Consider the following 57,671-nt stretch of genomic DNA (forward strand, 5'->3'; position numbering starts at 1 on the left):
AGGATTCAGGTGTGCAAATTGTCCACTGGCGCAAGCAATTATCTAGCATGCTCGATAATCTTTAGCGAATTAGCTATTCATTTGTTCTTTTAAGAAACGTCGCTTAACCGGGCAGTTAAAGGACGTTTCATATTCTTAAATAAATCAATAACTTAATAAAAACCTCTATAGTTATATAAATACATGTATCCAAGTTACAAGTTAGTGGACTAAGACAAAACGAAGCTTACTCCATGTTGACTCGCTTATAGATTTTAAACTCGCCTCCCGCGTGCAATAACCCAAACATATGCAATAGTCCGTCGTAATAGCGATACATTCCTGTTGGCGCGTCTTGTTGCCATAAGTAGTTCAGCATTTCGGTAGAAAACGGGTTTTCACTGATTGTGGCGCCTACCCCATTCATTGCTGTTCGCCCGTGACTGCGGTAATCGATACCCGGCTCGCGAGTTCCGTTAACCTCATACACAGCTATGAAATCAGCGTACTGCTCAACTTCGCCTGCAAAAAAGTTAACTTGCTGCTCGACCAGAGACTGCAGAACAGGTGACTGACTTACCCAGTGATAATCCATGGCCATATTACCCATCACCCGGAATGAGTCGTAGGCGCTTTTATGGCTATCAGGGTTAAAACTGGTCGTTTGCGGCTCGCCTTCGTGGCTAGCATAGTCACTGAATAGGCCCGTAACTGGATGAGCTGATTTCGCCAAATACTGACGACTGATGGCAGCGCTCTCATGCCAATAATCATTGTTTTCATCTGCCCACAAAGCCCACATTTCGTAGAAAGCCGGTATGTGGTATGAAGGGTCGGAGAAACTTGCCACATTGGTCGTCGTTACAAATTCAACTTGCTGATAAACGGGATGCATCATAAGCCGCGTACTGCTGTTATCAGATTTGGTGAAAATCATATCGTGGAGTATGTCATTTGCCTCTTGCTGATAATCGTAGATACCGTCAGCACTACCCCAACGGTTATTAGCAAAAAATAGCGCCATTGCGAAATACTCTTCGCCGTCTGGTGCTGGGTTGGTATCAATAGCATTATAAGGGGCATTGCCACTGAGTCGCCACGCGAAAAAGTCTTTGCTATTGCCGGACGTATTTTGCATTTTGGTTTTAGTAAATCGCCACAATTTGTCGAAGGTTTCTTGGTCGTCCATCATCACCGAGATCATCATGCCGTAAGACATGCCTTCAGAGCGAATATCGTTTGAGTCTATCGCCTTGATGAAGGCCATATCATCACCCACACCATACAGCACTGTGGTATCAGAAAGTTCAGGTGACGGCTCACTGGGCGCTTGCCCCGCGACGAGGACATTGTCTATTTGGATGTCGCCAGTCAGTTCGGGCATTTTGCCATTTGCTACAAATTGCACACCTATGCCACGCAGTTGGCTAAAATCAAAACTGTCACTGATATAGCCAAATTCAGTGGCAGCGCTAACGTCGCTAAAACTGAGGGTGATAAATTCATCTTCAGGGAATCCATCGACCATGGTGTAGCCCAAAAAGGCGGGTTGGTAATTGGCATCTTCCAGTACGAGTTGCACGACTAAGTTGCCGTCTGATACATAATTAGCGGGTATCTTTACATCAAAGCTGATATCGCGCCCACCAGTGATATCAACCGCGTTGAACTGTTGGTATTTAATGGTAAATACGTCACTATCGCTTAGCCAATTCGGGCTAATTGATAACACATTATTACTTTGGCCATCGCCGTCTATCACACTTCCCACTGTCAGCGCCGGCTCAATAGCACTTCCATTGTTCGCCCCCGCACTCCACTGTGCAATGCCATTATCGAATGAATCTAAGAAACTTGGGGTGTTGTCTATTCCTGAGTTATCAACTGGTTGGTAAACGCTTACTTCTGAAAGAGTGATATTGCCACCAACATCCGCGCTTTTACCATTTGCTAAAAACTGGAACCCTATGCTACTGATTTGGCTAGAGTCGAACCCTTCAGATAAGTAACCGAAATTCCTATCGGGGCCTAAATTTTTGACCAAAATGGTGCTGTCATTGGGTTGCGTTAATGTTCGATATGCAAAAAAACCTATACCACCAGATGAATCTTGGATAAAGAGCTGCATCGCCGTGGCACCGTCATCAACGTAGGCTTGATGAACAGCCATTTTGTATTCAACATCAACGCCTTGCGTTGCATCAATGGGCTCAAAAGGGCTTGAGAGAACCGCCAACGCGTCACCGCCACTTTGCCAATTTGGCGTGATAATTAAGGCCCCCTCTTGTTGAGAAAGTGTCGCCCCAACTTGTGAACCGTTATCCGCATACCACTGCCAGTTATCTATACTGTCATCAAAACTTGCATAGTAAATTCGTTCGCCTTTACTAGGCTGCGGTGCAGCTTGGTCGGGCACCAATTCGAACAATTGCTCATAGGTGGCATTAATTTTTGCGGTGACTTGCTCTTGGGTTGCTAAGCCACGCTCAACAAAGAAATTCTTATATTCACCAGTGTGATATGCAGCGTTCGGCGAAAAGTCATCGCTAATGGCATTGCCGCTTTGCTGGTACTCAACAACCCAATTTAAGTCCTGTTCATTGAATCGCGCTCGGCGGTTTTGGACTAATACGAACGGCTCTGTTAGCTCAAGCACGCTGTTCGCAGGTATTTCTGTAATACTGACACCGGAAGACTCTATTCGTGAATTAGGGTTAGTCGAAGTCACGTCTATTTGCACATCTTGAACGCGCTCAGCGTCATTTTTAACGAACACCGAAAACTCATATCGGTAATCACTTCGCCCTACCCGCGTTTTGTTTGTTAGCGTTAAGTGATCAATGCTCACTTCAGCATATGACGGCATACTGAAAGATGTTAAGAGCAGTGTTCCTAATGCTAATGCGACGCTCTTGCTCAAAGAAACGGTTTTCACTGTAGGGACACTGCTCATTGTATTATTGGCTGATAAAGTGCTCATGCTGTCACCCCTTCGCCCGCGCGATGATGAGTATTTTCACCTAGCCCCCCTTCAGAATTAGTCTTACGCTGGGGCCTTGCGAAACGGCCCATTACACCAACGAAAACGATGAAGAATAACGCACTCATTGGCGCGTTAACGGCTTGCGTTGCACTTAGTTGATACTCACCTTCGCTTGTTATATCAAAAGAGTTTGCGTCATAGGTTTCGAAGCGCTGCGTGGTACTGATTAACTCTGCGTTAGCGGTCCAATCGAACACAACGGATAACCCAGATAATGTTTCACCTGCCCGTAACGGGCTAGCTAATGCCAAGGCATCGACGAATCCGTCTTCTTCTAGGCCAAATATAATTTGTGCCGGCGCAACAAATACGTCCCAATCAGCTGGGCTGGAAAGCAACGCTACGTTGTCGAACAAACTATATTGAAAATATACAGTGAGTCCATCTATGGTATTTTGGCTGTCATTAAAAAATTGATAGTCAGCTTGATATTGCTGTCCGCTTAGTTTGGTTACATCAGAATTAATGATCAGTGCATGGGCGTTTAAGCAACTAAATAATAAGGTCAGTATCAGTAGTTTCTTCATCGGCTTCCTCTTGGTGTTTTATTTTGTTTTGTTGTGGTTTGTAATGTCTTACTAGGCCTATCAGTGATCTTGTGATCACTGATAGCTGTTGTGTAAGTTTGAGCATTACGCGTAAAGCAATGCTCAAAATGCTGGTCTACTTCAACCAGCAACCATTCACACTCGCCTTATTGTCATAAAGACTACACAAGGAAATCAACATTATTAACACAGGATTTACATTTAGAGGTATTTCATAAGACGTTTGTAAGACGACGTAAAAAACGAGCGAGGAAAAACACCAAGAAAGTAACGAGAGAAGTATCGAGCGAACTAACGAGAGAACTGAAAAGCACGCAGAGACGGAATTCGCTAAACGTAAAAAAGCCGAGACATATCTCAGATATGCTCGGCAAGGGGTGTCACACAATGAACTTGGTTATGGGTTGTAGGCTTAGATATTACGCGGATCAAGCTGCCTTTTCGCTGACACTATTTTCAACTGACGGGGCATTTTCGTCAGTCGGCGCTCTAAGTAAGTAATCGAACGCACCGAGTGCAGCATTGGCTCCATCACCCATGGCGATGATAATTTGCTTGTAAGGCGAAGTCGTTACATCACCTGCGGCGAACACACCTTCAATGGAGGTTTCACCACGTTGACCTACCTCAATTTCACCTCGAGCAGTTAAGGCAATATCACCTTTTAACCATTCGGTGTTTGGCACCAAACCAATTTGAACAAAGATACCAGCCAATTCTACCTGCTTAGTTTCTTGGTTAGCTCGGTCTTGATAGGTTAGGCCCGTAACACGTTTGCCATCACCTACCACTTCTGTCGTCATGGCATTTAGGATAATGTCGATATTGTTAGCGGCTTTCGCTTTGCGCTGAAGTACTTCATCCGCACGCAATTTTGTATCAAATTCAAGTACGGTCACATGCTCAACGATATTGGCTAAATCAAGAGCCGCTTCGATACCCGAGTTACCACCACCGATAACAGCAACGCGCTTGCCTTTAAATAATGGCCCATCGCAGTGTGGGCAATATGCGACACCTGCACCACGATACTGCTGTTCGCCGGGTACATTCATTTCGCGCCATCTGGCGCCAGTCGCTAGCATCACTGTTTTACTGGATAACAGTGCGCCATTCTCAAGCTCGATATTGATCAAGCCCTCTTTTGTTAATTTCACAGCTTTATTATTCGCCATGATGTCCACATCATAGTCTTTCACATGTTGTTCAAGGCCTGACACGAGTTTGGGGCCGTCAGTCGCTTTAACCGAAATAAAGTTTTCAATCGCCATGGTGTCAGTCACTTGCCCACCAAACTTTTCGGCCACAATTCCAGTACGAATGCCTTTTCTAGCCGCATATATTGCCGCTGCTGCCCCTGCTGGACCGCCGCCTACAATGAGCATGTCATAGGGTGCTTTGTCATTTAGTGACTGGGCTTGTTTGGCATCTGCCTGGGGGTCAATTTTGCTCAAAATCTTATCAATGGTCACTGCACCTTGGGTAAACAGCTCGCCATTTAAGTACACGCTTGGTACTGACATGATATTGCGCTGTGTCACTTCTTCTTGAAACAGTGAACCATCGATCATGGTATTGGTAATATTTGGGTTGATAACGGACAAAACGTTTAATGCTTGCACTACCCCAGGGCAGGTCTGACAGCTCAACGAAACGTATGTCTCAAATTGATAAGAACCAGAGAGTGATTTAATTTCAGCTACTTGCTGCTCACTGATTTTTACCGGGTGCCCTCCACTATTTAGCAGCGCGAGTACTAATGAAGTAAATTCATGCCCCATGGGTACACCAGCGAAAGTAACTGAGGTGTTGTTTTTAATAGAAACCACTTCCATCGACGGTTTTCTAATCTCACTTTTAGTCTGTGCTACTACATTGACCAAGGGAGATAATTCAGCAATTTCATTGGCAAGCTCGCTAATTTCTGCTGATTTCTTGGCTTGATGTTGCTCATCAACAGCTATGCGTAACTCCACTGGTGAAGTTAAATTTTCTAAATAAGTCGCCAATTGGCCTTTTAATTTTGCGTCTAACATAGATTACTCCAATAGACTGATGATGTTTAGGAACAGGTTGGTCCGTGTAAAGACCAACCTTGATTCAAGCTAATGTTGCGTTAGATTTTGCCGACTAGGTCAAGTGAAGGCGTCAATGTTTCTTCGCCTGGCTGCCATGCTGCTGGGCACACTTCGCCGTCGTGATTGGCTACGTATTGTGCAGCTTGCACTTTACGCAGAAGCTCACTTGCAGAGCGCCCGATACCTAAATCGTGAATCTCAGCAATTTTGATTTCGCCTTCAGGGTTCACCACAAATGTACCGCGAAGTGCTAAGCCATCTTCTTCGATCATGACGCCGAAATTACGAGTAATCTTGCCTGTTGGGTCGCCGATCATCGCGAATTCAATTTTGTTGATGGTGTCTGAGCTGCTATGCCATGCTTTATGCGTAAAATGGGTATCAGTTGATACAGAGTAAACGTCAACACCTAGCTCTTGCAGTTTCGCGTAGTGATCAGCTAAATCACCTAATTCGGTTGGGCATACAAACGTGAAGTCTGCTGGGTAAAACATGAAAATTGCCCATTTGCCTTCAATGTCCTTTTCTGACACTTCAACAAACTCGCCATTTTTGAATGCAGTTGCGTTAAACGGTAAAACCTTGGTATTGATAAGAGATTGTGTCATTGAGATATTCCTCGTTACGTTGAATTGTGGGTTACTTCGAGGAAAATAATAAGACTGATACTGATAAGTTTAAATTAATTAAAATCGATTGTTGAAATCTATTTTTTTGATTAGGCTTGCCGGCGAGTTTTAATGGCAGATCTATCACGGGAGGTTAAACGTAAAAAACCGCTCAACTTTGCCTATTAAGACAACGCATGAGCGGTGAGAGGTTCTCTGCTAGCGCGACCAGCACGCTAGAATTATAGATTTTATTATACTGAGCAAAACCAATGTTTTGTTATTTTTAAGCTCTAAACAGCATTACTGAGAAAGTGATACAGTGAGTCGGTCAGCGCTGGCTTTTTCAGTTTCTACAAACTTTGACCACTGCTGCGCCATACCCTTACTACTATTAAATTTCTCAGCTTCGGCCAATTCATTCAATGCTTCGTTGTATTGCCCTACGTTGAAGAACGCCATGCCTTTTACTAAGTGCACCGTGCCTTCGTTACGTAAACCGCCTTTTTCCAATGCTGCCTCTGAAGCTGAAATAGCTTGTTGCCACTTTTCCATGTTCAGATAAATTTGCCCTAATTGTGCATCAAGTTCGCCGTCGTCAGACAAGTCAGCCGCCGCTTTCATAACCGGCACCGCTTCTTCATTTTCCTTGGCTAACACCCAACACTGTGACAAAAACTTCAAATTTTTCAGATTTTTGTCAAGTGCGCCACTCTCAAAGCCTTTTTCAATTAAACGAGCTCCTTTAAACGGCATTTGGTGATAGTAATAAAGCTGTGCGAGGTTAAACATGTCAGAGCCGCTTTCGATATAGCCTTGCTGATACGCGGTTTCAAGAATGGCTAATTGCTTTTGCTCTTCGCCTAGTTCGCCGTACATGCCAGCTAGTTGCACCCAATATTTGGGCTTATCAAAATGCCTGACCAATTTCAGCAGTACGTCTTTTACCTTTTCAGATTGCTTTAGTTCGTAATACACCGCACGTTGCAATACATACCAATTTTCATCTGGGATATCGTCTTGTGCTTCAACAATCTCAATCGCTTTTTCGATATAGCTAGCGGCTTTATCGTAAGATTTTTGCTGATACATAGCCTGCGCTTTTAACACGTAGTTTTTAGCCGGTATTTCAGAGTTTGAATTAACCGATGCATTTAACGTTTCCCAGCGCTCTAAAAAGGCCACTGTTTTGTCAAAGTTGCCTCGCATCATGTGCAGTTGTGCCAAACTAAATAAGGTGCTGAGCTCAAATGACTCTGGGATCGGCTGTTGCTCTACTACGGTTTCAAACGAGGCGATCGCTTCATCAAAGCGCTCAACGTTATAGTAAATAAAACCATAAAAGTTATACATCATGGCCAGCTCATAGCTGTTCATCGAGCTCGCTTTACCTTTCACGTTTTCCAAGGCTTCAAGGGCTTCGTCAGTTTTACCCTCGTCAGCCAATTTTTGTGCCCGCGAAAGCTGGTCGTACACTTTCACTCTAAGGGCTGGCGTTCTTCGGGTTTCACGTTGGCTGTCTTCTTGTGCATGGGCATTTTTCATTGCCATCGGCGTGACATTAATGCCCAGACCAATCACTGCACATAATGCCAAACCTAAAACCTTGCATGAGAGGTTACTGCTTTTTTTATTGTTTAATTTCATCAAGCCCCCAATTAACCATCAATCTGGAAAGAAATACGGTTTTGCACACCAGCCACTTCAGCAGGCTCACCGTTGACTACCCGAGGTTTGTATTTAAATTTAAGTGCTGCATCAATTGCCGCTTGGTTAAACAAATCTGCAGGTTGAGCGTCTACTACAAACGGATTTTTCACCGAACCCTGCTTCGACACTGTAAATTCAACAATAACGTAGCCTTCGATACCACGAGATAGCGCACGTCGAGGATAAACCGGTGCCACTTTCACAATTGGCAGATATTCCCCGTCACCCGATTCAAGTGCTAGGCCGCCATCTAACGATAAGCCTTCGTTAACGTCGGCTCCAAAGTCCATTCCATTGCCCTCAGCATTCGGTGTAGGCGAATCCATCTGCGGTTGCTCCATCGCTGGAGGTGGCGCTTCTGGCTTAGGTGGCTTCTTGGGTTTGCGATCCTTCTTCTGGGCGGATTCTTCTTTTTTCACCCGCACGAAATCCAGCACACTGCCCTTTGCTGGCTCAGTTAATGCGCTACCACCACTTTTGATCAGTGATTGCATCACGAAAAACAGACTCAGCGTCACAATGGCTGACAACGCTATCGCTATGAGATATCTAAGCATGGTCTAGGGCTCTTGCGCTGCAATCGAAACATCGGTAATACCGGCGGCGCGAGAAGCGTCCATTACCTTAATTAAGGTTTCGGTAGTCGATTTTTTATCCGCTTGGATCACCACAGTACCTTGTGGGTTTTCCGCATGCAGACGCTCGATATTCGCTTGAACTGCACGCACATCAATTTTACGTTTGTTGATCCAGATTTCGCCTTTGTCACTGATGGCTATCAGAATATTGGCGCGGTCTTTCTTGACCGCTGTTGCCGCTTCAGGACGATTCACATCAATTCCCGATTCTTTAACGAAAGACGCGGTGACGATAAAGAAAATCAACATGATAAATACCACGTCCAGCATCGGTGTCATGTCGATTGCTGCTTCTTCTTCGTCCATCAAATTTTGAAAATGTTGTTTCATAACTGTCTCTTCCAAGGCGCAGTAGGCTGGCTACTTACGCTCTATTGTCAATGCGTCTTCTAAATGCGTACGTTCTGATTTTGTGGTGCGGGCTAACCAAGTTGAGGCAAAAACCCCAGATAGCGCACCGACCATACCGGCCATGGTAGGAATGGTCGCTTTTGATACACCAGAGGCCATCGAGCGCGCACTACCTGAACCAGAAATAGCCATAACATCAAACACTTCTATCATTCCGGTTACCGTTCCCATTAGGCCCAATAGAGGGCACAAGGCAACTAAAGCCTGAATAATCGGAATGCCCGCGCCTAAACGTAAGCTAACTCGTGAAATCATCGCTTGGCGTATTTGTTCTGCGTTCCATGAACGTCTGTCTTTACGTGCTTTCCAGGTGGCAATGGTTTCTTTCTTATAGGCCTTGTGCCAGATGAACACGTACAACGCTCGTTCAAGGATCAACAACCACATGACGAATATTAGGAACCCGATGACCAAGAGAACTTGGCCACCTGTTTCCGTAAAATCACGTATTGCTTCGAAAAATTCCAACATAACTAATTACCTTAGGCGCTTGGAGTTGACTTTGCTTCCATACGCTCAGCGCGTTCAGCAATCACGCCTGACGCTTGCTCTTGTAGAATAAATACCACGTCTTTAGAGCGTGTGTTTAGCATTGCGTAGAGTAATGTCATCGGGATGGCTACAACCAAACCAAGTACAGTTGTTACCAACGCAGTAGAGATACCGCCCGCCATTAGTTTAGGGTCACCTGTTCCGAACAAGGTAATTGCTTGGAAGGTGTTAATCATACCGGTTACCGTACCCAATAGACCCATAAGAGGTGCTACCACAGAGATGATCTTGATGATGGTAAGGTTACGAGACAACTTAGGTATTTCACCCAAGATGGCTTCCGTTAGGTGTAGCTCCAGCGACTCTGTATCCGCTTGTGGGTATTTGTCGCGCACTTGCATAACACGACCAAGAGGGTTGTTTGAAGTGAACTTGTCAGACTTAAGCTGCTTATTCACTTTGGTTTTAATCACAGTCAAAGTAATTAAACGCTCAAGGGCCAACAATAAACCAATCGCGCCAACAATAAGGATGATGTAACCCACTAAACCACCTTGTTCAACACGCTCTTTTAAGCTTGGTGCTTGCACCAATAACTTAAGAATAGAGCCACCTGTTGGGTCTAAACCGAACTCAACTAGCTCGCCATTTGACGCTTGAAGCGCTTCAGCGCTTGCCGTGTAACGACCTGCAGGTTGACGAATTAACTCACCTAATGAGTTCGTTGAACCTTCATAATCTAGATATTTGCCATCGGCAACCAAGGCAAACGTACCAACACGAATCACTTCTTTGCTGACTTTAGCGCCGCCTGCTTCAACTACATCCGTAGTGAAACGCGTCACTTTGCCCGACTCGGTCATTTCGCGCTGCATTTCAAACCAAACACGCTCTATTTCATCAATCGAAGCAAGTTTTGAGCTTGAACCCATAGATTGAGCCATTTCGTCTAAGAACTCTGCGCGATTAGGAATTTGCGCAGATATAACCGAGTTAAAGAATTTGCTTTTTGTATCTCCAGCCACTTGCTGAAGTACACCAAACAATTCTTTTAGTGAACCTAAACGCTTGGTTAGCGCATCGTTCAAGTCACCCAGTTTAAATTCGTTTTCTTCAAACGTCGTTTCTAAGTTTTCAGATGTACGTAACGCGTTATCACGGTTTTTGCCTGCATCGCGTAGCATTTGGTCTTGCTCAGCACGCTTAGCAACAAAGTCTTTTTCACGCTGGTTGTTCTGTTGAGTCTGTTGAAATTGACCTTGCTCTAATTGCTTAAGAAGCGCATCTAAATCCAGTGCTGACTCTTTCTTCGGTAACGGATCAGCCGCCATTGCTGAAGTTGCTGTTAATGTAACAAGCAAGGTAAGTGCGATATTTTTAATTAATTGATTCATCTTCATCGTGCTCTTAATCTGTGATCGCAACAGGCAACATCAGTAAATCTGGTGCCATTTGTTTTTTGGCCATACGCAGGCCCTTAGTGACTTGGGTGCGGTAGCTAGACGGCAAGGCATCCCACTGACGAGTTTGCGCATTCCACATACCTTGCATGCTTGCGTCACGCGTTTGATATATTAAAGCAGTACGACCAACGCGTAGAAAATCAACGTTACGCTCTTGCCCATCGATATTTTGTAAACCTGCGTAAGCCTCTAAGGTACGTCCGTAATCCATTTCAACTTGGTAGGCTTCCATCACTCGGCGAAATTTCTCAGATGGAGCCACATCGGCTTTGTCCATCATGCTTTTTAAGCCGGCAATACGTGTAGCTCGCTCTTGCGCTAAAAAAGGCACATCAAGGGCGATAAACTGCTCGAGACCGTCAATCATGCGCATCATCAAGGGCGTAATTTGACGCTCAATAACACTCACATCATCAATTGCTGCATTTAAGTCAGCCATTTCCTGTGCTTGGTTCTCGATTTGCTTACGCAATTGAGTGTTGTATACCTCTAAGCCTTCGGTCTCTTTATTGATTGCTTTGAACTGCTGCAACTTATTATCAATTTGATCATTGAGCTTATTAATTTTTTGTTGAGAACTCGCTGCTGAGTCATTGATCTCTGTCGCTTTTTCAACAGCTGGCTTCAGGTATGCATCTTCTTGGGCATAGCCAGATGCAGATAAAAGCAAACTTACACTGAGTAAGCTGGCTGATAACGTAATGGTAGACTTCATGTACTCAAACCCTATTTGAAGGAAATGGTGAAACAGTGTGCTCCTCTCGGATCAGTCTATTTCATTCAGAATTTGCGCAAGGATAGGGGCTAGTCGTGGCATTTTTATGACAGCTATATGACGTATAGGTGACAGTAATATTTCAGTATTATTACAGCCTTTTATGGCGCGGTTTATCTGTGTGTATAGAGCGCTGAATACTCTGCGTACGTGGCTATTTTTTGCACTCACTCAGTCATAGAGCCGCGTGTCATCGTTTTGATTGTCAGCCGAATGTGACATTTAAGTGATCCCTTAACTGCTACAATTAACGAGACTTTAAAAGGACATTTAGGCACAATACGCCTCCTTCGCTCGGCCTACTTATTTGGTCTTTGTTTTTATATCCGGACAACGCTTCATAAATGAACGTGTGATATTAAAACAATTAACAAAGCTAATTAGCAACATGGGCGATGGGAGTAACGCGATGACACAATCGCAGAGTGACATTCATACTATAACCACACATTTACTAGCGGTGACACAATGACCAATTTTCACAAAGCAGCATTAGCCGTCTGTATCCAAGGTGCTCTATTCAGCCATACTCTTAATGCACAGGAAGCCCCTGCAGCAAAAGATAAAGGCCTTGAAAAGATCACGGTTACAGCGCAAAAACGTACGCAAAGTATTCAAGAAGTGCCAATCTCAATTGCTACCTTAAACGGAGAGCGATTTGAAAGCATATTTTCAGGTGGTGACGATATTATCGCCCTAGCAGTGCGTGTTCCTGGCTTATACGCCGAATCATCGAACGGCCGTGTAGCTCCACGTTTTTACATACGTGGCTTAGGCAACACAGATTTTGACTTAGCAGCCTCTCAGCCGGTTTCCATCGTGATGGATGACGTGGTCAAAGAGAACGTTATTTTGAAAAGCTTCCCATTGTTTGATGTTGAGCAAGTTGAGGTTATTCGTGGCCCACAAGGTACCTTGTTTGGGCGCAACACCACTGCTGGTATAGTGAAGTTTGACTCAGTTAAACCCACAGAAGATTTCGATGCTTACGCCAAGTTAGGTGTGGGTAATTTAGGTACAGTCAATTTTGAAGCTGCGGTTGGCGGCGGGCTTGCTGAAGATTTATCGGGACGTTTCTCTGTGTTATCCCAAGACCGGGATGACTGGATAGACAATGGCTTTACTGGCGAGAAAGACGCGATTGGCGGCTTTGACGAAAAAGCATGGCGCGGTCAGTTGTTGTTTACCCCAAGCGAAGACTTTTCAGCGTTGTTAAACGTGCACGGCCGTGAGTTAGATGGCACCGCATCAGTATTTCGCGCTAACGTATTTACTAAAGGCAGTAACGATTTAAATCAGAATTTCGATCGTGACACTGTCTATTATGATGGCGACATCGACGGTAACGGCACAGATAATAACCCACAAGAATATGAAAACTATGGTGCCTCTTTAAAGTTAGAGTTTGGCTTAGACGATATGTCGTTCACGTCAATCACTGCCTATGAAGAAGCAGAAGGCTCAAGTCTTGGCGATATTGATGGCGGTGTGTATACCAATGATTTAACCACGCAGGTACCTGACGGCCTCACTTCTGCCAATTTCAACTCTGGTTTTGAAGACGTGTTAACGTTTCCTGGCGCCATAGGCTTTAGTGCTGTCACCCAAGATAACCTAGACGACTTAGAGCAGTTTACTCAAGAGATCCGCTTGGCGAGTGAAACTGACGATGCCCTTAGCTGGCAAACTGGTGCCTTTTACTATGACTCTTCTTTCAACGTGACCAGTATCGATGGCTACTTTGGCGCGACCACAGTATTCCATGAAAACACCACTTGGGCTGTTTTCGGGCAAACAACTTACGAATTGAACGAGCGTTTGAATGTGACTGGTGGCGTGCGTTATACCCACGACAAAAAATCTCTTCGCGTGGGTGAACAAAATGTAGGTGGCTTCGCATTAATTACTGGTGATGCCAGTGTGCAAGACTACGACGACATTAATGTCGATGATGGTCAAATTAGCTGGGAGCTAAGCGCAAACTACAAAGTAAGCGATGACACGTCTGTGTTTGCACGTTATGCCAATGGCTTTAGAGCTCAGTCAATTCAAGGGCGTGATGTGGCTTTTGAAGGTGCGCCTTCAGTGGCTGACGCAGAAACCATTAACTCTATCGAGTTCGGTTTTAAGTCTGATTTGTTAGAAAACACCTTGCGCTTAAACGCTGCCACTTTCTATTACCAAATCGACGATATGCAGTTTTCTGCAATCGGTGGTGGTGCAAATAACGTAGCATTAGTGAACGCTGATAAAGGTGTCGGTTACGGTTTTGAAATCGACGCGCAATACGTAGCGAACGATTACTTAACCCTTACCGCAGGTTATAGCTACAACAAAACAGAAATTAAAGATGATTCATTAACGTTACTACCTTGTGGCACAAATGAAGCATTTGGCTCAACAGGTAACTGTACTGTACTTGACCCTCGTCCGAATGGTTTTAACGCGGTTATTGACGGTAACCCTTTCCCGCAAGCGCCGGAAACTATCTTTACGTTTACAGCACGTTATGCGGTGCCTCTGGGTAATGATGGTGAGTTGTTTGCATTTACTGATTGGGCATACCAAGGGGACACTAACCTGTTCTTGTACGAATCTGTTGAGTTTCAAACAGACGGCAACGTAGAAGGCGGTTTACGTATCGGGTATGAGAACTTTGAGCACAACTATACCGTAGCCTTATTCGGTCGTAATATTACCGATGAAGAAAACGTAAAAGGTGCGGTGGACTTCAATAACCTAACAGGTATTGTGAATCAGCCGCGCATCTTTGGTATCGAAGCGAAGGTCAGCTTCTACTAAGCTAGCGACAATAAACCTTGGTCTATATACATAGGCCTGTTCATTAAAAAGGCAGATAATCTGCCTTTTTTTATGCGCGCGGGATTGACTCTTATGCTGACGCTGTATCTTTGCGCGTCATCATGACGACGAACAACGCAAGTATAACACCTTGCACTATTACCCCCTGCCATGTGGCAGAAATACCCAACCAGCTGACAGACACGTCAAGCGGGAAGGCTGATATACCAATGATGGCTGCTTCTTGCAGCGCAGATATGCCTTTGCCGGCCAACACAAATGCCAATATCAACATAAAATAGGCGCTTAACGAGAAGAAACGCGCGATAGGCAGTTTCACCGAATATTTAAGCATCAACCAGGTGATCAGCGCGAGTATGCCAACCGCAGCGACGAGTCCGTACCACACAAAGCTTACTTGACTGCCATCTCCTACCGATTGGGTAAGCAGTGACTGATAGAACAAGATGGTTTCGAAAACTTCACGGTATACCGAAATAAATGCTAGTCCTGTTAATCCCCACAAGGTCCCAGTACTTAAATGACGTTCAACGTTGTCGTTTATATATCGCTGCCAAACTGATGCTTGGGTTTTACTGTGCATCCAATAACCGACGTAAAACAAAATGCCGGCTGCTAATAAGGCCGCGCCGCCTTCCATGAGTTCTCTTGATGCGCCGCTAATAGTGATCAGGTTTTCGGCTACCCACCATGTTATTCCACCAGCGATCAGCGCTGATACCCAGCCGAAGTGAACGTAGCGAATAGCGTCTTGACGCTGGGTTTTCATCAGTACGGTAATTAGCGCTAACACGATAAGCAATGCCTCTAACCCCTCGCGCAACAAAATGATTAATGAAGCCGAAAACATTGCGTTGTCCGATAATGTCGCTGAATTCAGTGTGCTATCGACTTGCTCAAGCTGCTGCAGTATCTGTTGTGATTCAGCGCTTACTTGCTGCCCATTATTGGGTGAGCTGAGCACATTACGGAAATTCAACAACTGCTTTTCTACCGATTTGCGTAAACCACTATCTCTGGCATCGAGGTTGTTTTCGATCAGTTCAAAACCATCTAAATAGGCACTGACGGCGAGTGTTTGTGCTTGCGCAAAATTGCCTGCATTGTAGGCATCGACAGCGGCGATCAGGTTATTTTTTGCGGTGGCGATGGGCGTATTGGCTTGTCCGAAAAACACCTCTGGCGAGGCGCGCCACTGCTCAACTTGCATCTGGCTAATCGCATCATTTTGCGCTGCTATTTGTACTGGATTATTATTTATCCAGCTTTGTAGTGTTAAAGCAGGTTTAGTATCTGCACTGTCTTCACTGGTATTTTTAAATGCCAAACTGCCAGCATAAAACGCTAAAGACCAACGCTGCTTATCGTTCAGCTCGGTGAACGCACGCATTGCGGTATCGTCCAGCCCCGCGCTGATAGCGTCGTAAAGCCCCAACAGAGAACGGTTTTCGGCGCGCTCTTTGTCAGTAAAGTCTGTTGGCTGAGGGCTAAACGACTTTGCTAGTGGACCATCGCCTTGGCCTGCGGGGCCATGGCATGCAGAACAATTATCGGCAAATAGCGTGTCTATCTCGGCTTGGGGCAGCAATTGTGCCGGCAATTGTAGTGCAGGTGACATAGCCAGCAACTCGTGGCGTATTTGTAGCGTCAGGCTTTGTATTTCACCCATTGTCACTTTTGCTAAAATGGCCTGCTGCAATGCTTGGGCATTGGCGATGACCGACGTTTTCTGTAAATCAAAGTCACTAACCGCGGCAGTTTGTAATGCCTCTGCCTTTTGCAAAATCAACTTGGCGAATTGTTGCATTTCAGCAAATTCATCTTCGCTTGATACTTCGCCATCGACCACGGCTTCTGAGTAATCAACACCTATATATTCCGCCATCTGTAAGATTTGGCGACTCTCTTTAACCGCATCTAATTGAGAAGTAGATTGAGCTAAACTCGGCGCCGATTGAGTAAGACTCAGCATGATGCAGAAACTGAACACCAGCTCAGCAAAGATTTGACGCCGACTTTGCATAAGATGAACGAATGGAACCAGAAAGCGTTTAAAACAAATAGCAGAAGAGTACAAAACTAAAACCTTAACGTTTGAGTGTGTGGTTGCGTATGTCAACACCAATGTAGGCATACCAAGAACAAATGAGAATAATTATTATTTTACTTTCAACCCGCCATTGAAGCAACGCTTTCACGTTATTGCCGCAGTGCTAAAGTACTATGTCTGTTTCAGTCTGCGCGCCCTATATTCATTGCTTTCACTTAGAAAACAACAACTAAAGAGGACACGATGAAAACAATAAAAGAATGTTACAGAATACGAATATTGGCGCTATTTATGTGCTTGGCTCTGCCGTTTAATGCACTTGCCTGTAAAGACGCAGTGGTGTTAGTCCATGGCAATACGGCCACGCCAGCCAGTTGGGATAACACCTACGATCATCTGTTAGCTAATGGCTATTCCACCAACGACATATACCGCCCAGACTGGGGCTCGAAGAGCTGCGCGGCTTGCAATAACCACAGCGGCAGTGAAGAAACGCCTGTGCGCCAAGCAATACAAAGTGCATTAGCCTCTTCTTGCACAGGTAAAATTGATGTGATCGGTCATTCAATGGGGGCGACGTTAGCCGCACAGCAAATTGATAAGCTTGCCGTTGCCAACCAGGTAGATACCTTTGTGGGAATAGCAGGTGCGTTTTTAGGCCTTAAAAGCTGTGGTTATTACCCCTTTAATGTGTGGAGCTCTACATGTGGCTCTGCCGGTTTATCCGTTGGCAGCCCCTTTTTAGACAGTATTTACAACGTGCCGCTGGCTTCTAAGGTGTATTCGATTAAAAGCTATATAGACCAAATAGTGTGTGCAACAGGCAGTTGCACGGTGGGCGGTGTGCATAGTAGTCGTATCGTGAATGAAGATGCGACGTTCAGTTACGCACTTGGGCATTTTGGTTTGCAAACCGATACTGCTGTAAAACAGTACCAATTGATTCAATAGAGTTTAGGTCACGGACAAAATAGTCACCGAGAAAAAGCCACCGAACCTATCGGTGGCTTGATACGGGCGTTATATTGACATTAGCTACAGGTAATTTGTTTAAATATGGGATAACACTGATTCTTACTTCCGGTGGATTTGGAAACCCATGTTTTGCTGCTCCAATCAAATTCGTTGTAAGATGACTCGTCTTCCCCGCAAAACATTTCCCCAGCAATAATTTTGGAGTAAGTCTGTTTTTTTTCTTCGCAGAAGCCGCTGCCATTGGTGGCGGTGACAAAAATATAGTCTAGTTGACCGTACTGATTAATGGATTTTGGATAGTGGTAAGTTGTTTCGGCAAGTGCATTGACAGACAAAGACCCCAACATAAGGCAAACAGCAATTTTTAATTTCATAACTCGTCTCCTTTTTTAACTAACGACCAATTCGCCAGCATGTAGAGGGTAAGTTATTTACCTTAAAGTTATGGTGACACTCCTATGAATTTTTATTAGCTCTTTTATTTCACAAAAAAGCCAACCCCTAAGGTTGGCTTTTAATAGCAATGAATTTAAGTGGTTTATCAATACTAGAAATCGTACTTGTAGCTCAACTTAACCGTTGTGCCGATAGAGCGGGTTCTAACCGACAGTCCACTTTGCGTGACTTCTTGATCTTCACCCAACAGATTTTTAACCGTTAATTTAACGGTAGTGTTAAAGTCTGGGTAGTAAGAATACGTCGCATCTAACGAGTGAAATGGTTGCTCAAACGAGTCGTCACGACCATTAATACCCGATGCGAGGATACGCTCACCAAAGGCGTTATACACTAAAGAACCGCTGTGATTGCCGTCCGCAGAGTCATAGCTTAGCTGCATATTCACAACATACTGAGAATGACCTGTCATGCGTTTTTCTGTATTGGTTAAGTTACCTGCTGATGCTGCATCAATCTGCACTTCTGAGTCACTCAAGGTGATATTACCAGAGGTAAAGAAGCCATCTGATACAAAGCTCAAATCATATAACCATTCAGCTTCGACACCATATACTTCTGCTGTCTCACCGTTGGTAAAACTAGCGGTGTAACTTGAGTCACCTACGTTCAACACGGTTTCAATTGGATTAGCAATGTCTTTGTAGAAACCTGAAATGGCTAAGTTATCGCCGTCATCAAAGTACAACTCGTAACGCAAATCAAAGTTTTTCAGTGTGGTAGAGCTCAACGTGGTGCTGCCCGTAGTACGAATATCCGTTAACGGGTCGTTGTAACCTACCGGAACAACTTCTCTTAAATCGGGGCGTACTACCGTTTCACCGTAGCCGAAGCGCAGTTGGTAATCTTCGCCACCCACATAGGTCAAACTCAGGGCTGGATAAAAATCATCATCGTTAACGGTACCGTTAAGAATATCTTCTTCGCTATAGTAATTGTCAGAATCTTCTTTAGTAAAGATTAAGCTCGAAGATGATAACGACACTTGTTTGAATGATTCATAGCGCAAACCACCACTTATGCGCCAAATACCTTTATAGAACACATCGAAAGCCGCATAACCGGCATCAATTTTTTGAGCCGTTAAATAATCATCCGCCTCTGGTGCGATAGGCTCATTGAAGTTAATCAACATATTGGTGTCGATGAACTCGTCAGTTAAATAACTGCTTAACGACAAAATATCGGACTCATTGTCATTCACAACGATTGATGAATTAGTGTTATCAAGGAAAAAGCTAGAGGTTGTATACAAACGAGCTCTGTCTACGAAGTCCCAACCGCCTTTTAACTCCACTTCCAAATTCTTGAAGGTAAGAGGAAGAGTGACGTTTCCTCCCCAAGATTTCATGTTGTCTTCCATGTCAACGAACTGATAATTCGCACGACCTTGAGCACCATCAATGAACGAGCCAGTGTAAGCGCCATCGTCGTAGGTGTCAGTGAATTCATAGGCCACATTCAATGGGTTATTTGTTTCAGCGCTTGATTCTGTGTACTGCCAATCAACGCCAACGCCCATGTAATCTAAGAAGGTATGCTGACCGCGAAATTGGTCAACATCTAGCGTGCGCTCTTCGAAATTAAAGCTATGAGTGCGATCCGCTTCATTATCAGCGGCGATAGTTATGTTTTGACTCGGATTCTGTGAAATAGAGATTTCCGATTCATCTTCATTATCTTCGATGTAAATCTTGGTGTAGGTCAGGCTATGGGTGTCTAATTTGTAACCCACGCTGACTAAGCCGTTCAAGCGCTCTTCTTCAGTCGTCATTTCTGATGCTGCTACTGTATCAAAACAAGAGTTTTGTACGTCTTCTGCAGTCACCAACTGGCTAGAACAATTATCGATAGGGGTTGCGCTTGTCACCGCACTAGTACGGTCGGAATATGTCCATTTATTGTCGTATGCAACCGATGCTAAGAATCCAATTTTTCCATCAAAAAAATCTTCATCAAAACTATTACCAATAAACGCCTGAGCAGAATAGTTAGGATCTAATGACTCATCTTTAAGTGCTAAGTCGCGAGGCAATGATTTCGCCAACGTTCTATTTAACACTCGAGCTTGATCCGCTGCAGACGTGTCACCTGTGACCAAATTATCTTTGTTGATAATATTCGCTAGGCTAAAGTCACCACGATAATAAGGGATGGCATCTGTTAGTGCTTGAGGGATCCCCTTCTTGTTACGATCGTAGGTATAACCATCTGAGTTATTACTGTTGGCCTCAATACCCACTTGAATGCCCGATACAAATTCTGTCGGTATGGCTTTTGTTCGAATATCAACGTTACCGCCACCAAATGCTGCAGGCATATTGGGCGAATAAGCTTTTTGTACAGAAAGGCTTTCAATCACGTTAGCAGGGAAGATATCTAGCGGTATGACGTTTCGGGTTAAATCAGGGCTAGGAATGCTGGCACCGTTTAAACGTGCACTCGAATATCGCTGACCAAGACCGCGCACATAGATAAATTTGCCATCGACCAACGTGAGGCCTGTTACTCGGCGAAGCGCCGAGGCTGCATCACTATCACCAGTACGTGAAATTTGCTCTGAGCCTAATATGTCCGCAACGAATGCTTGATTTTTACGCTCTTCGATAACTGCAGCAGCGGTTCCCTGTAACCGAGATCCCGTTGCAACAACTTCTTCCATTACCTGGCTTTCTTGCGCTATTGCGCTTCCTGCACTCACTAAAAGCCCGAGTCCTACTGAGTAGGCGACTTTTTTAAGTTTGTATTGATTGCTCACCTTAAACTCCTAGCTATAAATCGAAAAATAGGCGCTACTAGGCGCCTATTTATCTTATGCAAATTGGTTACTCGTCAGCAGCTGCGTTAGTAAACGCATCGTTTGCCCAGTTGTACCAATCAGAAGAAGTGTCAGTGTCAGATACCGCACCTATGTAGTCAGTTGACTCAAAAAATGCATCTAATGTAGAGGCATCAAATGCTGAAATAGTGATATCTGTGCTGGTGGTTAATGTTGCAAAGCCATTTGCAGCAAGCACGTCAGCGTTGCCACCAATAACTTCACTGTCATTAGCTTCGAACCATTCTTGAACCGTAGTTGAATCACTACCAAAGGTAACAGTTTCGTTGCCAGCATTAGCCAATTGGGCACAGGCTGCTACTGAGTTATGGATAGACGCTGAGCCGTTAACGATAACTTCAGCGGCGTCACCACTATAATTAATACACCAAGTTTGCGTAGCAACAGGCTTAACCAATAATGTGTTATACCAAGTAGCAGAGATCATATCGTCTAACTTCATGGCGATTGATTCATCGTCATCACGAATAGACAAGCCATCAGTGGTCAACACGGTTACGTTTGCAATCACTGGCGCTGACGCAGGCGCTTCAGCTGAAGACGTTCCTTTAACCCCATCAGACTCAAAGCCGCCGTTACCCATGTTCACGGTCACGCCGTTTGCATTAACAACTGTACCTTGCTTGATAAGAACGTACTGGGCACGCCCCTGCCAACCTGCATCAATGTCTAGGCTGTCATCTTGAGTATCGGTAATAACGATGTGCTTAAGGTCAACTGCACCACCGAATAATTCAATACCATCATCGAACCCCTGGTAGATATCGATATAGTCAATTTCAGTCCCTGAACCAACCGCAAACAAACTGAGCGAGTTCAAATCGTTTCCAGCTTCTTGGCCTGCTGGTAAACCGCCTGCATAATGAATTTTAACAAATTTAAGTGTACCGCTATCATCAGCGTTGTCACTGCCACCGTAGAAGCTTGTTACACCTTCGCTTTCTGCGCTACAGGTGCTTGCACTGCGTTGAGCATCGGTACATTGGTCGGTGATGCCGAAACCGTCGATCATCATGCCGCCCCAGTCGCCGTATTGAGGACCATTACCGACTGAGTCAAGACGTGTAAACGCATTCACTGAGGTAAACGTGATTGGGTCCGCAAGGGTTCCCTCGGCTTCAATATTCGCGCCGCGATTAACTAATATGAAGGAAGTAGACTGATTAAAAGCAACCGTTGCACCTGCTTCTACTGTCAGGGTTGGGCCGTCAGTTTCAATTGTGCAAGTACCGCCGTCAGTGTTACAGCCTTCGCCAACCACTAAAGAGCCTAGGAAATAATGCACACCATCATTGCTCAAATCATCAAGCGTTACGTTAGTTGTAAGTGGGTTACTCGCGCTTACGAAGGTTGTAGAGTATGAGCAATCTTGGCCGTCATACGTACCTTGTACAGTATCGCCACTGTCATTCTCATAAGAAGCGCAAACATTGGTTGTGCTATCGCCACCACCAGTTGATGGATTGGTCACGCTATTATCAACGCTATTGTCGATGACAGTCGGAGTCACTTTTATATCTCCGCCACAACCAGCAAGTATTAAAGCAGTCGCTACTGCAGACGCGTTGAAAAAATTCTTAAGTTCCATGGTGTTCTCCGATAAACGAGTGATTTTTTAATGTGTTTTAAAATTTGCACGAAGATTACCGAAGCTCGGTGACATTTTTGTTACATATAAAAACTGTCAGAAAAGTTTAATAAAAGTGTCACGTAAAAAGCATTGATCGGCCGAATATTGCCCTTAAAAAGCAACGAAACTTGTTTTATTTCAATAGACTAGGCGTGGTTGAATGGTAGCGAACGTTTTTCGGTATGTATGGAACATTCTAGCCGTGTCACAGGCCTGCAGCCCTAATGCACTAATTTAACATTAGGGCGAATAGCTGGGCGCATTCTGAGGAGGCACTTATTAATGCGGATTGGTATTTTGCTCTTTGCGACACGCAGCTAGGCTTGCTTCACCGATAATTCGTGAGAAAAAGCGAATGAAAATTCACTGCCCTGCCCGACTTTGCTTTTGATACGCAAGCGAGAGTTATGATGATTAAGCACGTGTTTAACAATAGATAAACCTAACCCCGAGCCACCCGTTTTGCGCGAGCGCGCTTTATCGACCCGATAGAATCGCTCAGTCAGACGACCTAGGTGTTTAGCTTCAATCCCATAACCGTTGTCGGTGACTAAATACGTCGCTTGACCATCGACTAACGTCCATTGCACGTGTATTTTGCCGCCCTCTTGAGTGTAATGAATGGCGTTAAATAATAAATTGGAAAACGCACTGCGTAATTCAGTTTCTACGCCGTAGACTCTCAGGCTTTGGTCAACGTCCATCGTGATCGTGTGTTGTTTAGAGGCATTGAGGGTATCGGCTTCAATCTTGATCGTATTGAGAATTTGCGGCACATCGACAATGTTTTCGGTGGAGCGCTCACTACTGGCTTCTATTCGAGATAGCACTAATAGCTCCTCGATTAAGCACTGCATGCGCGTGGACTGAGAGCGCATTTCTTCAAATGCTTTTGCTAGAAAGGCCTCTGGGATATTAGTGGCCCCCGGCAGAGTCTCTAGATAACCATTGATCACCGTTAGAGGTGTTCGTAGCTCGTGAGACACATTGGCGACAAAATCTTTGCGCATTTTCTCTATTTGGGTGAGCTTGGTAACGTCCCTAATCAAAAGCAGTAAATGTTCATCGCCGTAGGGCATAATGCGATATTCAAGAATACGCTGATCGTTTACAGGAGACGGGACTTCTATCGGCTTTTCGTAATCTTTGTTGTGATAAAACTCGACAAATTGCGGATGGCGCACCAAATTGTAAATTCGACGCCCTGCATCGTCAGGCCAGCGCAGCCCTAACTCAATTCTAGCTAATCGATTGCACCAAATAATCGCTGCATTCGCATCAACCACAACGGCTGCATCAGGCAGAGCTTCGGACCCTTCACGGAAGCGTTTAACTAATAACCCTAGTTCTTTGCGTTTAGTGCGATTTCGCCTTTGCAGCGTGTAAATACCGTCATATATATGCTCCCACACGCCATTGACTCTGGGGGGAGTAATTTTTTTACTCTGCCACAACCAATGGTTTAGTCGATATATGTTCCAGTAATGGCTCGCCAAGAGCAGTAACGCACCAATAGCGACGGCTAAGCTTGGCTCTGAGAAATACCAGCCAAGTAAGATAACCACCAAAAAGTAGGCCGCTAAACGGCCTAGGCTTCTAAGCCATGAGAAAGGGTAATACATGGCAGCTACTGTTCTCCTTTGCAGCCGACGAATACGGAAGTTTCAGTATAGACGGGCTAGATTACACTTTTACTGAAAAGCGGTAGCCTGAGCCACGAACGGTCTGGATCATGCTGTCATGACCAAAGCGTGATATAGCTTTGCGTAAGCGACGAATGTGCACATCTACAGTACGGTCTTCCACGTATACATTTGTACCCCAAACGTTATCCAGTAGTTGCTCACGGCTATACACCCGCTCAGAGTGAGACATAAAGAAATGCAGTAACTTAAATTCAGTCGGCCCCATATCAAGTGGTTCATCATTGGCGGTCGCACGGTGCGAAACAGGATCGAGTTTTAAACCATTGAATTCAATAAGTTCATCACTGGATGTAGGCGTAACGCGGCGAATAACCGCTTTTATTCGGGCAACCAATTCCTTGGGTGAGAAAGGTTTTGTCACGTAATCATCGGCACCTGAATCAAGCCCACGTACTTTGTCTTCTTCTTCGCCCCGGGCCGTTACCATTATAATGGGAATATCACGGGTAAATTCATGTTGCTTTAGACGCTTCGCAAGTTGTACACCGCTGCCACCTGGCAACATCCAGTCCAACAAAATAAGGTCCGGGTAAGGCTCAACGACCTTTTCTAAGGCGACATCAAAATCTTCTGCTTCAATCGTTTCATAGCCAGATTGCTCTAAGACAAATTTTAACATTTCCCTGATCGGCGCTTCATCTTCAACCAGTAATACTCGTTTGGCCATTTTCAATTTCCTGTTCATGACAAAGTCCGCAATTATTCGTTAGGTCTGTGACATTTTTATTAAAGTTACCATAAACAGCGTAATAACCTTGCCTAAAACACTTAAGTAACCCTAATTTTTTGTCATATTATGGAAATAAAGCAATTATTTTCAGTTACTTGTATTTCATTACAAGGAGATTGCAGTTCGTCACTGTGACTTGTTAATTTAATCTATAGGGCATATTCTTAATTTTCATCTATCTCACGGATTGGCATATGACTAATGAAAAAAGCACATTATCAAAGAAACTTTTGACACGTGTGCTGTCGGTGTACTTTATATTGACTCTCATTGTCACTGTGGGACAAATTGTCACCGAGTATGTAAATGCTAAGAGTCATATTGAAGGTGAGCTACAAACATTAAAAAACACCTTTAGTACCAGTTTGACTAGAGCCATGTGGGAATTAAACATGGCGCAAGCTAAATCGATTGCTACAGGGTTAATGGAATTACCCATAGTAGAAGGAGTGCAAATTCGTGACGAAAATGGTCAATATATTGCTAACTTAGGACTTACCTCAGAGCAACCCCAATCCCCCATCACCAAGGGTGTGGTGAAAGATCATACGGGCAGCACTTTTGGCTATAGTTTTCCGTTAATATTTGAGTTTTCAGGACGTACATCATTGGTCGGTGATGTTACCTTGTACTCCAGTGCGCAAATAATTTTTAGCCGTATTGAAGTGGGTATATTCTTTCTTATTGGTAACGCGATTATCAAAACCGCGTTCTTAGTGTTTCTGTTTATGAGCGCTTTTCGCACCATGCTGACGAATCCCTTAAACGAGTTGCGCCAGCAAATTTCAGATTTCGATATCAATGACTTAGAGTCTTCAAAATTACATTTAAATGTGACTGAAAAAAATGAGTTCACGGTTTTAGAGCAAGCCTATAATAGCCTGGTTGACGGCATGGTGGACTTCCAAAAGCGACTTAATGGGACGCAGGCCGAGCTGCGAGAAGCCAACCGAATGCTGGATGACCATAATATTTCGCTAGAGCAAGAAGTTGCTAAGAAGACCGCGACATTGAGTAAAATAATGCTCGATTTAGAGCAGCAAAAAGACGAACTGATAGTTAACCAACGAGAGCTTCGCCAAGAAAACGAAAATCGTCAATTTATTGAAGATGAGTTGCGCAAAAGAAACAGTGAGTTAGCGTCGTCCATGGATACCCTTCAACTGGCTAAAGATCAGTTAGTCGAATCAGAGCGCATGGCATCACTAGGAGGGTTGGTTGCCGGTATCGCCCATGATGTAAATACTCCGTTGGGCGTCGGCGTCACGGCCACCAGCTTCTTGCAAGAGAGATTAAATACGTTGGAGAAAGCCTTCCAAGAAAAAACGCTGACTGGCAGCACAATGAACACGTTTTTATCTGATGCTCAACAAACCATTACCTTGCTGACAAATAATTTAAATCGCGCATCAAACTTGATATCGAGCTTCAAACAAGTGGCTGTTGACCAGGCAAGTGAAGCTGAAAGAGAGATCGACTTAAAAGAATATCTCAATGAAATTATTCAGTCATTAGCCCCAAGCTTGAAGAAAACCCAACACATCATCAATATTAGTTGCCCTGACGACGTTGTTATTGTTTGTGCACCTGGTATGTTGGCGCAAATTTTTACCAACATGGTGATGAACTCTGTCATTCATGGCTTTGAAGATATGAGTAAAGGCACTATCGACATTGCAATAACCAAGCAACCTGAAACGTTAACCATTGATTATCGCGATAATGGGAAAGGTTTGCCTAAAGACTCATTAGCGAAGCACTTTGAGGCTTTCTACACCACTCGGCGCGAGAAAGGTGGCAGCGGTTTAGGGACACACATCATGTATAATTTGGTCACCCAAACGTTAAAAGGTGATATAGAAGTGTTCAGTGAACCTGGTAAGGGTTTGCGATACGTACTGACTATCCCGCTACATTCTTAACGCTAGGTTTGGCAGTTTTGCATAAAGACTGCTAGTCTAGCGACCGTTTTTTATTTATCCCCAATTGTTTTCATTCCCTTATCAACGGACATTACTTTTATGTGGTTCAAAAACCTAAAACTCTATCATTTGACGCAAACTCTCGACTTAACAGAAGAAGACATACAAGACAAACTCGCTGAATTCCCCTTTCGTCCTTGTGGTTCGCAGGAGCTAGCGACTATGGGCTGGACATCGCCAGTCGGCCAAGGCGATATGTTAGTACACAGTGCAGGCGGCAAGTTTTGGTTAACGTTGAAAAAGCAAGAGCGGATCTTGCCAGCGGCAGTAGTGAATGCCGAGTTAGCGGACAAAGTTGCGCTAATGGAGGCTGAAACGGGCTCAAATGTAGGTAAAAAAGCGCAGCAAGAAATGAAAGAAGAGATCATTCAGCGCTTACTTCCCCAAGCTTTTACTAAAAATAGCTTTAGTCACGGCTTTATCTCTACTCAAGACAACTTAGTGGTAGTAGACGCCAGTGCAGATGGCAAAGCTGAGACTTTCTTGGCCATGTTGCGCAAAGCTATTGGCTCTTTGCCGGTTGTCCCCCTAGCAAAACAAAGTGTGCAGGAAGAATTAACACATTGGTTAACGGACGACTCTGTGCCGAATGATGTGGTAATTTTAGAAGAAGCGGAACTTCGCTCAATGGAAGAAGACGGTGCGATCGTGCGCTGTAAAAACCAAGATCTTGGCAGTGAAGAAATCGCAAATCACTTGAGTGCAGGCAAAACCGTTCAGAAAATTGCTATCGAATGGGATGAAACGTTCAGTGCGTTGCTACAAGAAGACATGGCAGTCAAACGCCTTAAATTCACCGATGTCATGACAGAGCAAAATGACGATATCCCTAAAGAAGACAAATTAGCTAAAATGGATGCCGATTTCGCCTTAATGTCTGCCGAAATCGTGCGCTTTTCAAAGCGCTTAGTAGAGATATTTAATCTGCAGCAAGATCAAGAATAATCCCGCTGGACAGCCATAAGAAAGCCAGCAACGTGCTGGCTTTTCGCTAATGTGCGTACTTACTCGCGTTCACGCCTTAAGCGAATACAGCAATGGCGCTATCGTAAAGCTCTTGATAGTCTTCTGATTGCAAGACAGTCAAGTCTTCCAATATCCCCTTTTGCACAGCTAAATTGAGCAGAGCGTCTTTCTGGGAGTCATATAAGCCTGCCATTACCGCACCTAAACGAGTGAAATCTAGATAGGAAATCATATCCGTCTGGACTGACATATCGCGCCAATTTTCAGCAACATTAACAAATTCTTGCTCGAAGCCCCATTCACGCATGATGCTAGCACCAATTCGCCCGGCTAATTTATCGATCGCCACATTTAAAAAGGTAGGGTTGGCAAACACTTCAGGGTGACGTTCGGCTTCGGTCAAAATCGGTAATACACCAATATTGTGGACTAAAGCAGCAAGGGTCATGGTGTCTAGATTAAGAGTACGATTTTTGGTTTCTTTAACATGTAGTTGCATAACCGACATCGCGGCCGCGACCACTTTTAGGTTTTGTTGCCACACATTATCCAAGTAGTTTTTCACAATATCGTTTTTAGATACGAACAGTTGCTCCATTGCTAGCGCAGTCGCAATATTCTTTATCTGACGTAAACCGATACGGGTAACAGCTTGCGAGGTAGACGTTACTTTGACACTTCTGCCCATGTAAGAACTGTTGGATATTTTGATCATCCGCGCTGAGAGTGACGGATCCTGCCCAATGACATCAGCCATGGCATTTAGGTTAATATTCGGATCGTCCGCAGCCTTTCTAACTTTCAAAGCAATTGCGGGAAGCGTTGGCAGCACTAATGTATCGTTGTTTATTTTTTCGACCAAGATGGTTAATAACGCATTTTCTGTAGACATTTTCCAACCTATTGTGTGTCACTCATTATTTAGCCAGTTCACTTACTATAGCAACCTAGCACCAATCTGCATCCAAGCGTTTGATATAATTGACTAAGATAAACGTCTTCAGCCAGTACTTTCTCATTCGCAACGTTCAAATAATCCTAACATAGAATATTCATTTGACGATCAGTCTTTAGCAATATCTCGGTATCGAGCTAATTTACTCGAAGCAGATGACATGTTAAAAGATTCTTTTAGTTCGCCATTTTAAGGTTTAATTATGTGGAAAAAGTCCATTGTCAGCGCAGTATGTTTCGCCGTTTTTGCAACCGCTTGTACATCTTCTACAAATACCGCTTCGGTACCTGCTCAAGTAGCAAACGATTCATTATCCGGCCTCACTGTGCTTGCTAATAGCAAAGACCGATTAGACATATACCAATCAGTGCCGTTAACAGCCGACCTTTCCTCGCTCTCGGCGAATCAAAAGCAAATGCTAGGCCTGCTTATCGACGCAAGTAAAATAATGGACGATTTATTTTGGCAACAAGCTTATGGCAGCGATAAAGCGCAGTTTTTAGCACGTATTGCAGGTGACGACGTGCAAAAATTTGCTGCGATCAATTATGGCCCCTGGGACAGACTAAATGGCGATAAACCGTTTTTAACTAACACGAAAGAAAAGCCGTTAGGCGCCCAGTTTTACCCTGAAGACATGGGCAAGGCTGAGTTTGAAAAAAGTGAATTTGCAGATAAAACAGGTTTGTATTCCATGGTTATTCGTGACCGAGACGGCTCGCTAATAGCCGTTCCTTACGCCGAGTATTTTGCCAAACCGTTACAACAAGCAGCGAGTCTATTAAATGAGGCTGCTGAGTTGGCTGGCGATCCTGCTTTTGCCAATTACTTACGCCTGCGCGCAGACGCTTTGCTTAGTAACGAGTATCAAAAATCTGATTTCGCTTGGATGGACATGAAAAGCAATCCAATTGAATTAGTGATTGGCCCAATTGAAACTTACGAAGACCAGTTATTTGGCTACCGCGCAGCGTTTGAAGCCTACGTGTTACTCAAAGATTTAAGTTGGAGTGAACGTCTGAGTAAATACGCGGCTTATCTGCCTGAATTGCAGACTAATCTGCCCGTTGGCGAAGCGTATAAAAAAGAAATGCCTGGTGCCAATGCTGATCTCAATGCTTACGATGTCATTTATTACGCAGGCCACTCAAATGCGGGTAGCAAGACCATCGCCATTAACTTACCAAATGATGAGCAAGTGCAATTAGAGAAAGGCACACGACGTTTACAGTTAAAAAATGCGATGCGGGCAAAGTTTGAAAATATCTTGTTGCCAATTGCAAATGAGTTAATGGTCCCTGAGCAACGAAAGCATATTACCTTTGATGCGTTCTTCGCCAACACCATGTTCCACGAAGTCGCCCATGGGCTAGGAATTAAAAATACGATTAATGGCAAAGGAACGGTGCGCCAAGCGTTAAAAGAGCACGCCTCAGCGTTAGAAGAAGGTAAGGCAGATATTCTTGGCTTATACATGGTTAGCCAATTGCTAGACAAGGGCGTTATCACTGAGGGAGAAATTGAAGATTACTACGCAACCTTTATGGCGGGTATCTTCCGCTCGGTGCGTTTCGGTGCTAGCTCTGCGCATGGTAAAGCAAATATGATCCGCTTTAACTTTTTCCAAGAATATGGTGCTTTTAGTCGCAATAAAGAAGGGCTATATCAAGTCAACATGGCTAAGATGAGTAAAGCCATAGATGCATTATCGAAGTTAATTTTGACCTTGCAAGGTGATGGCGATTACGCTGGAGTGAGTCAGTTGGTGACTGACAAAGGGGTGATTAAAGAAACGTTAGCAGCTGATTTAAAACGCCTAACAGATGCAAATATTCCGGTAGATATCACCTTTGAACAGGGCAAAAATATACTTAAGTTGAAAATGCCATAACGTAATAGCATGATATTTTTACTATAGAACTACTCTTGCTGTGCTAAATTTATCGATATCCGGGTAGGATGGACGAAACTTTATCAATAGCAATCAATCTCTTTCAAAAAGCACAGAACAAGATGCCGCCGAGCTGCTGTACCAAAACAGCATAGGCGGCATACTTGTTTCGCTGTTCGCCGCGACCATGCTGGTTTTCGCTTTTGACAATACCAACTTAGTGACGTTCAAACACACTTGGTGGTGGGTGATGCTTGCTGTCGTTTGTGTTCGATTACTTGATTCACTCTGGTGGCGTACCAAACAAAAAGGGCAAAAATACAATGGCCACCGCGCAACGCTCAGATTTGTCACGGGCACATTTGTAACAGCCGCGATGTGGTGTATTTATTGTTTAGGCGTTTACGCTACCGCTGACACAGTAGAATTAGCCAGTACAATCATTATTGTGGCCGCCATGGCAGGCGGTGCTGCCAGTGTCTTAGCTGCCCATAAAAAAACGGCTATGGCCTACTCAGTCATATTGCTGGTGCCATTTTCAATTGGCCTGCTCCTTTCCGATGATGATTATCGTCAAGTATTGGGAGTATTGGGTTTATCCTTCGGGTTGGTGATGAGTATCAGCGCGAAAAAAGCGGCTGACTTCACTACCCAGGCGATTCGATTAAAAAATGAAAATGCCTCGTTAGTACAACACATGGAAGCTCAAGTGGAAAAACGTACTCGTAAAATCTATGAGCTATCGAATCTTGACCCTCTAACCGGTTTATTTAATCGCACTGCTTTTCTTAATCACTTGAAAGTAAGCCTTCAGGAGTGCGTAGAACAACATCAGCCAATGGCGCTTCTGTTTATAGATTTAGACGGCTTCAAGAAAATCAATGACACCATAGGCCACGATGCAGGTGATCAAATACTGACTCAAACAGCCTTACGTTTGAAGGAGCATTGCAACGACCATCAACTATTGTGCCGCTGGGGCGGTGATGAATTCTTAATTGCGCTGCCCAACACACAGCAAGCATCAGCCGTGGCCCAGTCAAAAGCATTAATTGATTATATCTCAGAGGCTTATACCTACGATAATGCACAACTTTCATTAGGCGCGACCATTGGGATCTCCCTTTACCCGCAACATGCAAGCGACGAATTAAAGCTCATTCAGCTTGCTGACATGGCAATGTATTATCAGAAGAAACGCGCTATATCGACTTCTGGGGTGTTTTCAAAAGAGTTAGGTAGCAAATTAACCCGAGAGCAATTTTTGAAAGATGGATTGGCGCGCGCCATAGAAAACAAAGAACTTAGCTTGTCCTTTCAGCCCATCATGGCCTCGGATAATAGCGAAATATGTGCGTTTGAAGCTTTACTACGTTGGCAAAAAGAAGGTGAGCATATTTCTCCCGTTGAATTTATTCCGATCGCTGAGCAACACGGGTTTATCCGCAAAATAGGCACTTGGGTGCTAAACAAAGCCTGCTTTGTTGCGGCATCTTGGCCTAAACCCATTGCGGTAAGTGTGAATGTGTCGGTCAGTCAATTACAATCTGATGACTTTATAACCATTGTAGAAGAAGCCTTGCTTACTAGTGGCCTTCCGGCTGACTTACTTCATTTAGAAATAACTGAATCCGTCTTTTCGTTTGATAAAGACATTATGATTTCGCGTATCAGAATATTGCAAAGTAGGGGGATTAAGGTCTCTATTGACGACTTTGGCACCGAATACTCTTCTTTATCTGTCATGCAAGACTTGGCGGTTAATACAGTCAAAATAGACCGTTCATTTGTCAGCCGATTAGATTCTAGTGGGCTGGCAATTGTTCAAGCGGTTATCAATATTGCTCATGCATTTGATTATTTGGTTGTTGCTGAAGGTGTTGAAACGAGAGAGCAAGCCCTTGCATTGCAAAAATTAGGCGTGCATTTTTCCCAAGGTTTTTATTTTTCTAAACCCATACCTGAACACAAGGTGCTGCAGTTCATCAAAAAGCCTTGTGCCAAATTAACAGATGACAACGCCATTCTGACCAAGGTATAGCGATTATAGGTTTAACAGTGGATATACACTGGGGGCATAAAAAAGCGAAGCATTTCGCTTCGCCTTTCGTTATTTTTTGTCCCTTTTTATTTTATAGCTGTTATTACTCGATTTTCAATTTATCGCTATAAGGCGGCCAGCCAAGTGGCTTACCTGCCAACACATGTAAATGAATGTGATAGACAGTTTGCCCACCATACTCATTGCAATTCATCACTGTACGAAAGCCTTGCTCTGCCAAACCGTGCTCTTTCAATATATGAGCAGCAACCCAAGACAAATGACCCACCACTTCACGATCTTCTTTTTCAATGTCATTGATGGTTGCGATGGCCTTCTTAGGTATCACTAAGAAGTGCATAGGCGCTTGGGGGTTGATATCCCTGAACGCCAAAGACATCTCATCTTCGTATAAGATCTCAGCGGGGATTTCTTTATTAATGATTTTAGTAAAAATTGTTTCACTCATACTAATACTCCTTTTTCGTCATGATTACGCGAAAACAAACAACAGCAGAATAACGCCAAGTAACATGCGGTAGATAACAAACGGCAGCATACCAATACGTGAAATCCACGCTAGAAACAGGTAAATACACGCGTAAGCACTGACAAAGGATAAAACCGCTCCTACGATTAGGGCGTTCCAATCTACCGCATCAGGAGCGCTGACTAAATCTAAGGTGGCTAGAAGGCCAGCACCAAGGATCACCGGTATTGACAATAAGAAAGAAAAACGCGCTGCGCTTTCCCTATCAAGCCCTAGCATTAGGCCAGCGGTCATTGTAATACCGGAGCGTGATGTACCGGGTATTAAAGCAATCGCTTGTGCCATACCTACGATGAGGGCACTTTTCCATGTCATATCATAAATGTGTTTATTTAAGGCCGCTTTTTTATCGGCATACCAAAGTAATAAGCCAAAACCGATTGTAGTGCAGGCAATCACCAGTGCAGAACGGGCGTACTCTTCAATAAACGCTTTACCCGCAAAACCAAATATTAAAGCAGGAATAGTCGCTATGATTACCCACCAGGCTAAACGACTGTCATCAGTTTGATTTTTACTAAAACCTGAGCTAAACCAAGCGACCAACATACGGCCAATATCGCCTCTAAAATAGATCATAACAGCTAATAAACTGCCCACATGAACGGCAACATCAAACGCTAAACCTTGGTTTTCCCACCCAAGCAGCACGGAAGGTAAAATAAGATGAGCAGAGCTAGAAATAGGTAGAAACTCGGTAATGCCTTGGATAATGGCAAGAATAATAATTTCAGTGAGAGTCATTGGCGATTAGCGCTCCATGTAAATTTGATAGGCCATAACTGTTGTTGGGATTTATCGTATTGCTGCCACAAGGAAAAGTAACTTTTATTCGCTAGCGGATGTTCTACTTCTGGTGCAATTTCCGCTAAGGGCTGCAATACAAACGCATTGTAGAGGATCTCAGGGCGTGGAAGTTCCATCGGTGTTTGAATAATGACATCATCGTATGTCAGTAAATCAAGATCTAACGTACGCGGAGCAAATTTTTTGCTTTCCCGGGTGCGCAGGTTTTCGGTTTCTATCTTCTTTAAGTGCTCGACCACTTCATTGATGGGCAAGTGAGTATCTGCCTGTACCACTAAGTTGTAAAAGTTATTCCCGTCGAACCCAACGGATTTACTTTCATAAACCGATGATAAAGTGAGTTCACCGAACGCTGCATACATAGCATCCAGACCAGCACTGATATGCTGCTCTCGATTAATATTACTGCCAACACTGATGAAAATAGTATGCTGAGGCGCTTGTGCACTCATGTATCTTTACGCTCACGAGTAAACTCAACCGCTACATTTTGCGCTGTAGGTAAAATGTCAGGTTTGCTCAATTTCAAGGTCATTTTCTGTACCGGAAATTGGCTAAAGACTTGGCTGATCATGGCTTGAGCTAGTGCTTCAATTAACGCAAATTGACTATTTGCAGCCACGTCTGTAACAGCTTGTGCTACTTCCGCGTAATTCAGCGTATCGTCAACATCATCGCTATAGGCAGGCTTTTGTAAATCACTAAATAATACTATATCGACCAGTAATCGCTGAGTCGCATCCCGCTCCCAATCGTACACGCCTATTAGAGATTGTACCTCTAAGCCTTCAATGTAAATTTTATCCATGAAAGATCCGCGCTGTTATTGGTTAAATTTTAAGGTAATCTTGGTGAATTGTACCTCGTTTACAGAACATAAGTACATGACGTCACTTAGCATTTTACTCTTTTGTAGCGCATATTTGTTGGGCTCTATATCCAGCGCGGTCTTGATCTGTCGTGTATTTACCCTGCCCGATCCGCGCAAGACGGGCTCTAACAACCCAGGTGCGACAAATGTTTTGCGCATTGGCGGTAGGCTGCCGGCAGCCTTAGTCTTTATTTTCGATGTGCTAAAAGGAACCATCCCTGTATACCTGGGCTACCTGCTAGGCATGTCCCCAATCACATTGGGGCTAGTTGGCATCGCTGCCTGCTTAGGGCACATCTACCCTTTGTATTTCAATTTCAATGGTGGAAAAGGCGTAGCCACTGCAATTGGAGCAATGCTGCCCTTGGGCTGGGAGTTATGCAGTCTGCTATTGGCCTGCTGGCTGTTGATTATCTTTATCACCGGCTATTCGTCTTTGGCCGCGATTATTTCAGTCAGCGTGGCACCTTTTATTACGTGGTTTGTCAAACCTGCTTACACAGCGCCCGTCACCATGTTATGCATACTGATAATTGTGCGCCACAGGCAAAACATCATTCGTTTGATAAATGGCCAAGAAAGTAAGATATGGGATAAAGGGCGAACGAAAGAATAGTGACAGTAGGCCGATGTTACGGCCTATTTATAACCCTTGGGAGGTACAACAGCGCGCAGCAAACATTAGATAGCTTCTAGCTCGTCAAGAGACCAGCGAGGTTGTGCCTTGGTGGCTAAGCCTTCAGTTTCACCAGCTTTCAATCTTTTGAGCCCTGCATAAGCAATCATAGCGCCGTTATCCGTGCAAAATTCTAAACGAGGGTAAAACACGGTGCCATGTAGCTTTTTCATCATGGCTTCAAATTCGATGCGCAACTGTTTATTAGCACTTACTCCGCCTGCAATTACCAGACGTTTTAACCCTGTCTGTTTAAGTGCTCGTCTACACTTAATAGCGAGGGTGTCTACGACTGCTTCTTGAAACGCATAAGCAATATTGGCTTTCGTCTGCGCTGACTGATCTGAACTACGAATTGTATTAGCTGCGAACGTTTTTAAACCGCTGAAGCTGAAATCTAGCCCAGGGCGGTCGGTCATAGGGCGAGGAAACTTATAATGCCCTGCTTCACCTTGCTCAGCCATTTTAGCTAACAAAGGCCCACCGGGGTAATCTAACCCTAGAAGCTTAGCCGTTTTATCAAACGCCTCACCTGCGGCGTCATCCACTGATTCACCTAAAATTTCGTATTGCCCAATACCATCAACGCGAACCATCATCGAGTGACCACCGGACACTAACAAGGCCACAAACGGAAACTCTGGCGCGGGCTCATCTAACATAGGGGCCAGTAAGTGTCCTTCCATGTGGTGCACCCCAACTGCAGGCACATCCCAAGCAAACGCTAAGCTGCGAGCAACAGATGAGCCAACTAACAGGGCTCCTACTAAACCAGGCCCTTTGGTAAAGGCGATGCCGTCAATATCATCCTTTGTGCAATTGGCATCAAGCAATGCTTGCTTTATTAAAGGTACAATTTTGCGCACGTGATCGCGAGAGGCTAGCTCAGGCACCACACCGCCATAATCAGCATGCAACTTTACTTGGCTATAGAGTTGATGAGATAATAAACCTTGATGTTCATCGTAAACAGCGATGCCAGTTTCATCGCAAGATGTTTCAATACCAATAACGCGCATAGTAGATGTGGTGTTCCAAGTAAATGTTAGGCCGCGCATTCTACCTTTCTCATGATGATTTCACCATATTAGAGTGAATAATCCGCGACTAATCCAATATTTCCCATATCGGGTCTTTACATTGTTAGCGTATATGATTAAAATTCCGCACCATTTTTAACCGAGCCGGTTATTTTTTGCGCTGGCAGACAAAGTATTTATTTTTGAGGTGAGATTTTAATGCCAATCGTTAAAGTTAGAGAAAACGAACCATTTGACGTAGCGTTGCGTCGTTTTAAACGTTCATGTGAAAAAGCAGGTGTTCTTTCTGAAGTTCGTCGTCGCGAATTTTTTGAAAAGCCTACTTGGGAACGTAAGCGTAAGAAAGCAGCTGCTAAAAAACGTCTTTTGAAGAAGTTGTCTCGCGAAAACGCACGTCGCATCAGATTGTACTAATTCTCTCCTAGGGTGTTTAACGTATTAAACACCCTTTGCAGTTTTATCTTAGGTTCATTTTAAGTATTTCTTCGAGTCAATTTCATGTCCTTGTTAGATGATTTAAAAAATGCCCAAAAAGACGCAATGCGCGCCAAAGACAAAGTTCGTCTTGGTACTATTCGTATGGCGTTAGCAGCGGTTAAGCAACGTGAAATCGATGAGCGTATTGAGCTCAACGACAGCGATGTCATTGCTCTGCTTACTAAGATGGTAAAACAGAGAAAAGACGCTGCGAGTCAGTTCGAACAAGCCAATCGTCAAGATTTAGTTGACGTAGAACTTGCTGAAATTGATATTTTGCACACTTTTTTGCCTCAGCCTTTGAGCGAAGAAGAAGTCAGCACCTTGATTGACCAAGCAATGGTTGAAACACAGGCAAGCGGAATGCAAGATATGGGTAAAGTAATGGCTTGGTTGAAACCTAAGGTTCAAGGTCGAGCTGACATGGGAAAATTAAGCGGTCAAATAAAAGCCAAGCTAGCTTAGCTAGACCCCTTAAATTCGCCTTAATCAATATTAAGGCACCCAAATATTTATTGAAATCAAGCCGCATTTATTTGCGGCTTGTTTGTTTATGCAGACCAAGTATAGTGCTTTTTTGCATCCCTCATGCTTTATCCGAATAAATTGAGAAGTTGACATGAACGGCCGTATACCTCGTGAATTTATTGATGATTTAATCGCTCGCACCGATATTGTTGAGGTGGTAGACAATCGTGTTAAGCTCAAAAAAGCAGGTAGAAATTATCAAGCTTGCTGCCCGTTTCATAATGAAAAAAGTCCCTCATTTACTGTAAGCCAAGACAAACAATTTTATCACTGCTTCGGTTGCGGTGCCCATGGCAATGTTATTTCCTTTTTGATGGAATATGACCGGCTTGAATTCCCGGAAGCCATTGAAGAACTAGCGCAATATCATAGTGTTGATGTACCTAGAGAAAAAAGCTCTACCCCCGCCCCAACTGCTGAGCAAAAACAGCAAAAGGCAGATGATTACGAGCTTATGGAAACCATATCGCGCTATTTCTCTCAGCAACTTAAGGTGCATAGCGATAAAGACAAAGCTATCGACTATTTAAAAAAGCGCGGCCTAAGTGGTGAAGTCGTGAAGGCGTTTGGTATAGGGTACGCTCCATCCGAATGGGACGCCGTACTTAGCACTTTTGGGCGCACACCTGAAGCGCAACAACAACTGCTAGATTTAAAGCTCATCACAGAGAATGATAATCGCCGTCGGTTTGACTTCTTTCGCGAACGTATCATGTTCCCTATTCGGGATAAGCGCGGTCGTATAGTTGGTTTCGGGGGCCGAGTATTAGGTGACGGTACGCCCAAATACCTTAACTCTCCCGAAACGCGCATATTCCATAAAGGCAACGAACTTTATGGTTTCTATCAAGCAAAACAAGCACATCGCAACTTGCCTCGAGTCATGATTGTTGAAGGTTATATGGATGTGGTGGCCCTCGCCCAATTTGATATTAATTACGCGGTCGCATCGTTAGGCACAGCCACCACCCCAGAACACATACAAATGCTATTTCGTACTACCAGCGAGGTCGTTTGTTGCTATGACGGCGACCGAGCTGGGCGAGAAGCAGCTTGGCGCGCATTAGAAAATGCCTTGGCATATCTAAAAGACGGCGTGGAAATGAAATTCTTGTTTTTACCCGATGGAGAAGACCCTGATACTCTGGTGCGCCAGATTGGTAAAGACGCATTTGAGCAAAAACTGGTGAGCGACTCTGTACCTCTGTCTAAATTTTTCTTTGATAATTTACTGCAGCGTCACCATATAGGTAGTGCAGAAGGTAAAGCAGCGTTAAAAGCAGAAGCAATGCCGTTAATTGAGCAAATATTAGGGGATAATCAACGAGCGATTTTAACCTCTGATCTCAGTACGCATATGGGCGATAGAAACCGCCACCGCTTAGAGCAAGACGTAGCCAAAGCGAATCAGCATAAAGCAGGCGCAAAACTGGACTTTACCGCTTTGAATAAAGCCAAGATTTCTCCTGTAAGGATGATGATCCGCTTACTACTTGACCAGCCAGGGATTGCTATCGAGTGTCAGCATGCTAATCCCGCTGCATTGGGCGATATGCAGGTGCCTGGCTTGGACTTTTTAAGCGAACTTTTCCAGTACTGTTTAATTAAACCCTCTGCCAATACCGCCCAAGTGTTAGAGCATTTTAGGGATCATCCTCAGAGTAAGAATCTCGCTAAATTGCTCGGTTGGGAATACGCTGAAGAAAACCAAGCATTGGTTTTTAAAGATAGTTTTGCCAAGTTACTGGATTGGCACTTTAAAAGTAGGATGGACGAGCTCATGTCAAAAGCGCGCTTGGGAAATCTCAGTTCAGATGAAAAACAAGAGCTGAACCTACTTGTAAAAGAACAAAAATGACCCAACATCTAGCCCAAGGGTAGTCGAGTCTGCTATACTGGCTAATTCGCTACAGCCTCGAGCCCAAGCAAAGTATTTAGCATTTTGAGCCCATTAATGGGTCCTCAGGGTGCAATTTTAACCCAAATCGAGAAGTGTAAGGTATATGGTGCAAAGCAAGCAGTCGCAGATAAAACTCCTCATTGCAAAAGGTAAAGAACAAGGCTACTTGACCTTTGCCGAAGTAAATGATCACCTGCCTCAAGACATAGTTGACTCGGATCAAATCGAAGACATTATCCGCATGATCAACGACATGGGGATCAAAGTGTTTGAAAACGCTCCTGATTCCGATGAACTATTGATGCAAGAAACCACGACAGATGAAGAAGTCGCGGAAGCCGCCGCCCAAGCCCTAGCTACGGTAGAAAGCGAGATTGGTAGAACAACAGATCCTGTGCGTATGTATATGCGTGAAATGGGTACGGTTGAGCTGTTAACTCGTGAAGGCGAAATTGTTATCGCCAAGCGCATCGAAGAAGGTATCAACCAGGTTCAATGTTCTGTTGCAGAATACCCTGAGGCAATCACCTACTTGCTTGATCAGTGGGACATGTACGAAGCCGAAGAAATTCGCTTAAGTGACATCATTGTTGGTTTTGTTGACCCTAACGAAGCAGACAATATTGCCCCTACCGCTACTCACATTGGTTCTGAGTTATCTGAAGAAGAGTTGGAAGACGAAGATGACGATGGCGATGATAGCGATGATGAAGACGAAGAAGAAGAAGATACAGGCCCAGATCCAGAAGAGGCCCGTGAGAAGTTTTCTGAATTACGTGTTCAATACGAAAAAACGCGCGATGTAATTGCATCTGAAGGCCGTTCTCACGCTAAGTCACGCAAAGAAATTGATGAATTAAGCGAGATTTTCAAAGAGTTCCGCTTAGTGCCTAAGCAGTTTGACCGTATGGTTAAAAACATGCGTGGCATGATGGATCGCATCCGTGTGCAAGAGCGCATTGTGATGAAACACTGTGTTACTGCGGCAAAAATGCCTAAGAAAGACTTCATTAAGGCGTTTTCTGGCAACGAAACCAGCACTGATTGGTTGTTCGAAATTCTTGCTTCTGACGCGCCTTATGTTGAAGAGCTTAAAGTACATCAAGAAGAACTAGAGCGTAGCATCGGTAAAATGAATGCCGTTGAAGACGAAACCGGCTTAATCATTGCCGACATAAAAGACATTAACCGTCGTATGTCGATTGGTGAAGCGAAAGCTCGCCGTGCGAAGAAAGAAATGGTGGAAGCTAACTTACGTTTGGTTATCTCAATCGCGAAGAAGTACACCAACCGTGGTTTACAATTCTTGGATCTGATCCAAGAAGGTAATATCGGTTTGATGAAAGCAGTTGATAAATTTGAATACCGCCGTGGTTACAAGTTCTCGACTTATGCTACCTGGTGGATCCGCCAAGCAATTACGCGTTCGATTGCGGATCAGGCACGTACCATTCGTATTCCTGTGCACATGATCGAAACAATCAATAAATTGAACCGTATTTCTCGTCAGATGTTACAAGAAATGGGCCGCGAACCAACACCAGAAGAGTTGTCAGAGCGCATGTTAATGCCTGAAGACAAAATCCGTAAGGTGTTGAAAATTGCTAAAGAACCAATTTCAATGGAAACCCCTATCGGCGATGATGAAGATTCACATTTAGGTGATTTCATTGAAGATAGCACCATTGTGCAGCCTCTTGATTCTGCCACTGGCGGTAGCTTGAAGAACGCCACTCAAGAAGTATTAGCAGGCCTAACCGCCCGTGAAGCGAAAGTATTGAGAATGCGTTTTGGTATCGATATGAACACGGATCACACGCTTGAAGAAGTCGGTAAGCAGTTTGACGTTACTCGTGAGCGTATTCGTCAAATCGAAGCGAAGGCACTGCGCAAACTACGCCACCCAAGCCGCTCTGAGCAGCTACGCAGCTTCTTAGACGAGTAATAATAAAACGTAAGCAATGCGCTTATGTCTTTTATTAGCAAGTACAAAAAACCGGATTCAATATCCGGTTTTTTTTCGCCTACGTTTTAACTAGACTGCACTTCAGTCAATCATCTATTCGCTACAGAATAGGTCCACACCACGTTAATAAGTAGTCACTCTTCAAGAGTTAAAAAAATCCAATGCTCTGTTGATGGAACACAAAAAAGCGGCATGGGTGTTGTCACTCATGCCGCTTTTACATAATAACTCTAAGTTAGAAATCATCCCCCTTAACGTAAGGAATTTCATCTTCGAGTTTCTCTAGCTTGTGAGTGATAGCCAGCGGCGAGCCAGTGTTACGTGCTAACCAATAGTAAGCAGTGGGAACCACAAACAAGGTCAGTAGCGTTGATACAAGTACTCCAGCGAAAATCACCATACCGATAACCGTTCTGCTTTCGGAGCCAGCACCACTTGCAAACACCAGTGGTAATGAACTAAAGATAGTAGTGAAACTGGTCATCACGATAGGCCGCAGGCGCAACATGGCGGCGCGTTTAAGGGCTAATTCAAACTCAGCACCAGCATCACGTAGTTGATTGGCAAACTCTACAATCAGAATGCCGTTTTTGGCCGCAAGCCCAATTAACATCACTAAGCCGATTTGGCTGTATATATTCAGCGTCATTCCCGCAAAATATAATCCGATAAAGGCCCCTACTAACGCCAATGGCACAGTGAGCATGATAACTAACGGATGCACCCAACTTTCAAATTGAGCCGCAAGGATCAAATAAACGATTACCAACGCCATTAGGAAGATAAAAATAATCGAGTTACCCGACTCCTGATAAAGTTGAGACTCTCCTTTGTAATCTACCGACACACCCTCTGGTAATTCGGTATCAACAATATTGTTGAGGTAAGCTAGTGCTTCACCCACCGTGTAACCGTCTGCTAGGTTCGCATCAATTGTAATACTGCGCATGCGATTGTAGCGATTTAAGCGTGAAGACGTTGCTCGCTCCTCCACTTTCAGTAGGTTATCCATTGGGATCAGTTCGCCGGTTCTAAATGAGCGCACATACAAATTATCAATACTTTGTGGGCTGCGATAGTCCTCACGGCGACCTTCTAAGATCACATCGTATTCTTGGCCACGATCCAGAAAGGTCGACACACGGCGTTGGCCTAACATCGTTTCTAACGTAGTACCAATATCGCTCACCGATACCCCTAAATCTGCTGCACGCTCGGTATCGATATTAATCAATAGTTGCGGCAACGTTTCTTTGTAGTCTGAATCTAACCGCAGCAAGTTAGGGTTTTGTCGGGCAATTGACAGAAGCTTATCCCGCCACTCAACCAACTCTTCATAGGTGTTCCCTTGAAGTACAAACTGTACTGGGCGTCCAACACCGCGCCCGCCTAGACTTGAGCGCATGATAGCGAACGCTCGCACATCAGGAATAACAGACAACTTTTGACTGATTTCATCCATCAAATCAAATGTAGAGCGTTTTTTGTCATCCCCTATTGGGGTGCCTACAATTGCGATGCCTGCACTGCTGCCAAAGCCTGGTAATCGAACGAGTACTCGCGTTGCTTCTCCCGTGTCTAAATACGGCAGAATGATCTCTTCTACCTTTTTCATGCTTCTACTATTTTCTTTAAAGCTTGCGCCCTCTGCCGCTTGGATCTGTATAAAGAAATTGCCCCGGTCTTCTTTAGGTACAAATTCACTAGGTAATATCTCTACCAATCGTAACAAACCAACAACACTCACCAGAATAAGTAACGCCATTAGAATAGGTTGATGAATGGTTTTGCCAAGCACCTTAAAGTAGCTGCCTTCAAACTTGGTGAACGACCTGTTCATCCACGCATTTAACCCTGTAGAACTTTCGGTTTTTGTTAACAGTTTAGAGCTCAACATAGGTATCAGCGTTAATGCAGTGACACTTGAAAATGCCACTGCAGCAGCTATTGCCAAAGCGAACTCGGTAAATAACCGACCTATATTTCCTTGTAAAAATACTAAGGGTACGAACACCGCGATCAACACTAATGTTGTTGCTATAACAGCAAACCCGACCTCACGTGCTCCGCGATAGGCAGCTAATAACGGCGGCTCACCTAACTCTATACGACGTGAAATATTCTCAAGTACTACAATGGCATCATCCACCACCAACCCAATGGCTAACACTAATGCCAGAAGCGTTAATAAGTTAATAGAAAAGCCTAGGGCGTACATCACGGTGAACGCGGCGACTAATGACACAGGTACTGTCACCGCAGGGATGATCGTCGCACGGATATTGCCAAGGAAAATATAAATAACTAACACCACCATCAACATCGCAATGGCTAGCGTTTCATATACTTCGTTTATTGAGGCTTCAATAAACACTGAGGAGTCATAACTCGGTACAATGAAAATATTATCCGGCAAGGTCTGCTGAATTTCATCTATCGCTTCTTTTGCAGCTCTTGCTACCTCTAAGGTATTGGCTTTCGATTGCTTGGTAATACCTAAGCCAATCATATTCACGCCATTACCACGAAACTCTGTTTCGTCGTCTTCTGCGCCTAGCTCAACAGTAGCCACTTCACCTAAACGAATAAGATATCCGTCAGCGCCTGCTTTAACTGGAAGTTTTGAGAAATCATCCGGACTTAAATAACTGCGTGCAACACGCACATCAAAATCTCGTTGATCCGACTGCACTTCCCCGGCGGGAAGCTCCACATTTTCAGCCTGAATGACCTGCTCTATATCTGCAACAGTAATGCCTCTAGCCGCCATAGCATTACGATTAAGCCAGACTTTCATGGCGTAACTACGGCCGCCCCCTAAACGTACGTTTGCCACCCCCTCGGCCACCGATAATCGGTCTACCAAGTAACGGTCGGCGTAGTCGGTTAGCTCCATAACACTCATGTTGTCACTGCGCAGGTTGTACCAAACAATGACGTCATCATCTGAGGTTGATTTTGATACCTCGGGAGGATCTGCCTGATCCGGCAGGTTGTTAAGCGCTCGGCTTACTCGCTCACGCACATCGTTAGAAGCAGCGTCAATGTCTCTGGAAAGATTAAATTCCACATCGATTGAAGAACGGCCGTTTCTGCTGGTCGATTCAATATTTTTAATCCCTTCTATACCACTGATACGGTCTTCTAGTAATTGGGTGATCCGGCTTTCTATGATGGCTGCTGATGCGCCAGTGTAGGTTGTATTAATTGATACAATGGGAGGGTCAACATCTGGATACTCCCGCAATGACAGGAACGTCACAGCAACAATACCAAACACAACTAAAAGTAAATTGACGACCGAAGCAAATACCGGGCGTTTAATGGAGATATCAGATAACAACATTACATTTACCCTTGAGATGCGTGCATAGACAGCACATTAACATCCGAGCCTTCGCGCAGACGAAGTGCACCTTGAATCACAACCTGCTCGCCTTCCTGCAAACCAGACGTTATCTGTGCAATACCAGGTTTTCGCAAGCCCACTTTAACTTCCTTACGAGTCACTTTATTATCTTCAATCACAAACACAAATTGCTTGTCTTCAATAGGGACTAAAGCACCTTCTGGTATTGTCAGCGTCTCGAGAATTTCTTTTTCAAGATGAATTTGCAATAACATGCCAGGGCGAAGCTTTAGCTCTTTGTTATCGATAATTGCGCGAATTTGGATTGCGCGAGTAACAGGGTCCACACGGGACGCAATACTGGAGATTTCACCTTCAAATGTTTCTCCTGGGTATGCTACTGATGTCGCCGACACCTGCTGACCTTTGCGTACACTGGGTAAATGCGACTCAGCGATAGTAAAGTCCATTTTGATAACATGTAAATCATCTAATGTTGCAATTAAATCCCCAGGCATCACCAAGGCCCCTAAGCTTACTTGACGCACACCTAGTAAGCCGCTGAACGGCGCACGTAACTCTAGTTCTTCTAACTGTGCCTTGGCTACTTCTAATTGTGCTTTGAGGGCTTTTACATTCGCTTCCTGTTCATCTAGTAGCTGGGCAGAAGCAACGCTTTTTTGTGCTAAGTTGTCGATACGCTTTAACTGGCGTTTCGCTTCTTGTAAATTAATGTCGAGCTCATTTAATCGCGCTCTTTCTTCACGATCGCTCAACTTAATAAGTAGCTGACCTTTCTTAACCAAATCCCCATCGTCAAACTCTATACTTTGCACAATGTCTGACTTTTGCGCCGTCAACATAACTGATTCGTTTGCATTCGCAGTTCCTAGCGCTTCAACTGTCACAGGAAACTTTTCTTTCACCATAGTATATGCAGTCACAGGAGTCGCACTCGGCTTCTGCCGTTGCTCCTCTACGTCAGTAGGCAAATACAAGTAAACAAGTAACCCACTCGCCAAAATCAGCGCAATTAGAATGGGTGAAAATGAAATTCCTTTGGACATGGAGAAACCTTTTTATGTGTTAAATTCTGAGTGTATGCTTTCTACGACTAAAGCCGCAATTTGGCTCGATAGTACGTTAAATTGTTGTACTTACTTAGTAACATTTACGCTTTCTTACACTTTTTTAACGCGCAAGTTATTGAACTGAAAACTACGGTATTTCACCGCATTTTAGTATTCGGGAACGCACCAAAAGTACGCAAAACATGCCCTTTAACGAACATTCGGCCACCATTAATCCATGAGATAACACTGCCGATTAATCGCGACTGACAACTAATTTGCAGGCACAAAAAAAGGCGCTCTAGATGAACGCCTTTATTCTGAGTTTACAACTCTCTAATCTGAGCCGTAAATTAAACTTAATATCAACTAATTATTCAACAGCACACCGTGAACGGGTACACATACGTTGGAGTAATCTAACATCCGTATAAGTGACTTGACCATCATCATTGAAATCGAAACTCATGTCGATATCCTGACGAAGCTGAATCGCTCTTGTTAAAGCACGTATATCCATCATATCCACGTCGCCATCACCATCCCAATCTCCTTTCACTGCAACAACGGCATTCGCATTAATCTCGCTATTTTCCGCTTTGGTACCAACATTGGCTGGTAAAGAAGAGGTTGCGAACAGTTCGATTGGACCACCAGCATTATCTTCAGTAACAACTAAGCTAAATGTTAGAAGTTGAGTGTTATCAGGATCTTGTAATGTGAAACAAAGTTGTGAACCGGACACAATATCAGTTCCTATATCACCAATAGGCTCACTAGCTCCCACGTAGTGAGTGGTCAATCCTGTCTGTCCATCTACTGATTCAAAACCAATCGATGTCCCTGAGGTATCAGGTGTAACATGAGACACATTATCATAAGTAAATACGATGCTAGGTTGGTCACCCACAGCTTCATTCATAAAGACAACTTGGAAATCAAGAACATCTGCATCGCCAGAGAAAGGACGCATATCATCCCACTCGACTATAGTGACAGCTGATCCGGCCGTCGCGACAGTGATACCCGATCCATTAGCAACATCAAGTATCATGTCACGCCAAAATGGAGCTACAACACCGTTCGGAGCATTGTCATCTGGCATCAATTGATTAACCCAAGGCGTTGAGCCTGCGTCTCCCGTAAGCGTGATGAATCCGTCATCTGTCACACTAATTGAGTCGTACAGTTGACCAAGGAATGACGCTGGCACACTAAAGTTTGCCGTTGTGGTATCACCGTCAGCACCCGAGAACCCAAGACCAAATCCGGCTAGGTCAATATAACCAGAACCTTGGCCAAAGTTAGGGTTCGCACACAATGGATTATTTGCATTAGTAGAAGCAGTATAAGACGCCGTTTGTCCTTTAATGGATTCTTGAACCACATTCCATGTTAGAGATCCGTCATCAGCCACTGTGCCGTCAAGCAAAGAGCCTTCAACTAATTCTACACCTGCCGGTAAGGCTAACGAAATATCATATAGACGATCATCACGTGTAAAGTTCGGTCCTATTTGTATGGCATAGTCGATAACATCACCAGCCACCAGTACGTCATCTGAGCCGCCTAAAACTTGTACGTCATCAACGATCCTATCTAACTCCACAACAACAAGACCGAAGTTACCTGCAGATTCAGAACTAGAACCAACATCAAACGCACCATAGTATTTGTCACCTTCTACAGCTTCAATGTCCCAGCCAACGCGAATATCGAACGGGGTAATCGCAGGGATAGAAGAAGGAGCATCTACTGTTAGGTTGTCACCATCGTCTCCATCCACTAATGCCGTAGCAATCGTAAACTCATCACTTGCACCAGCTGCTGAAGCGCTCCAGTTTTGAATAACGAACCAATACGTACCAGATTCAGGTTCAATAAGGCCTACTTTCTCCAAAGCCGTACCAGACGCACTTGAACCTACAACCTCATTCGATTCTGGAATACCATTTTCATTCACATCTCTTACTACGAACAAATCTAAATCTGGCGATTCAGATGCGGTTATCTCACCGACCAAATATTTAGCGCCTTCAGGAACCGTCATAGAAATAACGTGAACACCGTCATTTAAATCATCTAGGGCACTACTGTTATTGCTATCTCCTAAAATGCTTGCGACGGTATTTGTCGCTTTAGTCAGTCCATAAGAACGCGCCGTAAAGTCATTGATTTCCACCGCTAATATATCTGAAAGGACACGCGTATCTGCATCTCGATCAGCTGAAATATTCATGGTATCTGGAATATTACTCGTTGTAGCAATTACAGCCACAGGCAAATGTAAATCAGGCGAGCTATCAGAAGTAAGATTCACTTGACCAAACAAGAAGTCTTGACCACTTTCACTTGCTGATGCTGTTACTGTAATTTGCTGACTTTGACCCGCTAGGATATCAAACGATTCAGGACTAACTGTGACACTCACACCATCAGATATGCCTACTCCAGCAACAGTCCAAGAGCCGTCTTTGGTAGCGGTAAACGTTCTTGTCCAACGACATGCCCCAACACAGTTATCATCCGCCATACTGGGAATGTTAAGCGTGCGTGGATCACCACCATCATTTGGATTGGCCGCTAAGTAATTAGCACCAGACTCATCCATTATGAGACCGGTTTGATTGGCTAAATTGACCTGGATACGACCAGAGCCCATATCAAACCAATCTGCAGGAGTAACGCCATCTTCTTTACGCATATTGGTGGTTGCGGTCATCATCAATGCAGAGCGTACATTATCAGGCGACCAACTAGGATTTGCTTCCATCAACAATGCTGCTGCGCCTGCTACATGTGGGCTTGCCATTGACGTACCACTTAAGAAAGCAAAATCGCTTGGATCAGCCACATGACCATCGTGACCAAACATTTGATCCGCTGAAGCGGCATAAATGCTAACGCCAGGCGCTGCTACTTGTGGCGTAATGGTACTAATGGAAGGGTTAGGCCCTCTAGAGGAGAAATCAGCAATATCATCCCCTTCACTTAAAATTAACTCACCCGCAGAAGCGGTAATGGTAGCCATGTGCCCTTCGCCACTTGCTAGCCAACTGCGTAACATGTCCGCTTTTTCGGCATTAATGTGAATACCTGGGATAACATAAGCGTCATTATCGACTGTGCTGCCACCGCCAATTAAGTTACCTAAAACAAATCCATCTGCACCGCCAGCGGCGACATTCTGTGCTTTTGCGACTCGCGCTATCGCACCTCTATCACAAAGCACTATTTCTCCGCTGAAGGTACCATCAGGAAATGGTTGTAAACACTGTGCTGGATCGCCATCGGGATCGTTCGCATTACTATAATCACCCGCATAAACGATGGATGCTGTGATCCCACCAGAATTACTGTTACCGGTTAGCGTACCTAATTCAGTATCACCGCCAGTAAAATCGCCTATCTCTTTGGCGTAATCTATTTCACGACCGTGGGTTGAAGCCGCAACTGCGGTATACCAAGGGGCGTGCTTAGACGTCGTTTCCGCATCGGGGCCTGAGTTACCTGCAGAAGTCGCCACAAAAATACCCGCGTTTCTGGCTGACAAAAACGCCATATCGACGTCACTGCTCCAAGGGAATCCACCACCACTGATGGAGTAGTTGATAATATCGACACCATCTTCAATTGCATCATCAATACCCGCTAAGATAGCTGCACCAGGACAATCACCATAGGTATCTCCTGCATCAGAGCGCCCGGGGTAACAAATTTGATAGGCAATGATGTTAGCGTGAGGCGCAACACCCGATATTTGACCAAATTCAAACTCACCTGGGATACCGTCACTTTCTTCGCCTTCACCGGGCGTAAGGACAGGCACATCTAGCAATATGTTGCCAGCAAATGTCCCTGCGGTGTGCGAGCCATGTCCGCTATAATCTTCACCATTACGTGGTAAATTCGGTGGGAAAACATTGGTATCCCCATAATCATCTGTGATCCGAGTGTAGCTGCGCACCCCAATCAGTTTGTCATTACACATTTCTGGGAAGTTTTCGGCACAATCGCCGACATATACACCTGCCCCTCGAGGGTTGGTATGATCGTATCCGTCATCACCTACGTCGGCAAATGAGCGACTATCGGTATTCACACCGGAATCGACCGTAGCAATAACGATACCTTCACCTAGCGCGCCCACACCGCTATTCGTTACTGTACCGTCCCACACTTCCGGTGCTCCGATCTTTACCGGACCGGTGTCCGTATCCATTTTATAGGTTGCTTCACGCTCAACTCGTTCTACACCAGGTAATTTAGATAGAGCCTCTGCTTCGTCAGGAGTAACGCGCACGGCAACACCGTTCACGCTGTACTTGAAGGTGTCAACGACACGTAAATCTCTTGTCTCCCTTGACGCGCGAGTAATAAAGGTAGCTTGTGCCTCTTTAAGGTAAGACACATACGCTTTAACTTCAGGGGACTCAACATCAATTTTCGGCGCCTTCTGAGGTGCCTGCGTTCTTGCGGTACTCGATTTTGTCGCTTTTGGGTTGGTGGCTTTAAGGTCTTTAATTCCACCATCATAGGTGGCTACGGGTTTGTCAGTTAATCTAACGATATAAACATAGGGTTTATTTTCTATGTCTTTCTCAAAGACGAACCGTTGTGCAATACGATTTGCGATAGGTTTTTGATTTTTGTTTTTATTGACTGACGCTGGACTTGCACCTTTGAGTTCAGTTGGCGAAATATCAAACTTTGATACTCCGTCTGCTAACTCTCCGGCAGAGTGCGCTGACATTGACATCAATGCAGCGGATACAGCGATGGACAGTGTATTTTTCATCTTATCTCCGTTTCCCTGATGGGTTAGTTTATAACCTTGTTATTAGATGTTTTACTTCGAAATGACGGATAAATAAAATGCCTTAATATTTTGCATATCTTGGCCACAACAGTAGTTTACCCGAAGGGGGTGTTAGCTTATTTTTAACTTACATATAACGCAATTGCAACCGCGTAATTCGAATATGGCAGTATTTAAAACTGACCAATTGTATTGCCATGTTTGCAGCCCAAGAATATCTCGTTGTTTGTACTGAAAGAGTGAGAGGTCGAGCGAAGTAGCGGGTTATGTTTATTTAGATAAGCATTGGAATAGTGAGTCACAAAAAAGGCGGTTAATCTAGGATTAACCGCCTTTCAATATTACTTCATGTAAATTAAAACCCTTCACTCTCAGTGGTAGGTCTCAATTTTCTGATGACATTTACGCTTTGCGGCGAACACCAAACAAGCCTAAAACCGCTAAGCCCATAAAGGCCATTGCGCCAGGTGCCGGTACGGCAATACTAGTACCCGATGCGCTTGTGTCTAAAGCTGTTTCTGGACCGAAGTTTGGTGCAAACAAGGTTGTAGGAGCCAACGAAAATGAAGATTGGCCAGCACCAATAGCCAGCAACTCAAAGCTAGCTACTAAATAATCGCCAGCACCATAAACTACCGGAGCGAAGAAGTCTTCGTAAAGGTTAGTGGAAACAAGCCCTGGAGCCGTTGTGTCAACATCCAGCCCACTTAATGTAAACAAATCAAAAAGTGGGAAATCAGAGCTAGCGCTACCATCTACAAATGCAAATAGGCTGCTGTCATAATTCACGCCTGTGAAGAAGGCTGTAAAATCTTCGGTGACGCCAGTCAAGTTGATATTAACAGTCACTGTATCCCCCACTGACGGGTTTACATTGTCCAAGTCGATATTGATCATATTGGCGTTAGCGGTGCCAAAAAACATTGTACAAACTAATAAAAGTACTTTTTTCATTTTTATTTTTCCTACTGTTTGTTAACGGTACAACTCATTAAATAGCGCAACGTGTGCGAGTACACATACGTTGCAATAATCTTACATCTGTATAACTTACTTGCCCATCTTCGTTAAAATCGAAGCTGTTGTCTATAGTTTGACGAAGTTGAATCGCTCTTGTTAGTGCACGAATATCCATCATATCCACATCACCATCACCGTCGTAGTCACCCTCTACTACTTGCACCTCTGATTCTAATAGTAGCGAAATCACCACTGGGTCGTGATCCGACATCCGATACGCGTCAGGCGCATAGTAATCAATCAGCTGCTGATCAGACTTAAACTCAACGTTATAGTCGAACACTATGGGTTCATCAGCATTGATGTGCCATTCAGTAGTATCAACAACCTTATCAACTAATGCTGCGCTGGCTAGTGCATGGTCGAGGTAACCAAATTCACCACCAAATGAGTAAGAATATGCTTCATCGCCACCAAATTTATTGGCAAGATTAGTGTAACCCTGCTGCAAAATTTTAAGTATAGGCTCTTCCATCGCATAAGAATTCAAATCACCAATAATCAAGGTAGGTGTTTCAGCAAACTGCTCTGCCAAGAACGTCGTTAATGCTTCAGCGGCTCTCGTACGAGTCAGGTTACAGTTACCTTGCCCAGTCGTTGTATCGTCATCGCCAGCGCCACAACTTGACCCTTTAGATTTGAAATGATTTACGCTGACAACCAGCTCTTCGTTGTTTGCAACTAAAGCAAACTTTTGATTTAACGCTGGGCGATTCTTGGTGTCTAGGAATAAAGGACCATCATCATCAGATATAGAATTACTGCTGTCTAATATGGCCGGTTGTCCAACGATTGAAACCACGGCAGGTTTGTATATTAACGCAACGGTTATCGCATCAGTGCCGACAGAGCTACCTGCATCAACTGCTGCATAGGTGTTAGCACCCAATACATCGTTTAAACCAGAAACCAAATCTCCAACTGCGCTGTTTGCACCAAATCCGTTATTCTCGACTTCCATCAAACCTACAATATCGGCATCCATAGCAAGCAAAGCCGCTAAGGTTTTAGCGCGTTGACGCTCAAGCTCTACTTCGCTATCAGCACCACGACATTCTAGATTAGAAGGGCCGCACACATTCGGACTGACATCTAACGTGTTGAAGTAATTCAATACGTTCAAGCTTGCCACTTTGAGGTTACCTAATTCAAGATCAGGCGCATCAGTTCTTGGGTTGCTTGCCACAATAGTCGGCTGTTCAACCGGTATGACTCGATACAGACTGAAACTAAAATCCATTACGCCTGTTAAAGCAGTGACCGTGTCACCGCCACGAAGCGGATTACTGGCAGACAAACCACCAGCAGGATAAACAACGACGTCTGGGTTTTGGCCATTTACACCATCATCTAACGTAATCTGATTCAGCTCATTCTGAGCCGCTAGCGCAATGGCTTCAGAACTACCAGCGGTATACAGGTTGGTAGGAATAAACAAACGCCCGTTAGACAATAAGACCTCACCGTATCTCCCAAGACTGTATGTGTCGGTCACTGTCAACTCACCAGAACTGGCAACTAACATGCCCTCTAGTGCTTCCATTGCGTCAACAGAATCAAACGGTAACGTTAGTGCAGTGGCTGTAACTGAACCAGTTCCACAGTCAGGGTTAATCTCGGACACAACAAGTTGCGTTTTGTTAAATGCTTCCGCTACTTCACCTAAAACGCGCACCACTTTTCCGGCTTCGGGTAATGCTAATGATGGGCTATAAACAAAAATACCTTCTGATGTGGCACTGTCTGCATCTTGGTCACTGTCTTCTTCTTGTACAAAGTAGCCACTAAGATTTGGGAAGCTAGCAGTTACGACGCCTTCAATGATATGGGTTTCACCCACAACTGGCGAAATATCCGTTGTACCTTGGATTGCGCTAATCAAGGTAGCTGGTTCTGCACACATACCTAGTAGAGGTGTTTCACCATCACCACCGCCATTGTCGCCACCGCCGTTATTTCCGCTGCCAGCAAAGCTACCAAGAGGGAAAGGGGTTGACGCAGTCGCATTATTGCTTGAACCATCAAGTGCATTGGTGCCGCTAAATGTCCAGTTAGCCAACACGAAGGTAGCGCCATCTGGGCCTGAATCAGCCACACGGTAAGCCCAACCATCTAAGTAATCCCAAGGTTGGCCAGTGCCATCGACATTGATATCTCCGAACACGTCAACCACTTCACCCTCGTGGAACAATTCAATGGCGTCATCACCATTAATACCCGCCGCACCTGAAGTGAATGCTGGATCAAAACCAAAGTAAGCATTAAAACCTGGCTTTTCCGTGGCGACATAGAAATATTCACCGGCAGAGGCAGAGCCAGAAAACGCATATTCTTGACCGTCTGTTCCACCACCGTTATTTGCAGAACCAAAACCAAATACGCTTAAATCTTGTATGTCGGTTACCGCATAGAATTCAATCGCTTTTGGCGTTCCGCCCGATAGCGGGCCATCAAATACGCCAGATATTAAAAGGACTTCTTTACTGGTGTACGAACCGATTGGAAATTGACTAGCCGCAGTGGCATTCGTTGCTTCCCCATCTAGTGCATTAGCACCACTGAACACCCAATTGCTAAGCGTGAAGGTTGAGCCGTCAGGTCCTGTACTAGCAACGCGATATGCCCAACCATCGACATGGTCCCATGGTTCACCGGTGCCGTCTGTATTGATATCACCGAATACGTCAACGACTTCTCCGTCACAAAATAATTCAATAGCATCATCACCGTTTATTCCTGCAGCGCCAGCAATACCCGTTGGAGAAAATCCAAAATAAGCATCGAAATTACTGCCTTCGGAGGCGATATAAATAAAATCACCTGCTGCTGCAGAGCCAGAGAACGTATATTCTTGGCCGTCAGAGCCTCCGCCGTTGTTAGCAGAGCCAAAACCACATGTGCTTAAATCAGCAATATCGTTACGTACAAAGAACTCAATAGCTTTAGGTGTGCCACCAGAAAGAGGTCCATCAATCACACCTGAGATGACAATATCACCTGCAGTGGCCGAGCCGCCGGTGTCACCGCCAGTGTTACCACCCGTGTCGCCATCGTCTTCACCACCAGTATCACCGCCGTCGGTACCACATGCTGGTGTTTGATATAAAATATCAACCCACTCAGGGTGGTCGATAAACGGATTACGGTTACCTTGGTACTCGTAAATCGTGTTGTTACGAGATTGTTCAGTGGCATCTACCGGATCAGCATTATGCCACTCCACTAAGCGACACAAACGCCCTAATTCTGCATCACCGGTTGAGGTTAAGCGATCGACCAAAACAAGGTCGGGTGTCGAATCACCAAAACCTTCGTAACGCGTGTCCATGTAGAACATCATGCGCGCAACATCGCCTTTCACTGCATCGCGTGGTTCAAACGAATCATCGTCAACACGATTGCTAGGAGCCTCTGATAAAGGACTATCGCTATTATCGAAATCTAAATTGCCACGAGATGAATTAACCGAAATATCAGTGGGTCGAAGGTGATGAATATCGGTATAAGCTTCTTGGGATTCATTGGGAAACCCATGGCTTTTTGCCCAGCTATGTTCACGATTCCAGTTGTCAGGATCACTGCTTTGTGAGCCGCTGCCGTTGCTGCTTTTCGCGATTGACGTACCTTTGTACCAAAGGATGACGTTATCAGGGTTATTAGGATCTTCATCTGTGTGAGTTAATGCGCTCCACACTTCTGAATACGTTAAATTCTTTTGCCCTTGCGTAATAGCATTGGTAATTGCGCCTTTAATCGTTGCTGCAGGCGAGTTTGCGTTTATTTCTGCGGTAACTGCTGCATAGTAACTTTCGCTATCAAAAGTGCTAGCATCGGCAATAGGATCTAGCTCTGGGCAGTTGAAGCATGGGCTGCTCGGGTCTGTTCCGCCATCAGAGCCACCGCCTGTATCACCACCACCCAACTCTTCAGCAAATGCCTTTAAAGGAAATGGTGTGGCTGCTGTTGTATTGTTGGTTTCCCCGTCAAATGCATTGGGTCCACTAAACGTCCAATTACCTAATACAAATGAATTGCCATCAGGCCCAGTATCGACATTACGATACGCCCAACCGTCTAGGTATTCCCAAGGTTCGCCATTTCCATCGACGTTGATATTACCGAACACATCTACCACGGCACCGTCACAAAACAGCTCTATGGCATCATCGCCATTGATATTGGCAGCACCACTAGTGTAGGTGGGTTCAAAACCGAAAAAAGCAGCGAATTGAGGTGATTCAGACGCGAGGTAAATGTAGGTACCTACGGTTGCTGCTCTAGCGGGAAAAGTGAATTCCTGATTATCTGTGCCGTCACCATTATTGGCCGAACCTACACCGCACGTACTTAAATCGGCAATATCTTGGGTAACAAATAATTCAATGCCTTTTGGGAGTCCACCGGGAAGTGGGCCATCAAAAACACCAGATATTACAAGCTCCCCTGCTTGCGCTGCGGACGCACTTAATAGCGCCAGCAGAGCTGGGTATTTTAATTTCATAGTTTCTCCTGAGAATATTATCGCCAGTTATCCGGCTTTTTATAATTTTTTAGGGCGGCAATGTTCTTATATTTCTATGACATCTAGATGACGACAAAATACGGATTGTCGTGCAGCACCTGAATCGATATTGTCATAGGGTTGCTCAATATTCCAGCGCACCTGACCAAATAGTCAGCAATTTATTTCATAACGCCAACTTTCTTTACCCTTCAAAGGGTTAGTCGTGTTGAAATATTAAATTTTTAAGGGAAATGAGGTTGTAAAGTCCGAGACTAGAGGACGCATGTTGACTGTGAAGTAGCGCACAAAGTGACCATACATAAAATGGTAGAATCTTAAGATAAAGGGGTATGCCGTTTGTGGCTTACCCTTTTATAGACGCAGTTCAGTTTGCAATTAATTTGAATATGAGAATCTGTAAATCTCAGCGCAAAAACAGCTTAGATTGACCGCCTAATTAGTCTAAGAAGCGCTATAGGCAACAGCAATGCAATCAACCAGCCAGCACTTCCGCCGCTCGCTTCAATAACCACTACATCAGGCTCCACATATATCACTTCTTTGTCTTGGCTCTCGATACTCAGCAAATAGAGGTCTGCATCACTGTATCCATCTGACACTGCGACAAGTTCATTTGTGTAAGCATCGTAGATTTCAATTAGAATTTCATAGTCATCCGGGTAAAAGCCGCTAAGAATCTCTGTTTCAACTGTGATTTGGTCTTCGGTAATATCACCCTCAATATAAAAATCTCCAGTGGTGTGATACTCACGAAAAACGTCGTTCACCCCAAGATAAAGCCTTGCATAGACTTCACTACGGGCGTAAACAGAGTCCACATCAAAATCTACACTGAAGTGATGGTAATACCCGTCATAATCGCTGTCAGTGTGCAATGAAACGTATGCGTCATACACCCAAAACTCTTGATTAATATCGCTTTGAGCTGGCCTTGCAGCTAGCGTTTTTGCAGCCTGCGATTGAGGAGTTACCTTAGCCGCTGTTTTAAGCGCTTGACCTTGATTGATATTGGATGAAGAAGAGGCTTTTTTTGACGTGCTCAGCACCTTTCCTGCTTGCGACTCACTAGACTTTGCTGACCAATCAACATCATCTGCTTGAGCTGAAAAGCAAAAAATGGCACTGAATATGACACTGTGAACTACTGATATTTTCATTACGCACTCCCTATAATTTATGTAGGGAGTGTCGGTTTTTCACCATGAACAAACACTGAAGATAAACTTACTGCCAGTTAAGCGACATCAAAATATTAGCCGCCACGGGCACTAGGCAAAACTATGG

Annotated in this window: 40 protein-coding genes (1 of these 40 running past the window's edge); 11 read left to right on the plus strand and 29 right to left on the minus strand. The window is 44.4% G+C overall.

Annotation, left to right across the window (positions count from 1 at the left end):
* Positions 1-226: 226 nt before the first annotated feature.
* The 10 genes from GMES_RS03980 to GMES_RS04025 all read right to left on the minus strand — a co-directional run bounded on the left by GMES_RS03980 (position 227) and on the right by GMES_RS04025 (position 11,685).
* Positions 227-2,959, minus strand: coding sequence for a family 8 glycosyl hydrolase (locus GMES_RS03980; RefSeq protein ID WP_006991288.1), 2,733 nt, complete (start codon positions 2,957-2,959; stop codon positions 227-229).
* Positions 2,956-3,549, minus strand: coding sequence for a hypothetical protein (locus GMES_RS03985; RefSeq protein WP_006991289.1), 594 nt, complete (start codon positions 3,547-3,549; stop codon positions 2,956-2,958). Before GMES_RS03985 ends, GMES_RS03980 begins: the two co-directional genes overlap by 4 nt.
* 449 nt (positions 3,550-3,998) lie before the next feature.
* Positions 3,999-5,606, minus strand: coding sequence for an alkyl hydroperoxide reductase subunit F (gene ahpF / locus GMES_RS03990; RefSeq protein ID WP_006991291.1), 1,608 nt, complete (start codon positions 5,604-5,606; stop codon positions 3,999-4,001).
* 80 nt (positions 5,607-5,686) lie between these two features.
* Positions 5,687-6,256, minus strand: a complete 570-nt coding sequence (ahpC, locus tag GMES_RS03995) for an alkyl hydroperoxide reductase subunit C (RefSeq protein ID WP_006991292.1) — start codon at positions 6,254-6,256, stop codon at positions 5,687-5,689.
* A 303-nt stretch (positions 6,257-6,559) separates the two neighbouring features.
* On the minus strand, positions 6,560-7,903 hold the full coding sequence (locus GMES_RS04000) for a tetratricopeptide repeat protein (RefSeq protein ID WP_006991293.1): 1,344 nt from the start codon (positions 7,901-7,903) through the stop codon (positions 6,560-6,562).
* An 11-nt stretch (positions 7,904-7,914) separates the two neighbouring features.
* Positions 7,915-8,523 carry an energy transducer TonB gene (locus GMES_RS04005; protein WP_006991294.1) on the minus strand — a complete coding sequence of 203 codons (609 nt, stop codon included), beginning with the start codon at positions 8,521-8,523 and terminating at the stop codon, positions 7,915-7,917.
* A 3-nt stretch (positions 8,524-8,526) separates the two neighbouring features.
* Positions 8,527-8,934 carry an ExbD/TolR family protein gene (locus tag GMES_RS04010; protein ID WP_006991295.1) on the minus strand — a complete coding sequence of 136 codons (408 nt, stop codon included), beginning with the start codon at positions 8,932-8,934 and terminating at the stop codon, positions 8,527-8,529.
* Between the two features lie 30 nt (positions 8,935-8,964).
* Positions 8,965-9,486 (minus strand): MotA/TolQ/ExbB proton channel family protein, encoded by a 522-nt coding sequence (locus GMES_RS04015; protein ID WP_006991296.1) that lies wholly within the window; start codon positions 9,484-9,486, stop codon positions 8,965-8,967.
* A gap of 11 nt (positions 9,487-9,497) precedes the next feature.
* Positions 9,498-10,901 (minus strand): MotA/TolQ/ExbB proton channel family protein, encoded by a 1,404-nt coding sequence (locus GMES_RS04020; RefSeq protein ID WP_039986524.1) that lies wholly within the window; start codon positions 10,899-10,901, stop codon positions 9,498-9,500.
* 13 nt (positions 10,902-10,914) lie between these two features.
* Positions 10,915-11,685: a DUF3450 domain-containing protein gene (locus GMES_RS04025; RefSeq protein ID WP_006991298.1), complete on the minus strand. Its 771-nt coding sequence runs from the start codon at positions 11,683-11,685 to the stop codon at positions 10,915-10,917.
* Between the two features lie 528 nt (positions 11,686-12,213).
* Between GMES_RS04025 and GMES_RS04030 the strand changes: the two genes are divergently transcribed.
* Positions 12,214-14,547, plus strand: coding sequence for a TonB-dependent receptor (locus GMES_RS04030; protein WP_006991300.1), 2,334 nt, complete (start codon positions 12,214-12,216; stop codon positions 14,545-14,547).
* 91 nt (positions 14,548-14,638) lie between these two features.
* Here GMES_RS04030 and GMES_RS04035 read toward each other — a convergent pair whose 3' ends face one another.
* Positions 14,639-16,540 carry a cytochrome c/FTR1 family iron permease gene (locus GMES_RS04035; protein WP_039986526.1) on the minus strand — a complete coding sequence of 634 codons (1,902 nt, stop codon included), beginning with the start codon at positions 16,538-16,540 and terminating at the stop codon, positions 14,639-14,641.
* Positions 16,541-16,861: 321 nt separating this feature from the next.
* Between GMES_RS04035 and GMES_RS04040 the strand changes: the two genes are divergently transcribed.
* Positions 16,862-17,569: an alpha/beta fold hydrolase gene (locus tag GMES_RS04040; RefSeq protein ID WP_039986508.1), complete on the plus strand. Its 708-nt coding sequence runs from the start codon at positions 16,862-16,864 to the stop codon at positions 17,567-17,569.
* 80 nt (positions 17,570-17,649) lie between these two features.
* On the opposite strand, the gene GMES_RS04045 is transcribed toward GMES_RS04040, so the two are convergent.
* The 5 genes from GMES_RS04045 to phoB form a co-directional block, all read right to left on the minus strand.
* Entirely contained in the window at positions 17,650-17,967 is a 318-nt protein-coding gene (locus GMES_RS04045) for a hypothetical protein (RefSeq protein ID WP_006991303.1), read from the minus strand.
* Positions 17,968-18,140: 173 nt separating this feature from the next.
* Positions 18,141-20,807: a TonB-dependent receptor domain-containing protein gene (locus tag GMES_RS04050; protein WP_006991304.1), complete on the minus strand. Its 2,667-nt coding sequence runs from the start codon at positions 20,805-20,807 to the stop codon at positions 18,141-18,143.
* 67 nt (positions 20,808-20,874) lie between these two features.
* The gene (locus GMES_RS04055; RefSeq protein WP_006991305.1) at positions 20,875-22,476 is read right to left on the minus strand and encodes a beta-helix domain-containing protein; all 1,602 of its coding nucleotides are present in this window, start codon (positions 22,474-22,476) and stop codon (positions 20,875-20,877) included.
* Between the two features lie 359 nt (positions 22,477-22,835).
* Positions 22,836-24,140, minus strand: a complete 1,305-nt coding sequence (phoR, locus tag GMES_RS04060; protein ID WP_006991306.1) for a phosphate regulon sensor histidine kinase PhoR — start codon at positions 24,138-24,140, stop codon at positions 22,836-22,838.
* Between the two features lie 61 nt (positions 24,141-24,201).
* The gene (phoB, locus tag GMES_RS04065; protein WP_006991307.1) at positions 24,202-24,891 is read right to left on the minus strand and encodes a phosphate regulon transcriptional regulator PhoB; all 690 of its coding nucleotides are present in this window, start codon (positions 24,889-24,891) and stop codon (positions 24,202-24,204) included.
* Between the two features lie 257 nt (positions 24,892-25,148).
* On the opposite strand from phoB, the gene GMES_RS04070 reads away from it, so the two are divergent.
* Complete coding sequence (locus GMES_RS04070; protein ID WP_006991308.1) at positions 25,149-26,876, plus strand: sensor histidine kinase; 1,728 nt, start codon at positions 25,149-25,151, stop codon at positions 26,874-26,876.
* Positions 26,877-26,975: 99 nt separating this feature from the next.
* Complete coding sequence (gene rdgC / locus GMES_RS04075; protein WP_006991309.1) at positions 26,976-27,881, plus strand: recombination-associated protein RdgC; 906 nt, start codon at positions 26,976-26,978, stop codon at positions 27,879-27,881.
* A gap of 76 nt (positions 27,882-27,957) precedes the next feature.
* Here rdgC and GMES_RS04080 read toward each other — a convergent pair whose 3' ends face one another.
* Positions 27,958-28,794 carry an HDOD domain-containing protein gene (locus GMES_RS04080; RefSeq protein ID WP_006991310.1) on the minus strand — a complete coding sequence of 279 codons (837 nt, stop codon included), beginning with the start codon at positions 28,792-28,794 and terminating at the stop codon, positions 27,958-27,960.
* A gap of 265 nt (positions 28,795-29,059) precedes the next feature.
* Between GMES_RS04080 and GMES_RS04085 the strand changes: the two genes are divergently transcribed.
* A complete protein-coding gene (locus GMES_RS04085; protein WP_006991311.1) occupies positions 29,060-30,748 on the plus strand; it encodes a dipeptidyl-peptidase 3 family protein in 1,689 nt (562 codons plus the stop codon).
* A gap of 187 nt (positions 30,749-30,935) precedes the next feature.
* Positions 30,936-32,789, plus strand: a complete 1,854-nt coding sequence (locus GMES_RS04090; RefSeq protein ID WP_006991312.1) for a putative bifunctional diguanylate cyclase/phosphodiesterase — start codon at positions 30,936-30,938, stop codon at positions 32,787-32,789.
* A gap of 103 nt (positions 32,790-32,892) precedes the next feature.
* On the opposite strand, the gene GMES_RS04095 is transcribed toward GMES_RS04090, so the two are convergent.
* From GMES_RS04095 to folB, 4 genes are read right to left on the minus strand one after another with little or no spacing between them, the layout of a single operon-like run.
* A complete protein-coding gene (locus tag GMES_RS04095) occupies positions 32,893-33,258 on the minus strand; it encodes a histidine triad nucleotide-binding protein (protein ID WP_006991313.1) in 366 nt (121 codons plus the stop codon).
* A gap of 24 nt (positions 33,259-33,282) precedes the next feature.
* Positions 33,283-34,083, minus strand: coding sequence for an undecaprenyl-diphosphate phosphatase (locus tag GMES_RS04100; RefSeq protein ID WP_006991314.1), 801 nt, complete (start codon positions 34,081-34,083; stop codon positions 33,283-33,285).
* Positions 34,080-34,598, minus strand: coding sequence for a 2-amino-4-hydroxy-6-hydroxymethyldihydropteridine diphosphokinase (gene folK, locus GMES_RS04105; protein ID WP_006991315.1), 519 nt, complete (start codon positions 34,596-34,598; stop codon positions 34,080-34,082). The genes GMES_RS04100 and folK overlap by 4 nt, the downstream gene beginning before the upstream one ends.
* Positions 34,595-34,954 (minus strand): dihydroneopterin aldolase, encoded by a 360-nt coding sequence (gene folB / locus GMES_RS04110; protein ID WP_006991316.1) that lies wholly within the window; start codon positions 34,952-34,954, stop codon positions 34,595-34,597. Before folB ends, folK begins: the two co-directional genes overlap by 4 nt.
* Positions 34,955-35,030: 76 nt before the next feature.
* Between folB and plsY the strand changes: the two genes are divergently transcribed.
* Complete coding sequence (gene plsY, locus GMES_RS04115; RefSeq protein WP_039986528.1) at positions 35,031-35,633, plus strand: glycerol-3-phosphate 1-O-acyltransferase PlsY; 603 nt, start codon at positions 35,031-35,033, stop codon at positions 35,631-35,633.
* Positions 35,634-35,698: 65 nt separating this feature from the next.
* On the opposite strand, the gene tsaD is transcribed toward plsY, so the two are convergent.
* Positions 35,699-36,712 carry a tRNA (adenosine(37)-N6)-threonylcarbamoyltransferase complex transferase subunit TsaD gene (gene tsaD / locus GMES_RS04120; RefSeq protein ID WP_033186437.1) on the minus strand — a complete coding sequence of 338 codons (1,014 nt, stop codon included), beginning with the start codon at positions 36,710-36,712 and terminating at the stop codon, positions 35,699-35,701.
* Between the two features lie 219 nt (positions 36,713-36,931).
* Here tsaD and rpsU point away from each other — a divergent pair, with 219 nt between their 5' ends.
* From rpsU to rpoD, 4 genes are all read left to right on the plus strand, one after another.
* Positions 36,932-37,147 carry a 30S ribosomal protein S21 gene (gene rpsU, locus GMES_RS04125; protein WP_006991319.1) on the plus strand — a complete coding sequence of 72 codons (216 nt, stop codon included), beginning with the start codon at positions 36,932-36,934 and terminating at the stop codon, positions 37,145-37,147.
* 84 nt (positions 37,148-37,231) lie between these two features.
* The gene (locus GMES_RS04130; protein WP_006991320.1) at positions 37,232-37,675 is read left to right on the plus strand and encodes a GatB/YqeY domain-containing protein; all 444 of its coding nucleotides are present in this window, start codon (positions 37,232-37,234) and stop codon (positions 37,673-37,675) included.
* 154 nt (positions 37,676-37,829) lie between these two features.
* Positions 37,830-39,596, plus strand: coding sequence for a DNA primase (gene dnaG / locus GMES_RS04135; RefSeq protein WP_006991321.1), 1,767 nt, complete (start codon positions 37,830-37,832; stop codon positions 39,594-39,596).
* Positions 39,597-39,741: 145 nt separating this feature from the next.
* Positions 39,742-41,583 carry an RNA polymerase sigma factor RpoD gene (rpoD, locus tag GMES_RS04140; protein WP_191917720.1) on the plus strand — a complete coding sequence of 614 codons (1,842 nt, stop codon included), beginning with the start codon at positions 39,742-39,744 and terminating at the stop codon, positions 41,581-41,583.
* 256 nt (positions 41,584-41,839) lie between these two features.
* On the opposite strand, the gene GMES_RS04145 is transcribed toward rpoD, so the two are convergent.
* The 7 genes from GMES_RS04145 to rraB form a co-directional block, all read right to left on the minus strand.
* The gene (locus tag GMES_RS04145) at positions 41,840-44,950 is read right to left on the minus strand and encodes an efflux RND transporter permease subunit (RefSeq protein ID WP_006991323.1); all 3,111 of its coding nucleotides are present in this window, start codon (positions 44,948-44,950) and stop codon (positions 41,840-41,842) included.
* 5 nt (positions 44,951-44,955) lie between these two features.
* Positions 44,956-46,020, minus strand: coding sequence for an efflux RND transporter periplasmic adaptor subunit (locus GMES_RS04150; protein WP_006991324.1), 1,065 nt, complete (start codon positions 46,018-46,020; stop codon positions 44,956-44,958).
* 376 nt (positions 46,021-46,396) lie between these two features.
* On the minus strand, positions 46,397-50,821 hold the full coding sequence (locus GMES_RS04155; protein ID WP_006991325.1) for a S8 family serine peptidase: 4,425 nt from the start codon (positions 50,819-50,821) through the stop codon (positions 46,397-46,399).
* Positions 50,822-51,244: 423 nt separating this feature from the next.
* On the minus strand, positions 51,245-51,796 hold the full coding sequence (locus GMES_RS04160; RefSeq protein WP_006991326.1) for a cohesin domain-containing protein: 552 nt from the start codon (positions 51,794-51,796) through the stop codon (positions 51,245-51,247).
* Positions 51,797-51,833: 37 nt separating this feature from the next.
* Positions 51,834-56,363, minus strand: a complete 4,530-nt coding sequence (locus GMES_RS04165; RefSeq protein ID WP_006991327.1) for an ExeM/NucH family extracellular endonuclease — start codon at positions 56,361-56,363, stop codon at positions 51,834-51,836.
* A 443-nt stretch (positions 56,364-56,806) separates the two neighbouring features.
* Positions 56,807-57,544, minus strand: a complete 738-nt coding sequence (locus tag GMES_RS04170) for a choice-of-anchor H family protein (RefSeq protein ID WP_006991328.1) — start codon at positions 57,542-57,544, stop codon at positions 56,807-56,809.
* Between the two features lie 121 nt (positions 57,545-57,665).
* A protein-coding gene (rraB, locus tag GMES_RS04175) for a ribonuclease E inhibitor RraB (protein ID WP_006991329.1) crosses the window boundary here: on the minus strand, positions 57,666-57,671 show its end. The gene runs 348 nt beyond the window's last position; the window shows 6 of its 354 coding nt (coding positions 349-354); its start codon lies off the right edge, out of view; the stop codon is at positions 57,666-57,668.

The organism is Paraglaciecola mesophila KMM 241, assembly GCF_000315015.1.
Classification (GTDB): domain Bacteria; phylum Pseudomonadota; class Gammaproteobacteria; order Enterobacterales; family Alteromonadaceae; genus Paraglaciecola; species Paraglaciecola mesophila.

Coding starts and splice junctions, on each gene's coding strand:
- GMES_RS03980 (WP_006991288.1), bottom strand. CDS start 2,959: ATGAGCACTTTATCAGCCAATAATACAATGAGCAGTGTCCCTACAGTG.
- GMES_RS03985 (WP_006991289.1), bottom strand. CDS start 3,549: ATGAAGAAACTACTGATACTGACCTTATTATTTAGTTGCTTAAACGCC.
- ahpF (WP_006991291.1), bottom strand. CDS start 5,606: ATGTTAGACGCAAAATTAAAAGGCCAATTGGCGACTTATTTAGAAAAT.
- ahpC (WP_006991292.1), bottom strand. CDS start 6,256: ATGACACAATCTCTTATCAATACCAAGGTTTTACCGTTTAACGCAACT.
- GMES_RS04000 (WP_006991293.1), bottom strand. CDS start 7,903: ATGAAATTAAACAATAAAAAAAGCAGTAACCTCTCATGCAAGGTTTTA.
- GMES_RS04005 (WP_006991294.1), bottom strand. CDS start 8,523: ATGCTTAGATATCTCATAGCGATAGCGTTGTCAGCCATTGTGACGCTG.
- GMES_RS04010 (WP_006991295.1), bottom strand. CDS start 8,934: ATGAAACAACATTTTCAAAATTTGATGGACGAAGAAGAAGCAGCAATC.
- GMES_RS04015 (WP_006991296.1), bottom strand. CDS start 9,486: ATGTTGGAATTTTTCGAAGCAATACGTGATTTTACGGAAACAGGTGGC.
- GMES_RS04020 (WP_039986524.1), bottom strand. CDS start 10,901: ATGAATCAATTAATTAAAAATATCGCACTTACCTTGCTTGTTACATTA.
- GMES_RS04025 (WP_006991298.1), bottom strand. CDS start 11,685: ATGAAGTCTACCATTACGTTATCAGCCAGCTTACTCAGTGTAAGTTTG.
- GMES_RS04030 (WP_006991300.1), top strand. CDS start 12,214: ATGACCAATTTTCACAAAGCAGCATTAGCCGTCTGTATCCAAGGTGCT.
- GMES_RS04035 (WP_039986526.1), bottom strand. CDS start 16,540: ATGCTGAGTCTTACTCAATCGGCGCCGAGTTTAGCTCAATCTACTTCT.
- GMES_RS04040 (WP_039986508.1), top strand. CDS start 16,862: ATGAAAACAATAAAAGAATGTTACAGAATACGAATATTGGCGCTATTT.
- GMES_RS04045 (WP_006991303.1), bottom strand. CDS start 17,967: ATGAAATTAAAAATTGCTGTTTGCCTTATGTTGGGGTCTTTGTCTGTC.
- GMES_RS04055 (WP_006991305.1), bottom strand. CDS start 22,476: ATGGAACTTAAGAATTTTTTCAACGCGTCTGCAGTAGCGACTGCTTTA.
- phoR (WP_006991306.1), bottom strand. CDS start 24,140: ATGTATTACCCTTTCTCATGGCTTAGAAGCCTAGGCCGTTTAGCGGCC.
- phoB (WP_006991307.1), bottom strand. CDS start 24,891: ATGGCCAAACGAGTATTACTGGTTGAAGATGAAGCGCCGATCAGGGAA.
- GMES_RS04070 (WP_006991308.1), top strand. CDS start 25,149: ATGACTAATGAAAAAAGCACATTATCAAAGAAACTTTTGACACGTGTG.
- rdgC (WP_006991309.1), top strand. CDS start 26,976: ATGTGGTTCAAAAACCTAAAACTCTATCATTTGACGCAAACTCTCGAC.
- GMES_RS04080 (WP_006991310.1), bottom strand. CDS start 28,794: ATGTCTACAGAAAATGCGTTATTAACCATCTTGGTCGAAAAAATAAAC.
- GMES_RS04085 (WP_006991311.1), top strand. CDS start 29,060: ATGTGGAAAAAGTCCATTGTCAGCGCAGTATGTTTCGCCGTTTTTGCA.
- GMES_RS04090 (WP_006991312.1), top strand. CDS start 30,936: ATGCTGGTTTTCGCTTTTGACAATACCAACTTAGTGACGTTCAAACAC.
- GMES_RS04095 (WP_006991313.1), bottom strand. CDS start 33,258: ATGAGTGAAACAATTTTTACTAAAATCATTAATAAAGAAATCCCCGCT.
- GMES_RS04100 (WP_006991314.1), bottom strand. CDS start 34,083: ATGACTCTCACTGAAATTATTATTCTTGCCATTATCCAAGGCATTACC.
- folK (WP_006991315.1), bottom strand. CDS start 34,598: ATGAGTGCACAAGCGCCTCAGCATACTATTTTCATCAGTGTTGGCAGT.
- folB (WP_006991316.1), bottom strand. CDS start 34,954: ATGGATAAAATTTACATTGAAGGCTTAGAGGTACAATCTCTAATAGGC.
- plsY (WP_039986528.1), top strand. CDS start 35,031: ATGACGTCACTTAGCATTTTACTCTTTTGTAGCGCATATTTGTTGGGC.
- tsaD (WP_033186437.1), bottom strand. CDS start 36,712: ATGCGCGTTATTGGTATTGAAACATCTTGCGATGAAACTGGCATCGCT.
- rpsU (WP_006991319.1), top strand. CDS start 36,932: ATGCCAATCGTTAAAGTTAGAGAAAACGAACCATTTGACGTAGCGTTG.
- GMES_RS04130 (WP_006991320.1), top strand. CDS start 37,232: ATGTCCTTGTTAGATGATTTAAAAAATGCCCAAAAAGACGCAATGCGC.
- dnaG (WP_006991321.1), top strand. CDS start 37,830: ATGAACGGCCGTATACCTCGTGAATTTATTGATGATTTAATCGCTCGC.
- rpoD (WP_191917720.1), top strand. CDS start 39,742: ATGGTGCAAAGCAAGCAGTCGCAGATAAAACTCCTCATTGCAAAAGGT.
- GMES_RS04145 (WP_006991323.1), bottom strand. CDS start 44,950: ATGTTGTTATCTGATATCTCCATTAAACGCCCGGTATTTGCTTCGGTC.
- GMES_RS04150 (WP_006991324.1), bottom strand. CDS start 46,020: ATGTCCAAAGGAATTTCATTTTCACCCATTCTAATTGCGCTGATTTTG.
- GMES_RS04155 (WP_006991325.1), bottom strand. CDS start 50,821: ATGAAAAATACACTGTCCATCGCTGTATCCGCTGCATTGATGTCAATG.
- GMES_RS04160 (WP_006991326.1), bottom strand. CDS start 51,796: ATGAAAAAAGTACTTTTATTAGTTTGTACAATGTTTTTTGGCACCGCT.
- GMES_RS04165 (WP_006991327.1), bottom strand. CDS start 56,363: ATGAAATTAAAATACCCAGCTCTGCTGGCGCTATTAAGTGCGTCCGCA.
- GMES_RS04170 (WP_006991328.1), bottom strand. CDS start 57,544: ATGAAAATATCAGTAGTTCACAGTGTCATATTCAGTGCCATTTTTTGC.